General features: G+C 40.0%; 53 protein-coding genes, 1 tRNA gene and 3 pseudogenes (1 of these 57 running past the window's edge). 48 read left to right on the top strand and 9 right to left on the bottom strand.

Annotation, left to right across the window (positions count from 1 at the left end):
• From LACDD01_RS06700 to LACDD01_RS06640, 13 genes and pseudogenes are all read left to right on the top strand, one after another.
• Positions 1-61: the 3' portion of a Na/Pi cotransporter family protein gene (locus tag LACDD01_RS06700; protein ID WP_061413883.1), read on the top strand. It extends 1,541 nt beyond the left edge of the window; 61 of the gene's 1,602 nt are visible here — the last part of the coding sequence; the start codon falls outside the window, past its left edge; it ends in the stop codon at positions 59-61.
• A gap of 350 nt (positions 62-411) precedes the next feature.
• Complete coding sequence (locus LACDD01_RS06695) at positions 412-813, top strand: ArsC/Spx/MgsR family protein (RefSeq protein WP_061413881.1); 402 nt, start codon at positions 412-414, stop codon at positions 811-813.
• Between the two features lie 100 nt (positions 814-913).
• Positions 914-1,867: an L-lactate dehydrogenase gene (locus LACDD01_RS06690; protein WP_061413879.1), complete on the top strand. Its 954-nt coding sequence runs from the start codon at positions 914-916 to the stop codon at positions 1,865-1,867.
• The gene (rfbD, locus tag LACDD01_RS06685) at positions 1,864-2,730 is read left to right on the top strand and encodes a dTDP-4-dehydrorhamnose reductase (RefSeq protein ID WP_061413877.1); all 867 of its coding nucleotides are present in this window, start codon (positions 1,864-1,866) and stop codon (positions 2,728-2,730) included. Before LACDD01_RS06690 ends, rfbD begins: the two co-directional genes overlap by 4 nt.
• Before the next feature lie 332 nt (positions 2,731-3,062).
• Positions 3,063-3,461 carry a 30S ribosomal protein S8 gene (rpsH, locus tag LACDD01_RS06680; protein WP_003133755.1) on the top strand — a complete coding sequence of 133 codons (399 nt, stop codon included), beginning with the start codon at positions 3,063-3,065 and terminating at the stop codon, positions 3,459-3,461.
• A gap of 87 nt (positions 3,462-3,548) precedes the next feature.
• Complete coding sequence (rplF, locus tag LACDD01_RS06675; RefSeq protein ID WP_061413875.1) at positions 3,549-4,085, top strand: 50S ribosomal protein L6; 537 nt, start codon at positions 3,549-3,551, stop codon at positions 4,083-4,085.
• Positions 4,086-4,227: 142 nt separating this feature from the next.
• Positions 4,228-4,575 (top strand): 50S ribosomal protein L18, encoded by a 348-nt coding sequence (rplR, locus tag LACDD01_RS06670; RefSeq protein ID WP_003133759.1) that lies wholly within the window; start codon positions 4,228-4,230, stop codon positions 4,573-4,575.
• 20 nt (positions 4,576-4,595) lie between these two features.
• Positions 4,596-5,090, top strand: a complete 495-nt coding sequence (gene rpsE / locus LACDD01_RS06665) for a 30S ribosomal protein S5 (protein WP_003133760.1) — start codon at positions 4,596-4,598, stop codon at positions 5,088-5,090.
• Between the two features lie 10 nt (positions 5,091-5,100).
• Entirely contained in the window at positions 5,101-5,283 is a 183-nt protein-coding gene (gene rpmD, locus LACDD01_RS06660) for a 50S ribosomal protein L30 (protein WP_003134512.1), read from the top strand.
• A gap of 137 nt (positions 5,284-5,420) precedes the next feature.
• Positions 5,421-6,471: pseudogene (locus LACDD01_RS06655) on the top strand (BMP family protein).
• A gap of 201 nt (positions 6,472-6,672) precedes the next feature.
• Entirely contained in the window at positions 6,673-7,125 is a 453-nt protein-coding gene (gene rplO / locus LACDD01_RS06650) for a 50S ribosomal protein L15 (RefSeq protein WP_003133763.1), read from the top strand.
• A 70-nt stretch (positions 7,126-7,195) separates the two neighbouring features.
• Positions 7,196-8,512, top strand: a complete 1,317-nt coding sequence (secY, locus tag LACDD01_RS06645; protein ID WP_019291430.1) for a preprotein translocase subunit SecY — start codon at positions 7,196-7,198, stop codon at positions 8,510-8,512.
• A gap of 151 nt (positions 8,513-8,663) precedes the next feature.
• Positions 8,664-9,311: an adenylate kinase gene (locus tag LACDD01_RS06640; RefSeq protein WP_003133767.1), complete on the top strand. Its 648-nt coding sequence runs from the start codon at positions 8,664-8,666 to the stop codon at positions 9,309-9,311.
• A gap of 47 nt (positions 9,312-9,358) precedes the next feature.
• Here the strand turns inward: LACDD01_RS06640 and LACDD01_RS06635 are convergent, their stop codons facing one another.
• The 3 genes from LACDD01_RS06635 to LACDD01_RS06625 are packed head-to-tail and all read right to left on the bottom strand — an operon-like array spanning position 9,359 to position 11,348.
• Complete coding sequence (locus LACDD01_RS06635; protein ID WP_019291429.1) at positions 9,359-10,168, bottom strand: metal ABC transporter permease; 810 nt, start codon at positions 10,166-10,168, stop codon at positions 9,359-9,361.
• A complete protein-coding gene (locus tag LACDD01_RS06630) occupies positions 10,161-10,883 on the bottom strand; it encodes a metal ABC transporter ATP-binding protein (protein WP_061413873.1) in 723 nt (240 codons plus the stop codon). Before LACDD01_RS06630 ends, LACDD01_RS06635 begins: the two co-directional genes overlap by 8 nt.
• A 21-nt stretch (positions 10,884-10,904) precedes the next feature.
• On the bottom strand, positions 10,905-11,348 hold the full coding sequence (locus tag LACDD01_RS06625; protein ID WP_019291427.1) for a zinc-dependent MarR family transcriptional regulator: 444 nt from the start codon (positions 11,346-11,348) through the stop codon (positions 10,905-10,907).
• A gap of 200 nt (positions 11,349-11,548) precedes the next feature.
• On the opposite strand from LACDD01_RS06625, the gene infA reads away from it, so the two are divergent.
• From infA to LACDD01_RS06590, 8 genes are all read left to right on the top strand, one after another.
• Positions 11,549-11,767, top strand: coding sequence for a translation initiation factor IF-1 (infA, locus tag LACDD01_RS06620; RefSeq protein ID WP_003133772.1), 219 nt, complete (start codon positions 11,549-11,551; stop codon positions 11,765-11,767).
• 52 nt (positions 11,768-11,819) lie between these two features.
• Positions 11,820-11,936 carry a 50S ribosomal protein L36 gene (rpmJ, locus tag LACDD01_RS11560; protein ID WP_014024193.1) on the top strand — a complete coding sequence of 39 codons (117 nt, stop codon included), beginning with the start codon at positions 11,820-11,822 and terminating at the stop codon, positions 11,934-11,936.
• A 17-nt stretch (positions 11,937-11,953) separates the two neighbouring features.
• Positions 11,954-12,319, top strand: coding sequence for a 30S ribosomal protein S13 (gene rpsM / locus LACDD01_RS06615; RefSeq protein WP_003133773.1), 366 nt, complete (start codon positions 11,954-11,956; stop codon positions 12,317-12,319).
• A gap of 17 nt (positions 12,320-12,336) precedes the next feature.
• Positions 12,337-12,720: a 30S ribosomal protein S11 gene (rpsK, locus tag LACDD01_RS06610; protein WP_003133774.1), complete on the top strand. Its 384-nt coding sequence runs from the start codon at positions 12,337-12,339 to the stop codon at positions 12,718-12,720.
• A gap of 51 nt (positions 12,721-12,771) precedes the next feature.
• Entirely contained in the window at positions 12,772-13,710 is a 939-nt protein-coding gene (locus LACDD01_RS06605) for a DNA-directed RNA polymerase subunit alpha (protein WP_003133775.1), read from the top strand.
• 15 nt (positions 13,711-13,725) lie between these two features.
• Positions 13,726-14,106: a 50S ribosomal protein L17 gene (gene rplQ / locus LACDD01_RS06600; protein ID WP_003133776.1), complete on the top strand. Its 381-nt coding sequence runs from the start codon at positions 13,726-13,728 to the stop codon at positions 14,104-14,106.
• A gap of 387 nt (positions 14,107-14,493) precedes the next feature.
• On the top strand, positions 14,494-15,978 hold the full coding sequence (locus tag LACDD01_RS06595) for an S-layer homology domain-containing protein (RefSeq protein ID WP_061413871.1): 1,485 nt from the start codon (positions 14,494-14,496) through the stop codon (positions 15,976-15,978).
• Positions 15,979-15,987: 9 nt separating this feature from the next.
• Positions 15,988-16,440 carry a hypothetical protein gene (locus tag LACDD01_RS06590; RefSeq protein ID WP_019335985.1) on the top strand — a complete coding sequence of 151 codons (453 nt, stop codon included), beginning with the start codon at positions 15,988-15,990 and terminating at the stop codon, positions 16,438-16,440.
• Between the two features lie 246 nt (positions 16,441-16,686).
• Here LACDD01_RS06590 and LACDD01_RS06585 read toward each other — a convergent pair.
• A tRNA-Thr gene (locus LACDD01_RS06585) sits at positions 16,687-16,759 on the bottom strand.
• 195 nt (positions 16,760-16,954) lie between these two features.
• Between LACDD01_RS06585 and radA the strand changes: the two are divergent.
• The 4 genes and pseudogenes from radA to ald form a co-directional block, all read left to right on the top strand.
• Positions 16,955-18,307 (top strand): annotated as a pseudogene (gene radA / locus LACDD01_RS06580) (DNA repair protein RadA); the annotation flags it as partial.
• A 131-nt stretch (positions 18,308-18,438) separates the two neighbouring features.
• Positions 18,439-19,515, top strand: a complete 1,077-nt coding sequence (locus LACDD01_RS06575; RefSeq protein WP_019291422.1) for a PIN/TRAM domain-containing protein — start codon at positions 18,439-18,441, stop codon at positions 19,513-19,515.
• Positions 19,516-19,537: 22 nt separating this feature from the next.
• Complete coding sequence (locus LACDD01_RS06570) at positions 19,538-20,167, top strand: pyridoxamine 5'-phosphate oxidase family protein (RefSeq protein ID WP_019292996.1); 630 nt, start codon at positions 19,538-19,540, stop codon at positions 20,165-20,167.
• Between the two features lie 186 nt (positions 20,168-20,353).
• A complete protein-coding gene (gene ald, locus LACDD01_RS06565) occupies positions 20,354-21,475 on the top strand; it encodes an alanine dehydrogenase (protein WP_019291420.1) in 1,122 nt (373 codons plus the stop codon).
• A 30-nt stretch (positions 21,476-21,505) separates the two neighbouring features.
• Here ald and LACDD01_RS06560 read toward each other — a convergent pair whose 3' ends face one another.
• Complete coding sequence (locus LACDD01_RS06560; RefSeq protein ID WP_019291419.1) at positions 21,506-22,000, bottom strand: GNAT family N-acetyltransferase; 495 nt, start codon at positions 21,998-22,000, stop codon at positions 21,506-21,508.
• Positions 22,001-22,145: 145 nt separating this feature from the next.
• Between LACDD01_RS06560 and gltX the strand changes: the two genes are divergently transcribed.
• Positions 22,146-23,585, top strand: coding sequence for a glutamate--tRNA ligase (gltX, locus tag LACDD01_RS06555; RefSeq protein ID WP_019292995.1), 1,440 nt, complete (start codon positions 22,146-22,148; stop codon positions 23,583-23,585).
• Positions 23,586-23,611: 26 nt separating this feature from the next.
• Here the strand turns inward: gltX and LACDD01_RS06550 are convergent, their stop codons facing one another.
• Positions 23,612-24,565 (bottom strand): zinc-dependent alcohol dehydrogenase family protein, encoded by a 954-nt coding sequence (locus tag LACDD01_RS06550; protein ID WP_061413867.1) that lies wholly within the window; start codon positions 24,563-24,565, stop codon positions 23,612-23,614.
• Positions 24,566-24,813: 248 nt separating this feature from the next.
• Between LACDD01_RS06550 and LACDD01_RS12045 the strand changes: the two are divergent.
• Positions 24,814-30,887, top strand: a pseudogene (locus LACDD01_RS12045) (SpaA isopeptide-forming pilin-related protein).
• Positions 30,888-30,904: 17 nt separating this feature from the next.
• Here the strand turns inward: LACDD01_RS12045 and LACDD01_RS06535 are convergent.
• A complete protein-coding gene (locus tag LACDD01_RS06535) occupies positions 30,905-33,202 on the bottom strand; it encodes a Xaa-Pro dipeptidyl-peptidase (protein ID WP_061413862.1) in 2,298 nt (765 codons plus the stop codon).
• A 176-nt stretch (positions 33,203-33,378) separates the two neighbouring features.
• Between LACDD01_RS06535 and LACDD01_RS06530 the strand changes: the two genes are divergently transcribed.
• From LACDD01_RS06530 to LACDD01_RS06480, 11 genes are all read left to right on the top strand, one after another.
• Positions 33,379-33,585: a hypothetical protein gene (locus tag LACDD01_RS06530; protein WP_019335977.1), complete on the top strand. Its 207-nt coding sequence runs from the start codon at positions 33,379-33,381 to the stop codon at positions 33,583-33,585.
• Between the two features lie 343 nt (positions 33,586-33,928).
• Complete coding sequence (locus LACDD01_RS06525; protein WP_019335976.1) at positions 33,929-34,591, top strand: Crp/Fnr family transcriptional regulator; 663 nt, start codon at positions 33,929-33,931, stop codon at positions 34,589-34,591.
• Between the two features lie 248 nt (positions 34,592-34,839).
• Entirely contained in the window at positions 34,840-35,709 is an 870-nt protein-coding gene (gla, locus tag LACDD01_RS06520; protein WP_003133793.1) for an aquaglyceroporin Gla, read from the top strand.
• 542 nt (positions 35,710-36,251) lie between these two features.
• Positions 36,252-37,103, top strand: coding sequence for a MetQ/NlpA family ABC transporter substrate-binding protein (locus LACDD01_RS06515; protein ID WP_019291412.1), 852 nt, complete (start codon positions 36,252-36,254; stop codon positions 37,101-37,103).
• Between the two features lie 21 nt (positions 37,104-37,124).
• The gene (locus LACDD01_RS06510) at positions 37,125-38,201 is read left to right on the top strand and encodes a methionine ABC transporter ATP-binding protein (protein ID WP_061413860.1); all 1,077 of its coding nucleotides are present in this window, start codon (positions 37,125-37,127) and stop codon (positions 38,199-38,201) included.
• Complete coding sequence (locus LACDD01_RS06505) at positions 38,202-38,897, top strand: methionine ABC transporter permease (protein WP_061413858.1); 696 nt, start codon at positions 38,202-38,204, stop codon at positions 38,895-38,897.
• 20 nt (positions 38,898-38,917) lie between these two features.
• A complete protein-coding gene (pepV, locus tag LACDD01_RS06500) occupies positions 38,918-40,339 on the top strand; it encodes a dipeptidase PepV (protein ID WP_061413856.1) in 1,422 nt (473 codons plus the stop codon).
• 97 nt (positions 40,340-40,436) lie between these two features.
• A complete protein-coding gene (locus LACDD01_RS06495) occupies positions 40,437-40,724 on the top strand; it encodes a helix-turn-helix transcriptional regulator (RefSeq protein ID WP_003133798.1) in 288 nt (95 codons plus the stop codon).
• 171 nt (positions 40,725-40,895) lie between these two features.
• A complete protein-coding gene (locus LACDD01_RS06490) occupies positions 40,896-41,801 on the top strand; it encodes a LysR family transcriptional regulator (RefSeq protein ID WP_003133799.1) in 906 nt (301 codons plus the stop codon).
• Positions 41,802-41,898: 97 nt separating this feature from the next.
• Complete coding sequence (locus LACDD01_RS06485) at positions 41,899-42,600, top strand: phosphoglycerate mutase (protein ID WP_003133801.1); 702 nt, start codon at positions 41,899-41,901, stop codon at positions 42,598-42,600.
• 126 nt (positions 42,601-42,726) lie between these two features.
• The gene (locus LACDD01_RS06480) at positions 42,727-44,883 is read left to right on the top strand and encodes a penicillin-binding transpeptidase domain-containing protein (RefSeq protein WP_061413854.1); all 2,157 of its coding nucleotides are present in this window, start codon (positions 42,727-42,729) and stop codon (positions 44,881-44,883) included.
• Positions 44,884-44,919: 36 nt separating this feature from the next.
• Here LACDD01_RS06480 and LACDD01_RS06475 read toward each other — a convergent pair whose 3' ends face one another.
• On the bottom strand, positions 44,920-45,852 hold the full coding sequence (locus LACDD01_RS06475; RefSeq protein ID WP_040086789.1) for a TDT family transporter: 933 nt from the start codon (positions 45,850-45,852) through the stop codon (positions 44,920-44,922).
• Between the two features lie 158 nt (positions 45,853-46,010).
• Here LACDD01_RS06475 and LACDD01_RS06470 point away from each other — a divergent pair, with 158 nt between their 5' ends.
• Positions 46,011-46,853, top strand: coding sequence for a LysR family transcriptional regulator (locus LACDD01_RS06470; protein ID WP_061413852.1), 843 nt, complete (start codon positions 46,011-46,013; stop codon positions 46,851-46,853).
• On the opposite strand, the gene LACDD01_RS06465 is transcribed toward LACDD01_RS06470, so the two are convergent.
• Positions 46,816-47,733, bottom strand: a complete 918-nt coding sequence (locus tag LACDD01_RS06465; protein ID WP_061413850.1) for an alpha/beta fold hydrolase — start codon at positions 47,731-47,733, stop codon at positions 46,816-46,818. The two genes, LACDD01_RS06470 and LACDD01_RS06465, sit on opposite strands and share 38 nt — an antisense overlap.
• 267 nt (positions 47,734-48,000) lie before the next feature.
• Here LACDD01_RS06465 and recR point away from each other — a divergent pair, with 267 nt between their 5' ends.
• The 9 genes from recR to LACDD01_RS06420 all read left to right on the top strand — a co-directional run bounded on the left by recR (position 48,001) and on the right by LACDD01_RS06420 (position 57,650).
• Positions 48,001-48,603: a recombination mediator RecR gene (recR, locus tag LACDD01_RS06460; protein WP_017368792.1), complete on the top strand. Its 603-nt coding sequence runs from the start codon at positions 48,001-48,003 to the stop codon at positions 48,601-48,603.
• A 12-nt stretch (positions 48,604-48,615) separates the two neighbouring features.
• Positions 48,616-49,665, top strand: a complete 1,050-nt coding sequence (locus LACDD01_RS06455; RefSeq protein ID WP_061413848.1) for a D-alanine--D-alanine ligase — start codon at positions 48,616-48,618, stop codon at positions 49,663-49,665.
• A 227-nt stretch (positions 49,666-49,892) separates the two neighbouring features.
• Positions 49,893-50,159, top strand: a complete 267-nt coding sequence (locus LACDD01_RS06450) for a metal-sensitive transcriptional regulator (RefSeq protein ID WP_003133815.1) — start codon at positions 49,893-49,895, stop codon at positions 50,157-50,159.
• 104 nt (positions 50,160-50,263) lie between these two features.
• Entirely contained in the window at positions 50,264-51,595 is a 1,332-nt protein-coding gene (gene murF, locus LACDD01_RS06445) for a UDP-N-acetylmuramoyl-tripeptide--D-alanyl-D-alanine ligase (RefSeq protein WP_061413846.1), read from the top strand.
• A 327-nt stretch (positions 51,596-51,922) separates the two neighbouring features.
• Positions 51,923-53,596, top strand: a complete 1,674-nt coding sequence (locus tag LACDD01_RS06440; protein ID WP_061413844.1) for a peptide ABC transporter substrate-binding protein — start codon at positions 51,923-51,925, stop codon at positions 53,594-53,596.
• Positions 53,597-53,669: 73 nt separating this feature from the next.
• Positions 53,670-54,587, top strand: coding sequence for an ABC transporter permease (locus LACDD01_RS06435; protein WP_061413842.1), 918 nt, complete (start codon positions 53,670-53,672; stop codon positions 54,585-54,587).
• Between the two features lie 15 nt (positions 54,588-54,602).
• Positions 54,603-55,637 carry an ABC transporter permease gene (locus LACDD01_RS06430; RefSeq protein WP_003133820.1) on the top strand — a complete coding sequence of 345 codons (1,035 nt, stop codon included), beginning with the start codon at positions 54,603-54,605 and terminating at the stop codon, positions 55,635-55,637.
• Between the two features lie 16 nt (positions 55,638-55,653).
• On the top strand, positions 55,654-56,715 hold the full coding sequence (locus LACDD01_RS06425; protein ID WP_003133822.1) for an ABC transporter ATP-binding protein: 1,062 nt from the start codon (positions 55,654-55,656) through the stop codon (positions 56,713-56,715).
• Positions 56,715-57,650 carry an ABC transporter ATP-binding protein gene (locus LACDD01_RS06420; RefSeq protein ID WP_061413840.1) on the top strand — a complete coding sequence of 312 codons (936 nt, stop codon included), beginning with the start codon at positions 56,715-56,717 and terminating at the stop codon, positions 57,648-57,650. Before LACDD01_RS06425 ends, LACDD01_RS06420 begins: the two co-directional genes overlap by 1 nt.
• Positions 57,651-57,671 lie beyond the last annotated feature (21 nt).

Raw genomic sequence — 57,671 nt, 5'->3', positions numbered from 1 at the left:
TTTACGAAAAATAAGTACGGATATCCTTCATATCGCAGAAGTATTGAATTATAAAGTGTAAAAAAAGCAGTACGAAAAGTACTGCTTTAAAATCAAGTTTTTAACAGATTGAAAAGAGAATTGTAATTGTTTTTTGTCATAAATTTTTTGAGTAAAGGGCCGCTTGGGACCAAAGAACTTTTCAAGGTGTCTTCAACATGATTGAGTGATTAACTACGGTCTTAGTATACTATAAAGTTAAGGATAGGTAAAATGAATCTTTTTGATAGTTATAATTATATATATTAATTAATTATTTGAAGTTTTGATTATATTTAATAATTCTTTGTATTAAATAGATTTATTTTACAAATTAAAAAGAAAGCTCTACAATGTTTATAGAAAAAGCACAGATATTATAAAGGAGAAAAAATGATTACTATCTACTATCGCAACTCTTGTTTATCCAGTAGAAAGGCGATAAATTGGCTGAATGAACATCATATTCCTTATCGAAAATGTACGATAGATTGTGTGAGCTGTGAAGACTTGTCGTATATGCTTCGACTAACTGAAAATGGTATTGATGATATCGTGAAGTCGACGAAGCGTTGCACAGAGGATTTGCACCGAAAAATTCTTCAGCTCCAACAGATGCATTTTAATGAGGCAGTCGTTTATCTCAGCGAAAATTTTGAAGTGTTACAGACACCTTTGATTGTTGATCATAATAAATTTTTAGTGGGCTATCATTCCGAAAACATTCGGCAGTTTGCTCCACGCTATTATCGGATGAGCAGTATTTTTCTACATCAGTATAAACGCCAAATTTAATTAAATAAATTAATACCTATCATTAAATTAATTCATTTTACAAATGTCTAATTATGGCTTAATATAGAGATAGAGAAATAATACAGAAGGAAGTGTAAATATGCAAGTAACAAATAGAAAAGTAGTCGTTGTTGGAACAGGATTTGTCGGAACAAGCATTGCTTATTCGATGATTAATCAAGGAATTGTTAATGACCTTGTGCTGATTGATGTGAATCAGGAAAAAGCTGAGGGGGAAGCTTTGGATCTCCTTGACGGAATTGCTTGGGGTCAAGAAAATGTAAATGTCAAATCTGGCGGTTATGAAGAATGTAAAGATGCAAACGTAGTTGTCATTACAGCAGGGATTAATCAAAAACCAGGACAAACACGGTTAGAACTTGTAGATACAAATGCTAAAATAATGAAATCTATTGTGGATGAGGTAATGAAGTCTGGCTTTGATGGCGTCTTTGTTATTGCCTCTAACCCTGTAGATGTTCTGACTTACTGTGCTTGGAAAGCTTCAGGTCTACCAGCTTCTAGGGTTGTTGGAACAGGAACAACCTTAGATACGACACGTTTTCGTAAAGAACTCGCGACAAAACTTGAGATAGATCCTCGAAGTATCCACGGTTATATTATTGGTGAACATGGGGATTCAGAAGTTGCGGTATGGTCGCATACGACGGTTGGTGGTAAACCAATTCTTGAATTTATCGTGCAAAACAATCGCTTAGAAGTTGGCGATTTACAAACTTTATCAGACAAGGTGAAAAATGCCGCTTATGAAATTATTGACCGTAAAAAAGCGACTTATTATGGTATCGGAATGAGCACGGCTAGGATAGTAAAAGCCATTCTAAATAATGAACAAGCAGTTCTTCCTGTTTCATCATACCTAGAAGGTCAATATGGTGAAGAAGGTATCTTCACTGGTGTTCCATCCGTCGTAAACCAAACTGGCGTAAGAGAAATTATCGAATTAAATATTGATGCATATGAACGTAAAGCTTTTAAAAACTCCGTTAAACAGTTGCGTGAAGTGATTCAGTCACTAGAAAGTCAAGAATGAATCTGATTATAGGAAAAAATGGTTTGTTGGGACGGGAACTTTGCTTACGGTTTGATAGAGAAAAAATTCTTTATCTGGCTACGGGGTCACACGAGCTAGATATCACCGATAAAGTTGCAGTTGATGCGTATTTTTCTCATCATAAACCACAAATTATTTATCTTTGTGCAGGCTATACTGCAGTCGAAAAAGCAGAACAAGAAGAGCGACATTTAGCCGAGCAGGTCAATGCTGTCGGTACCGAAAATATTGCACAAGCAGCTGAGAATGTGGGAGCATTATTACTTTATGTCTCCACTGATTATGTCTTCAGCGGCAACTTAGAGCTTGGGAAAGAATGGGAAGTAGACGATGTTCCACACCCACAAACCCACTATGGTTATACAAAACTATTGGGTGAAAATGCTGTGCAGAAAAACACTACTAAACATTATATTATTCGTACAAGCTGGCTTTTTGGATGCTACGGTAATAATTTTGTCTCCACTATTAAAAATAAAGCCAAGAATAAAGATGATCAAGTAATTATGGTCGTCAATGATCAATTTGGTTGCCCAACTTGGACCAGAACATTAGCTGATTTTATGATTTACTTGGTACAGCATAAACCAAAATATGGTATTTATCATCTGTCCAACGCAAAAGTTGAAACCGAAAATATTTCTTGGTTTAAATTTGCAAAATATATTTTGCACCAAGAAGAAGTCAAGCTTTTACCCCTTGCTACAGTAGAGCTTGAATCAAATGTAAAACGCCCTTACAATTCCACATTGAGTATAAAGAAAACAGAAGCTATTGGTTTTTCAGTGCCAACCTGGCAAGAAGCTTTAAATACTATGCAGAGGTTAGAAAATGGAGAATAGATGATGGAAATTCTTATTATTTTGATCTTATTAAGTTTCCTTGCCTTTAAAATATTTTCTTTTTCCAAAACCTCGGTTCTTCAGGAAAAAACGGAAGAGAAAGAAGAATAACTCTTTAATCGAGATATCTTTATTAATGAGAAAACACAGCTATATTTTAGAAGCTGTGTTTTTTATCTTTCAAAAATTAAATGGAGGAAGAAACACCCGAGCCTATTGACACGAGAGAAATAATTTGATAAACTATATAAGTTCGGTCTTTTTAAAAAGACCTCATTAATTTGAAAGTGGGATTGAACAAACCCAAACTACAAATAAGGAGAAATTACATTATGGTAATGACAGACCCAATTGCAGACTTCCTCACACGTATCCGTAACGGAAACATGCGTCGTTTCGAAGTTGTTGAAGCACCTGCTTCAAAAATCAAACGTGAAATCGCAGAAATCCTCAAAGCTGAAGGTTATGTGAAAGACGTTGAGTACGTTGAAGATAACAAACAAGGTGTTATCCGTGTATTCTTGAAATACGGAAAAAACAACGAAAAAGTTATCACTAACTTGAAACGTATCTCTAAACCAGGTCTCCGTGTTTACGTTAAATCTGACGAAGTACCACGCGTACTTAACGGACTTGGTACAGCAATCATCTCAACTTCTGAAGGCGTTGTAACTGACAAAGCTGCACGTTCTAAGAACATCGGTGGTGAAGTTCTTGCTTACATCTGGTAATCCTTTACCCGTAAGCTGAAAGTATTATAATTGTGAAAACAGGTAGTAGAAATACTCTTGATAATTTAACAGAAAAGGTAAAAAAACATGTCACGTATTGGTAATAAAGTCGTTATTTTGCCAGCTGGTGTAACAGTTGAACAAAATGGCGCAACAGTAACAGTTAAAGGCCCTAAAGGCGAATTGACTCGTACATTTGCAGAAGCAATCACAATGGAAATCAATGGTTCTGAAGTAACATTCAAACGTCCAGATGATTCTAAAGAAATGAAAACTATCCACGGAACAACTCGTGCAAACTTCAACAACATGGTTGTTGGTGTTAGCGAAGGTTTCCGTAAAGAACTCGAAATGATCGGGGTTGGTTACCGTGCACAACTTCAAGGTTCAAAACTTGTATTGGCTGTTGGTAAATCTCACCCAGACGAAATCGAAGCTCCAGCAGGAATCACTTTCGAAGTTCCAGATGCTACACACATCAACGTTTCAGGTTCAGATAAAGAAGTTGTTGGTCAAACAGCTGCTTACATCCGTAGCCGTCGTTCACCAGAACCTTATAAAGGTAAAGGTATTCGTTACGTTGGCGAATTCGTACGTCGTAAAGAAGGTAAAACTGGTAAATAATCTCTTTGAGATTATGATCCGTCATTTGGTGAATGTAAGTTTGCCAAAATTCTGTACAGACAGAAACTTCCCGCTTGCATTTTTTGCAAGAAAATCGATGGCAGAAACTATCGAAATATAAAATATTTAAAGAGGTAGAATTGTGATTTCTAAACCAGATAAAAACAAACTCCGTCAAAAACGCCACATTCGCGTTCGCGGAAAAATCTCAGGTACTGCTGAGACTCCACGTTTGAACGTTTTCCGCTCAAACACAAACATCTATGCACAAGTTATTGATGACGAAGCAGCTGTAACACTTGCATCTGCATCATCACTCAAATTGACTGGTACTAAAACAGAACAAGCTGCTGAAGTTGGTAAACTTGTTGCTGAAGCTGCTAAAGCTAAAGGCATCGAAGCAGTTGTATTTGACCGCGGTGGTTATCTCTATCACGGACGTATCCAAGCACTTGCAGAAGCTGCACGTGAAGCTGGATTGAAATTCTAAGGAAAGGGGTAATCATTAAAATGGCTAGAAACGAAGAAGTTAAAGAATTCGAAGAACGCGTTGTTGGAATCAACCGCGTTACTAAAGTTGTTAAAGGTGGACGTCGTCTCCGCTTTGCTGCACTTGTTGTAGTTGGTGACCGTAACGGTCGCGTAGGTTTCGGTACTGGTAAAGCTCAAGAAGTTCCAGAAGCAATCCGTAAAGCTATCGAAGCAGCTAAGAAAAACATCGTGACAGTTCCTATGGTAGGAACTACTGTACCTCACGAAGTACTTGGTGTATTCGGCGGTGGTAAAATCCTTATCAAACCAGCTGTAGAAGGTTCTGGAGTTGCCGCAGGTGGTGCCGTTCGTGCCGTCCTCGAACTCGCAGGTGTTGCTGACGTAACATCTAAATCATTAGGTTCAAACACAGCAATCAACGTTGTTCGCGCAACAGTTGAAGGTTTGCAACAATTGAAACGCGCTGAAGAAGTTGCGGAACTCCGCGGCAAATCAGTAAGCGATTTGGCATAAGGAGGATATCATGGCTCAAATCAAAATTACATTGGTAAAATCACCAATCGGCCGTATCCCTGCACAACGTAAAACTGTTGTTGCACTTGGCCTTGGTAAACTTGGTTCATCAGTTGTGAAAGAAGACAATGCAGCACTTCGCGGCATGGCTAACTCAATTTCACACTTGGTAACAATTGAAGAAGTTAAATAATAATTAAAAAAGTTCAGATTATCTGGACTTTTTTTCTGAGGGAATTGTAAAAATTTTCAAGATGTCGAATTAAATAAGTAAAAATGTACATTAAATTTTAAGGTATAATTGTTTTTAAATGTGAAAGGAAGAGAAGAATGAACAAACGAATTTTTGCACTTGCGACAGTAGCACTTGCATCAGTAATTGTACTTGCAGGTTGCGGAGGACGCAATACAGAAAGATCGCAAGGAAAAACAGACCTTAATGCAGCCCTCGTCTTAGGTAATGACGGGGTTGATGATCGCTCATTTAACCAATCAGCTTGGGAAGGTCTTCAAGCTTGGGGTAAAGATAACGGGCTTTCAAAAGGAAAGGGAATTAACTACTTCCAATCTAACTCTCCAGCTGAATTCACTTCAAACTTTAATTCGGCCGTTTCAGGTGGTTATGATCTTGTGTTCAGCATTGGCTTTGTTTTGCACGAAGCAACTTCTCAAGCCGCACAAAACAATCCTGATACAAAATTTGCTGTTATCGATTCGGTCATCGAAGGTAAAGACAATGTGGTCTCTGCAACTTTTGCGGATCAACAGTCAGCTTACCTTGCAGGTGTCGCAGCAGCAAAAACAAGTAAAACAAATCATGTTGGTTTCATCGGTGGGATCAAGTCAGATGTTCTTGCCGCTTTTGAAACAGGCTTTACAGCGGGTGCCAAATCAGTATCACCAGATATCAAAGTTGATGTACAATATGCGCAGTCCTTCACAGATGCCGGCAAAGGTAAAACAATGGCTTCAGCAATGTACGCTAGTGGTGCAGATGTGATTTATCAAGCAGCAGGTAGTGTCGGAACAGGTTTGTTCACAGAAGCTAAGAATTTGAATGAAACAAGAAAAGAAGAAGATAAAGTATGGGTTGTTGGTGTTGACCAGGACCAAGAATATTTAGGTGGGTATACATCAAAAGATGGAAAAAAAATCAAACTTTGTCCTTGTTTCAACAGTTAAAGAAGTTGGAAACGCAGTTAAAGATATTGCCAATAGAACAGAAAAAGGGAAATTCCCTGGTGGTGAAAACCTCAAGTATGATCTTTCTAACGGCGGTGTAACACTTGCTCGAGATAATGCTTCAGATGAAGCTTGGAAAGCAGTTGAAGCAGCAAAAGCTGATATTGTTTCAGGAAAAATTGAAGTTCCAGCAAAATAAATTAAAAAAGGGTATGAAAGACATACTCTTTTTTCTGTTTTAAAAAAAGAAAAGACTATGGAATGATTTGCTTTTTCAGGGTAAATTTAGTAAAATGGAAAAGGTTTAAAAGCCAAAAATTAGAAAAGTACAGGCGAGTTGAACTCCATCCTTCCTTAGAGTGGAGCGAGGCGGCAGCATTGTACAAAATAAGGAGAAAACATGAAACTTCATGAAATGAAAGCTGCTGAAGGCAGCCGTAAAGTTCGCAACCGTGTAGGTCGTGGTACTTCATCTGGTAACGGTAAAACATCTGGTCGTGGACAAAAAGGTCAAAAATCACGTTCAGGTGGTGGCGTACGTCCTGGTTTTGAAGGTGGACAAACAGAATTGTTCCGTCGTCTTCCAAAACGCGGATTTACTAACGTAAACCGTAAAGAATACGCAATCGTAAACCTTGACACTTTGAACCGTCTTGGTGATGGTGCTGAAGTTACAGCTGAAACTCTTGTAGCTGCTAAAATCATCAAAGATGTTAAATCTGGTATCAAAGTTCTTGCTAACGGCGAATTGACAGTTAAAAACCTTAAGGTTAACGTTGCTAAAGCATCTTCTGCTGCGAAAGCTGCTATTGAAGCTGCTGGTGGTTCTGTAGAACTTCTTGAAGCAAAATAATTCAATTGGCGGTTGATTTTCAACCGCTTATTTTATAGGGTTAATATTTAAGAAAGTTTAGAGGGAAATTATGTTTTTCAAAACTCTAAAGGAAGCTTTCAAAATAAAAGATGTAAGAGCACGGATTATCTTCACCATCTTTATTCTGTTTGTCTTTCGATTAGGTGCGCATATCACAGTACCGGGGATCAATGTTGAAAACTTGAATGCCCTGAGTGATTTACCGTTCTTGAACATGATGAACTTGGTGTCTGGTAATGCCATGCAAAACTATTCACTGTTTGCTATGGGGGTATCACCTTATATCACAGCATCAATTATCGTTCAACTTTTACAAATGGATATTTTGCCGAAGTTTGTAGAGTGGTCAAAACAAGGGGAAATTGGACGTCGTAAGCTTAATCAAGCGACACGCTATATTACTTTAGTTTTGGCTATGGCTCAATCTATCGGTATCACTGCAGGTTTCCAAGCTATGAGCTCGGCAAATATCGTACAAAATCCTAACTGGCAAACTTACCTAATGATTGGTGTCATTTTGACAACAGGATCAATGGTTGTTACATGGATGGGTGAACAAATCAATGAAAAAGGGTTTGGTTCTGGTATTTCTGTTATTATCTTTGCGGGTATCGTTTCAGGTATTCCAAGCGCCATTCACGAAGTTTATACAGAGTGGTTTGTAAATGTTCGTCCGAGTCAAATTCCAATGTCGTGGGTAATGGTCGCTATTCTGGTTGTTGCTTCAGCATTGATTATTTACTTCACAACATTTGTACAACAAGCAGAACGTAAAGTTCCGATTCAATACACTAAGTTGACACAAGGGGCGCCTACAAGTTCATACTTGCCACTTCGTGTTAACCCAGCAGGCGTTATTCCAGTAATCTTTGCAGGTTCTATCACAACTGCTCCAGCAACGATTTTACAGTTCTTACAACGCGCTCAAGGTAACAATGTTGGCTGGCTGAATAGCTTACAATCAGCCCTTTCTTATAATACATGGACTGGGATGTTACTTTATGGCTTATTGATTGTTCTCTTTACCTTCTTCTACTCATTTGTACAAGTTAATCCAGAAAAGATGGCAGAAAATCTGCAAAAACAAGGTTCATATATCCCATCTGTTCGTCCAGGTAAAGGGACTGAAAAATATGTTTCAGGCTTACTTATGCGTCTGGCAACAGTCGGGGCACTTTTCCTTGGCTTTATTTCGATTCTTCCAATCGTTGCCCAAAATATTTGGGGATTGCCAAAAATCGTTGCCTTGGGAGGAACATCGCTCTTGATCTTGATTCAGGTTGCTATTCAAGCTGTTAAACAACTTGAAGGTTATCTCTACAAGAAAAACTACAAAGGATTTATGGATAATCCAATTGAAAGCTAAAAAAATCTTGCTTCGGCAAGGTTTTTCTTTATTTATCGTAAGAAATGCGGTAAAATATTAAGGTATAATTTATATTATGTTGTCTGTAAACTCATAAGCAAGAGTTGCAGCATCTATAGTAAAACTTGTAAGAAGAAAACGGGAGAAAAGAATGAACTTGTTAATCATGGGCTTGCCAGGCGCAGGTAAAGGTACACAGGCAGAATTTATCGTTAAAAATTACGGTGTGAATCACATCTCTACAGGAGATATGTTCCGTGCAGCGATGAAAAATGAAACTGAGATGGGCAAACTTGCTAAATCTTATATCGACAAAGGAGCATTGGTTCCAGATGAAGTAACAAACGGTATCGTCAAAGAACGTTTGGCACAAGATGACATCAAAGCTTCAGGATTCTTGCTTGATGGTTATCCACGTACATTTGACCAAGCAGAAGCTTTGGACAAAATGTTGGTAGAACTTGGCATTAAACTTGATGCAGTCATCAACATCGAAGTAAACCCAGATATCTTGGTCGAACGCTTAAGTGGACGTTATATCTGCCGTACATGTGGCGCAACATATCACAAACTATTCAAACCTACAAAAGTTGAAGGCACATGTGATGTATGTGGAGGACATGACCTTTATCAACGTGCCGATGATGTTCCAGAAACAGTTAAAAATCGCCTAGAAGTAAACATCAAGGAATCAGCACCAATCTTGAAACACTATACAGAACTTGGTTTAGTTAAATCAATCGATGGCGGACAAGCTATGGAGAAAGTAACCGAAGATATTCAAGCTGTTCTTGGCTAAAATAGAACAAAAAAACACTGAACATTATTTCAGTGTTTTTTGTTTGTCTATCTTCGGAAAAGACGTTTTAATAAAGAAACAATTAAGAAAAGTGCAACGAAGATTAAGGTAATTGCAGAACTTGCAGGCGCATTGAAGTAATAGGAGATGATCAATCCACTGTTCATACCAATAAAACCAATGATAACTGACCAGATTAGTACGGTCTTGAAGGATTTTCCAATAAGCATAGATACACTAGCGGGTAAAACCATGATTGCAGAAACCAGTAGGGCGCCACAGGCAGGAATCATCAAAGCAATCGCCAAACCAGTTACAATATTAAAAATCATTGACATAGCACGGACGGGAAGACCATCTACTAAAGCTGTATCTTCATCAAAAGTCATCACATAAAGTGGACGGAGAAAGAATATAAAGCCAGCCAGAACAATCAGAGCGATGATGTAAAGCATCACGACTTGCGGAGTAGCGATAGTTACAATTGAACCAAACAGATATTGGTCAATGCTGATGCTGGTTTTACTCCCTGCCACATTAATAATAAACATGGCTAAAGCAAGTCCAGCGGACATTAAAATCGCAGTTGCGAGCTCAAGATAATTTTTATAGACGGTACGGAGAAATTCCATAAAGATAGCGGCAATAATAACGACAATTAAAGTTGTCCATGTCGGATTTAAACTAAAGAGGACTCCGAAAGCAACGCCTGCTAGAGAAACATGGGAGAGGGTGTCAGAGAGTAGAGACTGACGACGCAGAACAAGGAAAACCCCAAGAAGTGGTGCAAAAAGTGAAATGGCAGTTGTCGCTAGTAAAGCGTTGCGCATAAAGTCATAAGAGAGGATTTCAAACATTAGCTTTTACCTCCTGTTTCATTTTTGCATTAGGGTCGCCATGGACTTCAAAGCATTCAAATTTTCCGTTTTTGTCTCGGGCAAGGTGGATGTTTCGGTCCATATATTTTTTAACAGAGTCAGGATCGTGTGTAACCATGAGAACACTTTTACCATGCTCATGTGCAGCATGGGCCATGAGCTCATAAAAGGCTTCTGTGGTTACATCGTCCATCCCGACAGTTGGTTCATCCAGAACAAAGACATCAGGGTCAGAAGCAAATGTACGAGCAATGATGATACGTTGCTTTTGTCCACCGGAAAGCTCTCCAATTTTTTTATGACGAAAGTCCCACATGCCTACAGCATTAAGCGCAGCTTCTACGTGTTCTTCGTCATGTGCATTAAGCTTGCGGAACCAACCTTTACGGGGGTAACGTCCAGAACGAACAAATTCATGAACAGTTGAGGGGAAACCCGCATTGAAACTGGAAATTTGTTGCGGGACGTAGGCGATACGTAAACGGCGATTTTGTGTGTCATGGCGTGCAATGATAACTTTACCAGACTTAGGTTTCAAAATACCGAGCGTTATTTTGATTAGCGTTGACTTTGCTGCACCGTTTTCTCCAGTCAATGTTACAAATTCCCCTGGGTTAACCGAGTAACTCACCTCTTCTAAAACAGGATTATTGTCATAATAAAAGCTTACATTTTGAACATCAATATAAGGCATAATTTTTATTTACTTTCTAAACTACTTAAATTTTTCAGCGAGTTGATGAAGAAAGTCTTGGATTACTTTTTGTTCATCTTCTGTATATTTCTGTGTAAGTTGCTGATAACTGTCTAGCGTTGCCTCATGATGTGCAGCGTGTTCACGTGCAATGGGCAATGCTTTTTCTGTTAGATTCCATAAAACAACACGTTCATCGGTCTTACTTTTCGTGGGCGATATAAGTTCTAAATCTTGTAACTTTTTTAAAGCTTTAGTGATGGCAGCCGGAGAGACCGAAAGGGTTTCTGCCATCCGAGCATTGGTTGTTGGTTCTCCATTCAGGAGCATCAGGAGATGTTCTTGAGTAGAAGTTAATTTGATATCACTTTGACACTTTCCAAGAAGAATTTCGTGCTTGTTTTCAGCAAATTGCATGACTTGAGATAAGAATTGATCAATTTGTTTTTCTAAATTTGTATGCATGATTCCTCTCCTTTCATTTACTGGTTAATAATAACATGGCTCTCAATAAATGTCAACCGGTTAATATTAAAGCAGAAGGAAAAATAAAGGAAAAAATAAATAGGGGGCTTGTCATTTGTCAGCCAGTGTGCTATAATATATCAGTCCGACTTTTTAGATACACTTGTATCTTTCGGGGATTTTTAAGGAGGTACTTTTGCTTGGCAAAAGATGATGTTATCGAAATTGAAGGTAAAGTAGTAGATACTATGCCGAATGCGATGTTCACTGTTGAACTTGAAAATGGTCACAAAGTTTTGGCGACGATTTCTGGAAAAATTCGTAAGAATTATATCCGTATCCTGCCTGGCGACCGCGTGCAAGTGGAAATGTCACCATATGATTTGACACGTGGACGCATTACCTACCGTTTTAAATAACCTGGACATTCATTGAGTGCGAAAGCACAGTAACCATAGAAAGGAAGACACAATGAAAGTAAGACCATCAGTTAAACCAATCTGCGAATACTGTAAAGTAATTCGTCGTAACGGTCGTGTTATGGTAATTTGCCCTGTAAATCCAAAACATAAACAACGTCAGGGATAGAAAGGAACTATTAAATTATGGCTCGTTTTGCTGGAGTTGATATTCCAAACGAAAAACGTATCGTTATTTCATTGACATACGTTTACGGTGTTGGACTTCAAACTGCTAAAAAAGTGCTTGCTGCTGCAGGTGTTTCAGAAGATGTACGTACTAAAGATCTTACATCTGATCAAGAAGACGCAATTCGTCGTGAACTTGACGGCTTGAAACTCGAAGGAGATCTTCGTCGTGAAGTAAACCTCAACATCAAACGCTTAATGGAAATTGGTAGCTACCGTGGTATGCGTCACCGTCGTGGACTTCCTACACGTGGACAAAACACAAAAAACAACGCACGTACTCGTAAGGGTCCTGCTAAAGCTATCGCTGGTAAGAAAAAATAATCTAGAAAGGAGTTAAAATGGCAAAAATTACTCGTAAACGTCGTGTGAAAAAGAATATTGAAACTGGTATCGCCCACATTCAATCAACTTTTAACAACACTATCATTATGATTACTGACGTTCATGGTAACGCTCTTGCTTGGTCATCTGCAGGTTCACTTGGTTTCAAAGGTTCTAAAAAATCTACACCATTCGCTGCACAAATGGCATCTGAAGCTGCTGCTAAAGCTGCTCAAGAACAAGGGTTGAAAACAGTATCTGTTACAGTTAAAGGTCCTGGTTCAGGTCGTGAATCTGCAATCCGTGCACTCGCGGCTGCTGGTCTTAACGTAACTTCTATTAGTGATGTGACTCCTGTACCTCACAATGGTGCACGTCCTCCAAAACGTCGTCGTGTATAATCGTTAGTGAGTTGCAAAATCACTTTACTTTTCTTTTAGAGGAGACTATACATGATTGAGTTTGAAAAACCAAAAATTATTAAATTTGACGAAACAGAATTTTACGGTAAGTTTGTAGTAGAACCACTTGAACGTGGTTACGGTACAACTTTGGGTAATTCTTTACGTCGCGTTCTCTTGTCTTCATTGCCTGGGTCTGCTGTTACTTCAATCCAAATTGAAGGTGTTCAACACGAATTCGCAACAATCCCTGGTGTACGTGAAGATGTGGTCCAAATCATCCTTGCTATTAAAGGACTTGCGATCAAATCTTACGTTGAAAATGAAAAACAAATTGAGCTTGACGTTACTGGACCTATGACAGTAACTGCAGGTGACATTTTGACAGATAGTGATATCGAAATTGTCAATAAAGACCATTATCTTTTCTCTATCGCAGAAGGTCATTCTATGCGTGCTGTGATGACAGTAAACAAAGGTTACGGATACGTTCCTGCTGACGAAAACAAAGTCGAAGGCGCACCTATCGGTACAATTGCTGTGGACTCAATTTACACACCAGTTAGCAAAGTTAACTATCAAGTAGAACCAGCTCGTGTAGGTGGTGATGCATCTTACGATAAGTTGACTTTGGAAATCACTACAAACGGCACAATCGTTGCTGATGATGCTTTGTCTCTCTCTGCGAAGATTTTGACAGATCACTTGAACTTGTTTGTTGACTTGTCAGAAACAGCTTCAGAATCTGAAACTCTCGTGGCTAAAGAAGAAGTTAAAACAGAACGTGTCCTCGATAAAATTATCGAAGAAATGGACTTCTCAGTTCGTGCTTACAATGGTTTGAAACGCGCTGGAATCAATACCGTAGCTGATATTGTGGAAATGAGTGAAGCTGACATGATTAAAGTCAAAAACCTCGGTCACAAATCAGTAGAAGAAGTCAAGGTTAAATTGACTGACTTGGGCTTGGAGCTCAAAAAACGAAAATAATACAGGAGGAAAAAAATGGGTTACCGTAAACTTGGACGCACATCTTCACAACGTAAAGCTATGCTTCGTGATTTGACAACTGATCTTATCATCAACGAAACTATCGTTACAACTGAAGCTCGTGCTAAAGAAATCCGTAAAACAGTTGAAAAGATGATCACTCTTGGTAAACGTGGTGACTTGCACGCTCGTCGTCAAGCAGCAGCTTACGTTCGTAACGAAATCGCTATTAAAGATTTCAACGAAGAAACTGAAACTTTCCCAACTGCACTTCAAAAATTGTTCGACGATATTGCTAAACGCTACGAAGGCCGTAACGGTGGTTACACTCGTATCTTGAAAGTTGAACCACGTCGTGGTGATGCTGCCCCTATGGCAATCATCGAGCTTGTTTAAGAGAGTTCGGATTTAAATATTATATAAGATTACTTATTGAGTGTTATGATGATGGCGCTGTGTTTGAGTTGACGTAAAAACGTCGAGTAGCACTGCTTAGTCTAGCTCTGTCTACCGAGATATTTATTTCGGTAGTTCACTCAATATGTTTTTTTTTTGCTTTTTTATAAAAATATAGGTCTCTTTTCAATAAAGAGGCTTTTTTAAGTGTGGGGATTAAAAGAATATAAAATTCTTTCCTTTGATATGATATAATCAAATCAAGGACTACGAACTTGGGAGAGGATATAGTGTCTGTTGTAGTGTGGAATAATTTTAAAAATAACGAAGACACTTTTTTGTTAAGGACGTATGAATAGGAATTTATGAGAAAAAGGAATAACATTTGTGGAAAAATATAAAAAATTACTCACGCTTAGCGCTCTCGTTTTATCGTCCACACAAGGAATATTGGTAAGTGCCAGTGAGCTTACAGTGACAAATGTGGACAGCAGTGTCTCAATAACGAGCAACGTGCAAGAAGAGGTCGAAGCTTCTAGTAGTTCAGAAGGAAGTTCTGAAAATAGTTCTACTGCTGATAGCTCTCTGGAAGATAGTATTTCTGAAAGTGACCATCAAAGTAATCCCCCTTCAGATAAGGAGACTGAAGAAACCGGGACAGCTCCAGGAAGCACAACTGAAAAACCAGAGAAAAATAACAGTGAGAAGGAAGTGGCCAAGGAGTCGGTTGCCCAAGAGTATTTTTCACGCAAAAATCTCCCCAGAGTTGGTGTTAGTCTTAAACAATTACCCGTAAAAAATTCAGGATCTCCTTTTAGAGATATCTCACAGTCAATGTTCAAAAATAACATCAACTGGATTTATGGTCGTGGTATTACTACAGGTTATACGCCAAGCACCTATAACCCTAATGCAAAAGTAACACGCGGAGAGATGGCTGTTTTTCTACACCGCTTAGCAGGAGCACCAGCATATAAAGCGCCTTTCAATGTTTATACAGACGTTAGTCAGTACAAAAACCAAATCCTTTGGTTGACAGCGACCACAGTATCTAATGGTACAGCCCCTCACTATAATCCTAATGGTAAGGTAACTCGTGGACAAATGGCGGCCTTTCTGCACAGGATGGCAAAAGCATCAGGAAAAGCTCCTGCTTCTGCAAAATATAATCCAAAGTTTTGGGATGTCCAAAATCATATGTTTAAAAATGATATAGGATGGCTAAGTTCAAAAGGGATAACGACAGGATATACAGCGACATCTTTTAAACCAGATGCGGATATCACACGTGGAGAGATGGCCGCATTTCTCTATCGCTTCTATAGTGTTGTAGTAAATAATCAGAAACTTCCGGCAGCACCACAACCTCATGCTAATCAACCAATATATTATTCTCAGCTGGATGCAAGATGGAAGAATAACAGATTGAATGGCTCCAATGTAGGAGTTTCAGGGTGTGTACCTACAAGCTTGGCTATGATTCTACGGGGAAGCTATGGACAAAATGTTGACCCAGGAATTGTTGCTAAAAAAGCGGATACGATTAGTCACGAGAGCTTTGGACTCTCAGGGAAGGATTTGATCAATACTGCTAAAGCTTATGGACGTAGTGTAGAAGTTGTCAGTAATATCAACCGAGCAGAAACTTTGCTCAGAGCAGGCTATCCTCTCATATTTTATATTAATGTGGGTATTGGCCATGCCGTTGTTGTTTCCGACTATGACAACACTAATGGTCGAGTAAATATTAACGATCCTTATGGAAAATTATTCTATCCTTCAGGAAAAACAACTTTACGTGAACTATGGGGACGTCCTAGTCAAGATGCTATGGATTGGAATGCAGGTCGTCCTGTATTTGCGATTAAGTAGGAGGAAACCATGAAAAAAATATCAGTAATAGCTCTACTCCTTGTCAGCTTGCTTGGTTTATCTGGATGTGGAAATCAGCAAACCAATAAACAACCGCAAAAGGATTCCAGTACAGTGGCAGGTAAAAGCAAAGAAAGTACAGTAAAATCCGATACAGCAACATCAAAAAGTGATGCAAGTGTAGAGCAGTCTAAGTCAGAAAAAAACCAAGAATCAACAAGTAAGGATAATACCAGCACAGAGGCTTCTAAAGTGTCTCCAGATCCCCAAGCTCCAGAAGCAGACCATACGGTAAGAACTGAATCAGGCAGCACCACGGACTTAGGTCAAGCACGTATTGCACTTTATGAAGCAGGTATTGATTCCCATAGTATGACGGATGATGACATTTTAACTGTCTGGGAACGTTCAAAAGACAAGGAAGAATTTGTAAAAAATGTAAAAGAATATCTCGGACAATAATGTTGTTCAGAGCTAAAAATAGGCTTTATAGAGCGTTTTAAGAAGTACTTTACAGTAAATACAATAAAAATGTAGTGCTATTATAACTACCATTTTTATTGTATTGAATTATCATAAGGAAGAGGATTTGAGAGCTTGAAGAACTCTTTGAGGAGAAAAGAAAACAGTCAGTGAAGTCTGTCTTTTGATATGTTATAATCAAATAATGGGTAAAATAAAAAGCCTTAAGAGGCTAAAATTTATTCATGCCACTGAATGGAATCGAACCATCGACCTCCACCTTACCATGGTGTTGCTCTACCGACTGAGCTACAGCGGCTATATTATGCTTTCGCCCAGTCAGAGAGCAACAGATGAGGATTTGCTCTGCAAACCCTTATCCACCGATTGGAAGCAGTGCTTCCAACTCTACCGACTGAGCTACAGTGGCTTATAGTTAAACCATAATTATTTTAACAAAAATACGAATAAAAGTCTATAAGAATAATAGAAATGAGGACTTCAAAATAGCTAAAAAAAATCAACCTTTCTTTGTCAAGAATGTGGCTATAAATCAGTAAAAAAACTCGGACGTTGTCCCAATTGTGGCGCTTGGGGCTCCTTTGTAGAAGAAGTAGAAGTCCAAGAGGTAAAAAATCAGAGAGTAAGTTTGACAGGTGAGCACTCTAAACCCATGAAGTTAGATCAGGTTGAACTTTTTGAAACACCGCGCGTGGAAACCGACCTAGATGAGTTTAACCGAGTCCTTGGGGGCGGTGTCGTTCCAGGAAGTCTTGTCCTTATTGGGGGCGATCCAGGGATTGGTAAATCAACTCTACTGCTTCAAGTATCTACACAACTTGCTTCAAGAGGACGTGTCCTTTATGTGAGTGGGGAGGAATCAGCTCAACAAATTAAGCTGCGTGCTGAGCGTTTGGGCGACATTGATACAGATTTTTATCTGTATGCCGAAACCAATATGCAAAGTATCCGAAATGAAGTGGAACGTCTACAGCCAGATTTTCTTATTGTAGATTCGATTCAAACTATCATGACGCCTGAAATTCAGAGTACCCAGGGTTCAGTTAGTCAAGTGCGCGAGGTGACAGGAGAATTAATGCAGTTGGCCAAAACCAACGATATTGCGACTTTTATTGTCGGACATGTCACCAAGGAAGGGCAACTTGCAGGCCCACGTATGTTGGAACATATGGTTGATACCGTCTTGTATTTTGAGGGAGAACGCCAAAATACATTCCGAATTTTACGCGCGGTCAAAAACCGTTTTGGTTCAACAAATGAAATTGGAATTTTCGAGATGCAAGGCAGTGGTTTAGTGGAAGTAACCAACCCGAGTGAAGTCTTTCTGGAAGAACGTCTAGAGGGTTCTACCGGATCTGCTATCGTCTGTGCGTTAGAAGGTACTCGTCCGATATTGGTTGAAATTCAAGCTTTGACAACACCAACCATGTTTGGGAATGCCAAACGTACAACCTCCGGTTTAGACTTTAACCGTGTGAGTTTAATCATGGCAGTACTTGAAAAGCGTGCCGGTTTTCTTTTACAACAGCAAGATGCTTACTTGAAATCTGCAGGTGGGGTCAAGTTGGATGAACCAGCCATCGACTTGGCAGTCGCTGTGGCAATTGCTTCCAGCTATAAGGAAGAGCCAACAGATGCACGTGAATGCTTTATTGGCGAAATTGGCCTAACTGGAGAAATCCGACGTGTCACACGTATGGAGCAACGTCTCAATGAAGCAAGTAAATTAGGTTTCCAAAAAGTATATGCGCCTAAGAATAGCTTAGCAGGTGTAGATATTCCAGAAAATTTGCAAGTGATCGGCGTGACGACTTTATCTGAATGTTTGAAAAAAGTGTTTGGCTAAGAAAAAGCTTTGTGAGTCAAGATGTCATAATCGTAATGGGACAAACAAGTATCTTGTTATGATGTGTGATATAATTGACACAGAGCTTTTTAGTTATAAAAAATTGAGGCTATGTACAGAAAGGAAGTCTTATGCGTCGTTGGATAATTCATGTTCTCATGGGTATTGTGGGTGCTTCTTTAGGCATCACTACTCTCCCTTGGGTTTGGCACCTCTTTAGACAAGAGGGAAATGCTTTTAATCAGGAAATTGTAAATGGGTTAATTGGAGCAATTATTTTTGTTATTTTATCATTCTTTATGTCCAATTTGCTGATGCGAGCATTGAAAAAACTAGATCAAAAAATCACGAGAGTCAATCTTTCAAAAATGGTATTTAATTTTATTGGTGCTATTTTAGGTCTGACCGTAGGTGTGCTTTTAACGATTCCTCTCTCTTTACTTGGGGTACCAGTATTAAGCAACATCATTTCCTTTGTGCTGATTATTGGTCTGCTTTATCTTGGCTATACGGTCTTTGATAAGCGAGGAGATGAAATCTTTAAAATCGTTTTTCGTAAACGTAAAGAAGTCGCTGCAGTGGATAAGCCCGTGGTCAAAGAAGTCGTTACAGCTCAACATGCTATGATTTTGGATACAAGTTCGGTTATTGACGGACGTATTTTGGATGTATTAAAAACAGGTTTTATCAGTGATAAAGTAATTGTACCTAATTTTGTATTACTAGAGCTCCAGCTCATTTCAGATAGTGCTGATCCCTTGAAACGTGCCAAGGGTCGCCGTGGTTTGGATCTCGTAAATTCCTTAAAAGAATTTGACAATGTTGAAATTTCTAATAAAGACTATAAGGACATACGCGAGGTTGACACTAAACTGCTTCGCTATGCTAGCGAAATCGGTGCGAAGTTAGTCACAAACGATTTTAATCTCAACAAAGTAGCGGAGATCCAAGGCGTAATCGTCCTAAACATTAATGATCTTGCAAACGCCGTTAAGACACAACTGGTGGTTGGGGAGCAGATTGAAGTAACAATCATTCGTGAAGGTTCTGAACGTCAGCAAGGTGTAGCCTATCTACCAGATGGTACAATGATTGTCATTGAAGATACGGCCAAAATGATTGATAAAAAAGTGTTGGTTGAGGTTGCAAAAGTTCTGCAAACAAGTGCAGGACGTATGATTTTTGCTGAGCTTGTTCATCCAAAATAGTTAAACAAAAATAAGGAGAAACATGTACTTTAAGCGTTTTTTACAACTTTTTCTTATCTATGTACTAGCAGCACTTGTCCTTGTTGGTATTATTTCAACAAATTTTTTGCAAAATAAAAATCTGACTTTTATCCTAGCTTTACTTATCTCCTATGCAGTACTAACCTTGCCCTTGGTTCTTTTGACCGTGTTGAAAACCAATAAAAAAGCAACGAGTGTTGGTGCTCAAGGTCAAGGAGGTGAAGTACGACGTATATTGGGACTTCTTCCGGGTTACCTTGCTTTGAGTTGTTTAACAAAAGATGGGGGATCAGCAACGACGATTATGAGTTTTATCCAATCAGTCCATGAAGAAAATATATTTTACATGGTAGCTGATAAGCATGCCCGTAAAGTACAAAGCATTAAGGAAAATCCTGAGGTCTCTTTCACTACATGGTTTGATAGTTTAGAGAAGGGGGAGCGGTTATCCTCAAATAACGTGTATGCCGAAGTCTTAGAAGAAGCGGCAGCAAAAGAATGTGTTAAACAGGAACCTAATCTACTGAAGGTGCATGAAAATGCGGCAAATATGGCCATTATCAAACTTACGGTTAAATCATTGGTTCATGAAAACTTTAAAGAAGGTAGCCACATAATAGAATTTAATTGAAGTCTTTTTAGACTTCTTTTTTGTTACACAGATACAAAAAATACGTATAAGTTCCTAGTTGCAATAAAACTTTAGAAATGTTATTCTAATTATGAAGTCGGTTACATTTTCGCTTTTGTCGTATTATGGTTTCAAACAAAAAAGGGGAAAAGCCCCGAAGCATATATCTATATGGAGGATAATTTGATGAAAATAGGTGTTCCAACAGAGATCAAAAAACACGAATATCGTGTAGGACTTGCACCAGAATTTGCTGCAGCTTATGTTGCCGCTGGACATGATGTCTATATTCAAAAAGGGGCAGGTGAAGGCTCATCATATTCCGATGAACTTTACACAGCAGTTGGCTGTAATATCTTACCAACTGCCGAGGATATTTATGAAACAGCGGATATGATTATAAAGGTCAAAGAACCGCTTGAGCCAGAATATTCATTGATGCGTGAGGGACAAATATTTTATACCTATTTCCATTTAGCAGCAGATAAAGCATTGACAGAAGCTGTTTTAGATAAGAAAATTGTCGCGATTGCCTATGAAACCATCCGCGACCGTAACGGTGCACTGCCAGCGCTTAAACCCATGTCTGAAATTGCAGGGCGTTTATCAGTCCAAGAAGGTGCGAAATACTTGGAACGTCCTTTTGGGGGACGTGGTGTTCTTCTTGGAGGAGTGACTGGCGTTCTTCCAGCAAATGTTTTGGTACTTGGTGGTGCAGGAGTTGTTGGTCGTAATGCTGTCGCTATGGCTGTTGGGCTTCATGCTAATGTTACTGCAGTCGATGTGAATTTAGATGCCTTAACTGAGCTTGATAAGCTCTATCAAGGGCGTGTAAACACGGTTTACAGCACTGATCATACGGTAAAAGATCTGATTTCTAAAGCAGACTTAGTGATTGGAGCTGCGCTTATCCCTGGTGCAGCTACACCACAGCTTATTCGCCGTGAACATTTACCATTGATGAAAAAAGGTGCAGTTATTGTCGATGTGGCAATTGATCAAGGAGGAACTTGTGAAAGTTCTCATGTGACTTATCATGACAACCCTGTTTTTGAAGAAGAAGGTGTTATCCACTATTGTGTTGGTAATATGCCTGGTGCTGTTCCTGTAACTTCGACAGCAGCTTTAAATAATGCCACTCTCGCAAATGGTTTAGCTATAGCAAACAAAGGTTATAAAGAAGCCTTGAGAGCTAACTCAGGTCTGAAAGAGGGACTAAATGCAGACCATGGTAAGTTGACATGTAAACCTGTTGCTGATTTCTATAACATGGTTTACACAGACATTGATGAAGTTATAAGTAATTAAATAAAAAAGCGCTGCCTGAGCAGCGTTTTTTTATAGAGGAAGAACCATGTTGTACCATGTTTCTCCTGCAAGTTGTGAGTCAGAAATTCCTTTTGAAACGAATCCATAACGTTCGTAGTAAGGAATAAGGCTTTCTACACAAGTCAAGCTGATGCCTTGACGGCTTTCCTCAGCTGCAGCTTCTTTCATCAAATCCAGTAATGAAGTAGCAATACCAAGTCCTTGGTATTCACTATCTACAGCGAGGCTAACGATAATTTGAAAGCGGTCAGTCGGAAGACTTGCTTCTGTTTTTTCAAACATATCGTCTGTCAGATAACATTTATCAGAAGTTGGGCCCACAAGAATGCCGACCACTTTACCTTCTTCATTTCGAGCGACGAAAAAGCGCTCAGGAATGACTTGGATACGTTCTAACATTGAAGCGCGTGAGAGTACCTCATCCGCTGGGAAAGAAGTCTCTTCAATGTGCATCACATCATCAATGTCTGTGATTTTTGCTTTGTCATATGTAATTTTAGTCATATCTCTATTCTAACATGGTCCTCCTTGTCGAGTCAATGAAGCTTATGTTTCTTTAATTACAGTATGATTTTATAATGACTCACTGTTAGAAACATTGCTCATAATATGATAAAATAAAAAGGATCGAAACTAACAGGAGAAAATTATGTCTAATAACATTCGTGTGCGCTATGCGCCATCACCAACTGGGCTTTTACATATCGGTAATGCCCGTACTGCACTTTTTAACTATCTTTTTGCGCGTCATTATGATGGAGATTTCATCATTCGTATCGAAGATACAGACCGCGAACGTCATGTGGAAGATGGGGAACGTTCTCAACTTGAAAACTTACGTTGGTTGGGGATTGACTGGGATGAAAGTCCTGAAACACATGAAAACTATCGCCAATCTGAACGGTTGGAACTTTACCAAAAATATATTAATCAACTTTTGAGTGAAGGAAAGGCTTATTACTCTTACAAAACGCCAGAAGAGCTTGAAGCTGATCATGAAGCACAAGAAGCAGCAGGTGTTGCACCTCATTATGTCAATGAATATGCTGGGATGTCAGAGGCTGAGAAAGAAGCTTACATCGCTGAACGCAAAGCTGCAGGAATTACACCGGTTGTTCGTATTTCTGTAAATGAAACAGCCATTTATAAATGGACAGATATGGTTAAAGGCGATATCGAATTTGAAGGTGGGAACATCGGCGGTGATTGGGTTATTCAAAAGCGCGACGGTTACCCAACTTACAACTTTGCTGTAGTAGTGGACGACCATGACATGCAAATTTCACACGTTATTCGTGGAGATGACCACATTGCGAATACACCAAAACAGTTAATGGTTTATGAAGCTTTGGGCTGGGAAGCTCCTGTCTTTGGGCACATGACTTTAATTATTAACTCTGAAACAGGGAAAAAGTTGTCTAAACGTGATACCAATACGCTTCAATTTATCGAAGATTACCGTAAAAAAGGTTTCATGGCTGATGCTATTTTCAACTTTATCGCACTCTTAGGTTGGAACCCAGGCGGGGAACAAGAAAAATTCAGCCCGGAAGAACTTGTGAAACTTTTTGATGAAAAACGTTTGAGTAAATCTCCGGCAGCCTTTGACCAAAAGAAATTGGAATGGATGGACAACGAGTACATCAAGCATGCAGAGTTTGAGCCTGTCTTTGAATTGACAAAACCTTTCCTTGAAGAAGCTGGACGCTTTGATGAGCGTGCTGAAGAACTGGTTAAGCTCTACAAACCACAAATGAAATATGCTGAAGAAATTCTGGAGTTAACAGACCTCTTCTTTGGTGAATTCCCAGAACTCACAGACGAAGCCCGTCAAATGATGGAATTGGAAACTTCACCAGTTGCGGTAGGCGCTTTCCGCGCGAAACTTGAAAACTTAGAAGATTTTACTGCTGAAAACATCTTCCCGCTTTTCAAAGAAACGCAAAAAGAAACAGGAGTTAAAGGAAAAAATCTTTGGATGCCAATCCGTATAGCTGCTTCTGGTAGCATGCACGGTCCAGAATTACCTGAAACAATCGCTCTTTTAGGCAAAGAAAAAGTCCTTGAACATATGGCACAGTTTTTATAAAAAGCCACAAATAATAAACGCACGAGTTATAGCTCGTGCGTTTTTTGTATGAATGAAATTAACCGTTTGTTTTTTTGCGGATATTTTAAAGACGAGATGAGCTGGTCATAAGGGATGATTTCCACGGCTTGGTTGAGGAGTAAACGTCTATCAGCAACCAAGTTAGCCAGAGTCTGCATGATTTTTTGCCACTCTTCGGGACTGAGTTTAGCATTCCAATGCCGCAGATGAAAGATACCGATGTCAATAGGTAGTTCGGCTATTTTCCCCCAGTTGACCTGTTCGCCCGAAAGGAGCCCAAGAGCTTGAAACTTTCCACCCGATCGGACACAAGCAGCTAAATCTGTCCCATCCTGTCCACCGACACAATCAATGGCAGCATCTACTTCGAGATCAACCAAGTCTGTACGTAATTCCTGAGCACCGCGCTCCTTTAGGAGGTGGTGCTTTTTACTGTCGCGTGTAATAGCGATAAAGTCAAATCCCAGTATCTGTGAAAGCTGGGCAAATATTTGACCAATAGTAGAACCAGCAGCATTTACAGCAAGTTTTTGACCAGGTTTTAATGCAAGAACTTCTGTACATAGAAGCCAAGCTGTCAAAGGGTTGATGTAAAGCTGACTAGCGGAAATCAAATCAAGAGTATCAGGAACAAAAAATGCATGAGATATAGGGCATTTGACAAAAGTTTGCCAAGTCCCTTCCCCTTCCAAGGGTAAAACACGTTGACCGATAAGTTTGCGCGAAAGTGCGCAGCCAACATCTGCGACAAGACCAACCCCTTCATAGCCTGCAGTAGCAGGAAGGCTTATCCTGTGCGCATATGCACCGGTCATTGGGATTAAATCTGAAGGATTGACCGGAGCATAAAGCATTTTTACAAGAAGTTCTTGGGGCTGTAAACTTGGTTGACACTTTTCTTTAAGCCTTAAGACTTGATGAGGCAATCCATAGCTCTCGTAACTGAATGATGAGTACATGGCTTTATTATAGCAAACTTATAAATTCTAAGACACGGCTATCATTTTCCTTCAAAAATTGACCTCAGCGTAAAATTGCAGAAAGATTACAATAAAGTTTATTCGCTTCTTTTTAGTAATCAAAGAAAAAACTTTGACAAAAAGTAAACTTATGTTAAACTTAATGTGTATAATGTGTCTTTTAGGTTAAAAATGTGTAAAAATTATCCTATAGGCGTTGAGAAAATATTAAGAAGGAGTAAAGTTGGATGAAGAGTAAAAGACTCTACAAAGTCGTACGCTTACTTATGATCGTCTCTCTTGTGGTTCAAGCCTTGCTACCAGCATTAGCTATCGCAGAAACCATAGACAAGGAAGAAAAAAACGGTCGCACGACTTTGAACAAGGCGCAGTGGGAAGATGAAAAGGATCTTCAAACTGTTATTGTAGAAGGAAAGGTTGAAAAGGGTACTGCGGAAGATAATCAACCTGAAACCATCGTTTTGAAAGGCGCAGACTTTGAGAACGTCACAACAGAAGAAAAAATCTCCGGCCTCACAGACGGTAGCTATAAGTTGGAAGACAATAAAGTGCTTTTAAACTTAACGGAGCAGAGCGAGGGAAATTTCGCTTTGAAACTTCACGTTGTGAAAGATTCTTTAGTCAATGGCAAAGAGATTGAAGTCACTCTAGGGGATCAAGTGCTCACTCTTCCGATTAAGATTGAAGAAACAGATAAAGAAAAACCAACAGATGATGAGAAAACATCTGATAAGGAAGCCGAAACCAAACCTGAAAAGGAAACAAAGCCTGAACAAGAAAGCTCAACTTCTAAGAAGCAAGTTGGCAATATCGCAGATAAAGATCGCGGTTTACCCTTTGGGACAACACAAACTTTGGCTAATGGTGTTCCTTGGAACTTCGTAAAAGACAGTAAAGTGTCAGATCCTGACACAGATGCAGACATGGGCTTCTCTGATGTTCCTGGAAATCATGATGGACGTATCTGGACAGACAAAACAGTCCGTCATGATTTAGGAAGTTTGGAAGATGACCAGTTTGAGGTGACACTTTCAGCCTTGGCACAAAGTGCACCGAGACGTACCGGTTATCAAATCCCTGCGGATACGGTCTTTACTATTGACGTTTCGGGAAGTATGACTAGGGTTGATTCAGGTGAGCAACGTTCACGTATCGCCTTGCTCATCGATGCGCTTAATGAAGCCATCAGTATCCTACAAGAAGCTAATCCCCTCAACCGTGTCGCTGTTGTGGCTTACGGTGGTCGTGCAGGTGGTCATGCCCGTGTTCAAGATGTGTTGACACTGGGACGTTACAAGACAAATAACAACGGTGTCTTCTTCACTATGTCGAGCAGCACCCAAGTCAGTACTGTAGCAACTCCTGTAGAAGGTTCAGGGGTAGAAGCATCAACCCCTGCAGTTAAAGCAACAACCTTTGCCGTAAATGGTTCAACACCGACACAATGGGGAATTCTTCGCTCTAGTCAAATTCTGGAAAGTGTAGTAGACCAACAAGTTGCCGTTCCAGAAACAAATGAAGAGGGCAATGTAGAACGGGCCGTCCAGACTTCGCCGTTGACGAGCTAACGCCAGTTGAGCTTGGCCCAAATGGTAGCCTTCTCGGAGAACCTGGTGAATTTTAAGGAAATGGAAGCAACGGAGAGCAAGGTCTAGCTGTAATGACCGCCTTGACTGCCGCCTATCGTGGCAAAACAGTCCTTAATCACTACTTCCCAAATGGAAATGTTGCAGGTACTCCAGATGTAGACCAGCCTGCTGCTGATGTCGGTTTCTTTAGTATCTCCCTAGGGAAACAAACAGAGGCTGCTCAAAACTTGATCAGCGCAACTTTGAATCCTATCCCAGAGAACACAGAAAAGGTTGCTCCTAATATCTGGCAGGCCACAGGCATGGACTCGTATCCAGGAGCTCCAACCGCAGCGACTCCGACTATGAAAGACCTCTTTAATAACTTTGTTAATAATGGCTCAACTGGTAATTTCTCTGCACTATTTAGACGTTCTTGGAACAATTACCAATGGAGCAATACGGTTAACATCAGAAGTAGCGAGACTGCAGCACTGACATCAGAAGAAATCGCCTATGCGGATGAGTTTTTCAAGGCGGATGACTTACAAACCTTGCGCGAGGCTTTTCTCTCGATTACCAACAGCATTCAAGAAACAGGGAACGAATCAATCTTTGATGGAAATGGTGACGGATCAGACTTAGGTTCTGGCATGCTTGACTTCTCTGATGTCTTAGGCAAATACATGACCTTTGACGGATTGACCAGCATTGAGTTCCCTGCACCAGATGGTGGAACATTTACCTATGACATTGCAAATGTTGACGCACACAAAGCTGACTTTGTTAAAACATTGACAGCTCAAATCCGTCAAGTTGATGGTGTTACCCCTATTGATGCTACAACAGCAGAAGCTATACTGGCTAACCGCCCTGACGGTGTCATTACTTACTACTCAGATGATCATGGCCGCTTTGTCGGTCTTACTGATCCAGGGGATGCAGCGACAAAAGTACAACTTTACCCTGTCTGGGGAGGCATCCAAAACCAAGTTGACCCAGCAGCAAACAATGTCAGCGGACTCCTCTTTAGCGTACATACGGCGCTCAGAGATATTACTTTCACCTCAGACTATGGTTCAATCGAGCATGTGTCAGGTTACAGAAAACTCGAGGCCAAGGATCAGTTTGTGCATTGGAGCATTCCTGCCAATCTTATCCCTGAACGTACCGTTCAGCAAACAGAAGATGGCACGCTCAGCATCACCGGGAATACTTCGCCTATCCGTGCAAGATTCAATGTCGGTTTAGATGAACCCAGATTAGAAGAAGACTTCAGAGCAGGCGTAAATGTGCCAACAAACTTCTTCTCCAACTACTGGGATAACGAGGCGAACAGCTCTTTTGCAACATTTGAGCCAGCCAATGAAAATCCTTTCTATCATCTTGACGGTGCAAGAATTGTGCCGAAAGCACAAAACCCTACAGGCACAAAACCTTATGTCAGCAAACAAATCGTAGAAGCTGACCAAACAGGAGATGCAGATGAACGTATCGTGACCAATCTCTTGGGGAATAACGGTACATTTGCCCTCGAATATTATGGACAAATTCGACTGGAAAAAGAATTCATCTTTCTTGATGAAAACGGCAACCGCGTGAATACTGCTGGTGAAATACCTGATAGCGTTACACTCCAACCGCTGACCTTTACCATCACAGGTCCAAGAGATTTCAAGCAGACGGTTACTTTTGCCCCAGATAAGTTTGAGTTGGTAAATGGCAAATGGCAATTTGACTTGCCAGCAGATCTTCCAGCAGGAGTTTACACGGTAAAAGAAGCAGGTGGAGATGTTGAAGCGAGCGTTCCAGGCTATACACATATGCCGGGAGAGTTTGACCAAACTGTTACAGTAACACCGGGTGGTACAGGCACAGCCAGCTTTGTCAATGTTTACGTGTCACCTGCCCTGGGTTCACCATCTTTACGTATCATGAAATTCTTCCATGGATTGCCAGAGGGAGTTTATCCGGAAGACTTTGAAATTCTTATCCAAGGACCGCATGCGGTTGAGGGAGTTCCAGTAAACCCACAACCAGAGCTTTCTGATGTATGGACACTTAATCCAGACACTAACCGTTATGAAGCACGTGTGAGTTTAGAAGAAGCTATTGCCGGAACATCCTTCATCGGTGTAGCCAAAGGGACTTATACAATCACAGAGAACAATGCGGATGCTATGCAAAACACAGGCTATATCCTCTCCAACAGCGCTTGGGCTTATCGCCAACTTGGTGAAGGAAATCCAGATAACTTTGGTAGCGGACAAGGATTAGAACCTGTAGATGTGACGATTGGAGAGATAGATGATGTGAGCTTTAGGTTTGATAATATCTATCAAAAGTTGGGCTCATTGGATTTGACAAAAAACTTTGAAAATATCCCGCTTGATCGTATTCCGGAGAACTTCGAAATTGTTGTGACTAACGACGATACTGGTGACGAAGTAGGAAAACTAACTAAAACAGATATTCTTAGTGGCCAAAAGACAATTCATGCAGATGAGCTACCACCAGGTTCTTACACTATCACAGAAGCTAACTTCAAGATTGACGGTTGGGACCATATAGGTACAGCCAATATTGATGGGGCAATGCAACTTGGTACGGGTGATCCCATCAAGTATCATTTCGATATTCCCGGACTCATAGGTAATAGTGATGTTGTGGTGAATATGTATAACATTTACTCGACAACGGCTATAACGCCACCGATTCCTCCCGTTTATCCGCTCCAAATGACCAAGGTGGACCAGTACGACAACCATGTCGCTGGTGCAGAGTTTGATCTGGAAGTCTTCGATACCTCATTAAATGGAGGTGCAGGTGATTGGAGAATCCTTGTCAAAGGTCTTCAGTCAAATAGTGATGGTTTAGTATGTTATGAGGTCACTGAACCAGGACGCTATCGTTTCCATGAAACGCAAGCTCCTGGAGGTTACCAACTCCCAGAGAATCCTTATAGCGAGGAGCGAGAAGTGGTTGATGGGAACACAGAAACTCTTTACTTTGATGATATGGTCAACATACTTACTGCCCGTATCCAACTACACAAGACAGATGTAGAGGGAGAAGGCTTAGCCGGTGCCGTTTTCAAGGTCGAATATAGAGCAACCGAGACTGATAACTGGTCACTTTACATGGACAATATGACAACTGGGGCCGGTGGCTATCTTGGTATTAATGTTGTAAACGACGGTTACTATCGTTTCATCGAAACGCAAGCACCAGATGGTTTTGTCTTAGATAATACACCACGTGAAGTTCATGTTAATGCAGGAGATACAGGAGATACCATCTTTAATGTTGATGGTGTGGTTAACCGACCATACGCAAGCATTCAACTGCGTAAGACAGATATGGAAGGTCAAAACCTCGCAGGTGCGGTCTTCAAGGTTGAATTCAGTGAAAACGAAAATGGACCTTGGGAAACTGTTGCAGAAAACTTAACTTCTGGTGATGATGGTCTTGTCAAGCTTGAAGATATCGAAAAAGACGGTTTCTACCGCTTTATTGAAACAGAAGCACCAGACGGCTTTGTCTTAGACAGCGAACCACGTCAAGTCCATGTAACCGCAGGTGTAGGCGGACAAGTCCTCTTCTCTGCTGGCGATATGGCAAACCGACCAATCGCAAGTATTCAACTGCGTAAGACCGATGCAGAGGGTCAAAACCTCGCAGGCGCCGTCTTCAAGGTTGAGTTCAGTACAGACGGCAATGAACCTTGGGAAACTGTTGCGGAAGACTTAACTTCTGGCGATGACGGTCTTGTCAAACTTGATGTTGAAAAAGACGGCTACTATCGTTTTGTTGAAACGCAAGCGCCATCCGGCTTTGTCACCGATGGTAGCCCACGCCAAGTTTATGTTAATGTTGGCGAGACAGGGGAAACAAGCTTTGATGCTGGAACGATGATTAACCATGAGAAAGAAGCACCTATTTCACGTATCCAACTGCGTAAGACAGATGAAGCCGGTCAAAATCTAGCAGGTGCCGTCTTCAAGGTTGAATACAGTGAAAACGTGGATGGTCCATGGGAAACTTACAGAGAAGATTTAGAATCTAAAGCAGATGGTCTTGTGAGTACTGATGTAGACAAAGCAGGTTTCTACCGCTTTATCGAAACAGAAGCACCAGACGGCTTTATCTTAGATAGTGAGCCACGTCAAGTGCCACAAGAGGTAACAATGGGAGGCGAAGAACAAGGCTTCTTCAATGCTGGAACGATGGAAAATAAACCAGTCGATCCAGAAACTCCAATGCCCCCAACACCGCCAACTCGACACTATGCTATCCAACTTCTGAAAGTTAATGAACAAGATAATCCACTCCAAGGTGCTGTCTTTAAGGTAGAAACCGAAGATGGAGAAATTGTAGCACAAAATGTGAAGTCAAACGCAGACGGATTGGTAACAGTTACTGTACCTGGTCCAGGTAAATACCGCTTTGTCGAAATCCAAGCGCCATCCGGCTACAAGCTAGATAAGACACCGCAATATGTCACTATTGCAGAAGAAGATAGCTCAGGTGTCTTTGCTGCCGGTAAGTTGGTTAATAAACCAAAACCACGTCTTCCGATTGTCGGAGATAACTTAAGGCTATGGCTCTTGACTTCTGGTCTAATCTTCCTTCTTGGTGCAGGTTTTGTATTATACAAGAAGAAAAAAGTAAAATTTAAGAAAGTCTTTGAAGCAAGGGATTTCCTAAAACAAAAAAATACTCAAGTTATTTAAACTTGAGTATTTTTCTTTTATTTGTTGCTTACAGGAAGAATAATCTTAGACGAACCAAGGTCTACTTCATAAGTCATCTCACGATTATCTCGCACGGTATGTTCGAAGTCTGTACTGTAAAGCAAGAGACGGAGCTTGTCACCTTTTTCCAGCTGATGAATCGTCGGCTGGAGTTTAAGATTTACGGCCAGCCACTCGTTTTCCTCGACAGGACTGATTGTAAGCAAATCCTCACGGTTTTGCAGATTGAGGAAGCCTTTAGTCATAAGTTGATAAGGACTCTCCACCAGAGGGATTTCCATCAGATTTTCCAGCATAAAATTACGGCCACGGTCCAGAGTTTTCAAGTCCAGAAGTTGTGCGTTTTCTGAGAGACGTTTCTTGTTACCAAAGTCAAGAAGTTGCGCAGAGAGAAGGGCTTTACTGTCATTGACTTTGATTTTGAGGCTCAGCTCGACTTGACCGTTCACCATCATGTTTTCTGCTACTTCTAAGTCAACCACAGCTGCTTGAGCTTTGCCTTCATACAAATCTTTTTTGAAAGTATGGAAATCTTTGCTGTAAGCCTTAAAAATCTCTTCATCGTAATGATTGTCAAATTTTAGGATAGAAGCTGCTATTTTGGCAAGTGGCAATTTAACCGTTTCTGCACTGCCCCAATCGGCTACCCCTGTCCAACTTTGGGCTTTGCCATTTTCTTGTAAAACAAGAGGAGGTAAGTTCAAAGTCAATTTGCGATCTAAGAGCTTAGCGGTGAAATAACTGTTGATGGTTTCGCTAAAGTCGATGGATTGCCAATTGTTCATATAAATATGGGCGCCGCGGTGTAAGAAGGCGTGTTTAACCGTTTCTTTTGGCAGAGCTTGCCAAAAATGGTAGGCTTGATCTGGTGTAACATTCCAGTCTTGTAAACCATGCACAATCAAAACATCTGCCTTAGTATTTTTTGCCTGTGGCAAATAGTTTCTATCGTGCCAATATTGGTTATAATCGCCGGTGGAGCGCTCAAGAGACTCAAGCATTTGAGAAAGGTGAGCTTCATATTGCGTATTATGCGCAAGGAAGTCAGCACCTTGAAGATTACGCGAATAAGTCAATGCTGCTAAAACATCTAAATCTTCACCGGGATAGCCGCCTGGTGAGCGGACCAAGCCATTTTCACGGTAATAAGAGTACCAAGAGGTAATACCGGCTTCAGCTAAAATCACTTCTAGACCATCAATGCCGGTAGTTGCTGCACCATAAGCCATTGTACCCAAGTAGGATTTACCAGTCATCGCGACTTTGCCGTTGGCCCAATCTGCAGTCACTTCTTGTGTTTTCTTGCGGGAAGTGAAAGCACGCGCTCGACCATTGAGCCAGTCAATTGCAGCAGTCATACTATAAATTTGTTGGTAATCACCTGAAGTTTGGAAACCATCTGAATCTAAAGTTCCGACACCGGCAACATAGAGTGAGGCAAAACCACGCGCTAAGAAATAATCGTTCAGTGAATAAGTCCAACCGTGCGTGAACTTTTGAGTGGCTGTTTCAGGAGTAGCTTCTAGAGCAGGTTCTTTTTCGTAGTCTGGAAGAGTAGGAAGTTGTGTTGTAACCTTGATTTTTCCAGGCGCTTTTTCTTCTAAAGATACATTCATGTCGTGCAATTGTTTGTCATTGGCGATTTCATTTATCCCCAGATGGTAAGGACTTGCGGTCATGACTGCTGGCAATTGCCCCTCGAATACGGGACGAATAATCTGTACTTTAATCAAATCATTTTTTCCAGTACGATAAGTATCGACTTTAGATTCGACCCAGACTGTTTCCCGTATCAGATTTGCAGTATCAAAAGTAGCGAGCGATTTGTCATTGAAAAAATGGTAGGTATTGCTTAAAGGAAGCAAACCTTCAGATACCCAATGTTCAACCAATGTCATCCCGTTTTTGCGACGACTACAAAGAAGGAGGTAAAGCGCGCTGATGAGGTTTTCACTGTGGAGTGCTTCCTCATCGATCATCGGTAGATTTACAGATTTTGCAAAAGCTTCTGCTTGGTCCACTTGAAACTCAAAATTAGGTACAAATCCCAACAATTGCAAACTCACCGTCCAAAAGATATTCCATGTGAGTGCTTCATCTGAAGTTAGGAATTCTTGGAAAGAGGCTGTCGGTGTCGCTTGAATGCTTTCACTGTCGACAGGTGCAACCATTAAAAAGTTTTTAAGGATTTTCTTTTCTTCCCAAAAAACAGACCAAGTAAAGCCGAGATGATCCAGCTCAATAAGCTGTTCATCAAAGGTTTTTTCAACGATGGAAAAGTGATTAAATTTCATGCAATATCTTCCTTTCGATACACTATTATAGCCATTATATCAGAAAAGAGCCTTTGCTGCTTTGGCACATATCTTACGTGAAGAAGCAAAAAAGAAAAAGGCTTTACTTGAGCAGTAGATAAAAAGAGTGCTATAATGAAGGAGTAAAGAAGAACAAAACAGAGAGGAGAATAATTATGAAATTCAAATTCAGTGGGATTTCTTCATATGAGGAAAAAGCAACACCAAACTTTATGGGGGAAGCAAATTCACACAGTATTATAAAAGAGTTCGACAGCATGGATCAAGCCATTCAGCATGTTGTGGATAATAATGGTTTTATGGTGACAGACAATGGCAAATTTGCCTTCCATGTCCGTACAATTACACAAGTGGACGAATAAAATGTTAAAGGCATGCCAGAGTGCATGTTTTTTATTATCATTCTTTTTGCTTTAGCAAATTAGAATGATAATACGCAGGGAGCGAAGCGAGTTGTGAACAACCTTAAATTCTTTTTGCTTTAGCAAATTAGAATGATAATACGCAGGGAGCGAAGGAGCTAGAAAAATTCTGCCTCAGACAAAGAGTAACAAATGTTAGCGACAAAGTATGTACATTTTTTTAAAATAAGTAAGGAGAGTAGAAAAACTTTAATATAAAATTGAAGCCATTATTTTAATAAACAAGTTTAAATGGTGGTATAATAACTGTTGTATTAAAGGAGTAGATGAATAAAAAAGGAAGATGACAAAAGAATTTATAGAATATTTACTGCGATTACTGGAAGAAAAAGAAGTAAATGTTGTGACTCAAAGACGGCATAGCTACGTGATGTATCAGGGAATTGAGTCAGATTATGTGTATATACTTAAAGAAGGTGTAGCTAAAATCAGCAATATTATGAGGGATGGACGTGAGTTTAATATTGCTTATGTAACAGAACCGGATTTTGTTTCCTTGCTCGAAGAAAAGCAAGAAAATGGTATCTCAGCTCTTTTCAATGTACGGGTCGAATCAGAAGAAGCAAGTTTTTATCGCGTGCAACGTCAAGAATTTTGGAAATGGGTAATGAGTGATCTGACCTTGTTCCGCATCGTTGATGATTTTTATCAAAGAAGATTAGCCATGAACTTAGAACTCTTGCAAAAGATGACAATCAATGGGAAAAAAGGTGCAGTTTGCGCCTGTATCAATAGCTTAATCAACGAATTTGGGATAAAGAAAAGAAACGGTATTCTGATTGATTTTCCAGTAACAAATGAAGACATTGCCGGTTTTTGTGGCATATCAACACGCAATAGCGTAAATCGTATCATCCGAGATCTTAAAACGGAAGAAATTATTGATATTATTGATAACAGGATTATGGTTTACAACTCAGAATATTTTGAGGATTATATCAGCTAAAAAGACTGGATTCAGTCTTTTTTTCTTTATAAAATATTGTTATTTTTAATTTCAAATACAAGAGCAATCGCTTACATGAAGCCGTTTCTCCCCTTTTCACTCGTCAAACAAATTTTCTGTTCAAGAATTCACATCTTTTTAGCCAAAATAAAAAAAACGTGCTATAATGTCTATGTATAACAAAAGAGTTTAACATTAGTTAATCTCGTTTTTATTTTGTCATTAATTTTTATTACTTGGAGGAATTCATGGACTATTCATGGACAGTGAAATATCTCACTGAATTTATTGGTACTGCCCTTTTGCTTATCTTGGGTAATGGTGCCGTAGCGAACGTTGAACTTAAAGGTACAAAAGCCTTTGGTCAATCTTGGTTGATTATCGCTTGGGGTTACGGACTTGGTGTAATGTTACCAGCCGTAGCTTTAGGTAATGTCACAGCTCAAATCAACCCAGCCTTTACACTTGGACTTGCAGCATCAGGATTTTTCCCTTGGGCACAAGTGCCATTCTATATTCTTGCTCAACTTCTTGGAGCGATGTTTGGTCAGTTGATCGTCGTAATGGTTTATCGCCCTTACTATCTCAAAACAGAAAATCCAAATGCTATTTTAGGAACTTTCTCAACAATCGATAACGTTGATGATGGCACAATCACTACACATACAGGTGCCTTGGTTAATGGTTTCTTGAACGAGTTTGTTGGATCATTCGTCCTCTTCTTTGGAGCGATGGGCTTGACAAAACTTTATCGTGGTGTTGAATCAATCAACTGGATGACAAACTACGCATCGCAACAAGGTGCAGATGTAACAAGTGCTGATGTTACTGGACAAATCGCAGCATCAGTATCAGGTGCAGCTTCATCAGCAGCAATCAGCCACGTTGTCCTTGGTTTCCTCGTGCTCGTATTGGTTGCTTCACTTGGAGGACCTACAGGTCCTGGTTTGAACCCAGCACGTGACCTTGGTCCACGTATCTTGCACTCACTTTTACCAAAATCAATTTTAGGTGAAAACAAAGGGGACAGTAAATGGTGGTATTCATGGGTACCTGTTACAGCACCTATCCTTGCAGCACTTGCCGCTGTCGCTTTGTTCAAAATCATGTATCTATAATCTTAATACGCCTAGGAAAGTTCCAACAGGACTTTCCGTCAAACAGTTAGGGCTTTAGCCACAAATGTTAATAGCGGATTATGACCGATTAACCCTCATCTTTGGATGAGGGTTTTATTATTTTAAAAGTGGACATTAAAAATTTGTAAAGCTAACCGAAAATAAATTTGATAGAATAAATTCATAGTCAAAAAGCAAAGAAAGCGACTAGGAGAGTAAAAGCGAAAGTTAGCACAGGGAGCTTGCAGCTAGTGAGAGCAAGACTAACGGAAGCTTTGAAAATGGCCTAGAAATCGCGTAACAGTGAGTTTACTTTCTAAATAAACTGTTAACGGAGTGGTTCTCGTTATTGAACACATTATTTTTGGGGCAGTCTTGCTTGTCACCAAAGATAATTAGCAAGACGTAAGACATCCTTTTTTGGTATTTTACGTGAAATTAGAATGGTACCACGATAATTCGTTTCTATTTATAGAGGCGGATTATTTTTTTTGTTTTTGACTATACTGTTATTATTATTGTTAATAAAGGGGAGACTTATTATGAAAAAGAAAACAAGAAACAAAATTATTGCTGTTGTAGCGCTCGTCGTTGTCGTACTTATCGGCTACTTCTCATTCTTCAAGAAGGATGTTGCTGAGGATAAAACCGTTAAGGTCGGTATTATGTCAGGTTCAAAGGAGAGTACGGAGATTTGGGATTCGGTAGCGAAGACGGCAAAAGATGAATACGGTATTAATCTCAAATTTGTCCGCTTCACGGACTATAACCAACCCAATACAGCCTTGGTAAACGGTGATGTGGACATTAATGCATTCCAACATTATGCTTTCCTTAAAGAATGGAATGATGCCAATAATGCTGATTTACAACCCATTGGCGATATCTTAGTTTCACCAATTCGTCTTTACTCGAAGAAACATACAGATGTGAAGGAGATTCCTAATAAAGGAACAATTGCGGTACCTAATGATACCTCTAACGAAAGTCGTGCCCTTTACGTTTTAGAAAGTGCTGGCTTGATTAAGTTAGATACAAAGGCTGGAGCTTTAGCCACAGTTAAAGATATTACTGAAAATCCAAAAGATTTGACGATCAAAGAATTGGACGGGTCGCAAACAGCTTCAGCCCTGTCTTCAGTTGATGCAGCAGTTGTAAATAATGACTTTTCAGTTCCTGCAGGTTTGACAAACAAGGAAGTTATTGCAACAGAACCTTTAAATGAAAATTCAAAACAATGGATTAACATTATTGTGGCACGAAAAGACGATAAAGACAATCAACTTTACAAAGATGTCGTTAAAGCCTATCAAACCAAAGAAACAGAAGAATTATTTGCAAAATTGTACCCTGAAAAAGGAACAATTCCTGCTTGGAATTTGAAATTGAAATAATCATAAATAGTGGAGAAGAAGATGGCAATTATTGAACTAAATAATATCAGAGTTTCCTATGAGACCAAGAAAAGTAAGGTGGATGCAGTCAAAGATACAACAATCCATATCGAAAAAGGCGATATTTTTGGAATTATCGGCTACTCAGGTGCTGGCAAGTCAACGATTGTCCGTACGATTAATCTTCTGCAAAAACCAAGTGCTGGTGAGGTGAAATTCAATGGCAAGGTTCTTTTTAAAGCGGGAGCTGATGGTAAGGATCAAGCTAAAATTAAGACGGCAGAGCTCCGTAAAGAACGTCAAAAAATCGGAATGATTTTCCAACATTTCAACCTCCTTAATGAAAAAACGGTTTTTGAAAATATCGAATTTGCGCTTTTACATAGCCCTTTATCTGATAAACAGAAGGAAGAAAAAATTCGTGAATTGCTTAATCTTGTCAGTTTGTCAGAGTTTGAAGAAAAGTACCCAGCCCAATTATCAGGTGGACAAAAGCAACGTGTAGCTATTGCGCGTGCCTTGGCGAATGATCCCGAAATTTTGATTTCTGATGAAGGAACATCTGCTTTGGACCCAAAAACAACTAATCAAATTTTGGACTTGTTGAAGGATCTCCAAAAACGTTTGGGTCTCACTATCGTTTTAATTACTCATGAAATGCATGTCGTGAAAGAAATCGCCAATAAAGTTGCAGTTATGCAGAATGGTGAAGTGATTGAGCAAAATAATCTTTTAGAAATCTTTGCCCATCCTCAAGAGCAACTGACACAACAATTCATCGATACCACATCGAATGTCTCTCGTTTTATTCATTCATTGACTGAAAATGATACATTCAGTGATCTGGCAGACGATGAAGAACTGATCTATTTGTCTTATTATGGCAATCAATCAGGAGAACCAGCTATGTCGGAAATTACCCGCAAATTTGATGTTTCAACGAATATCTTCTATGGGAATGTTGAGGTTCTACAAAATACACGTTTTGGTTCTTTAGTCGTGTCTCTAAAAGGAACAGAAGAAAATCGTTTGGCTGCTAAAGAATATTTGGCAGGCCAAAATATTGAGTTTACAGTATTGAAAGCGCAGGTGAAATAGATGACAGCATGGTTTACAGAACATTTTCCAAATGTTGTAGCCTTAGGTTTACACGGAGATACAGGTTGGGTGACTTCAATCATAGAAACACTCTTTATGGTTTTTTGGTCAGGGCTTTTTGGTGGGCTTCTTGGACTGGTATTTGGTGTCGTTCTTGTTGTGACTAACGAAGGAGGGATTACGCCTCATCGTGCACTTTACTCTTTTTTGGATAAGTTTACATCAATTTTCCGTGCGGTACCCTTTATCGTTTTACTTGCTATTATTGCTCCTGTCACTCAAAAAATTGTGGGTACACAGATTGGAACAACAGCAGCTTTGGTCCCTTTGACACTTGGTGTCTTTCCTTTTTATGCACGTCAAGTTCAAGTTGCTTTAGAAAGTGTAAATAAAGGGACGGTCGAAGCAGCACAGACTGTAGGCGCTAATTTCTGGGATATCGTCTTTACAGTTTATCTTCGTGAAGAACTTGGTAGTTTGATTCGGGTATCTACCGTTACGATTATTTCCTTGATTGGTTTAACAGCTATGGCGGGTGCGATTGGAGCAGGAGGATTAGGAAACACAGCCATCGCATATGGCTACAATCGCTTTTCTAATGATGTGACCTTCTTGGCAACCTTACTTATCCTGATTTTGGTTCTTTTGGTTCAGGTTATTGGCGATACATGGGCAAAGAGCGTGACCCATAAATGATGTAAACTGGGGGACAGTGCATGACGATTGATTTTAAAAGTGAAGTAGAAAAACGTAAAGAGGTCTTTTTGCAAGACTTAATTGCGTTACTAAAAATAAACTCTGAGCGGAATGATGAAGAGGCTAACGGAGAATTTCCTTTTGGTCCAGGACCGAGTCTTGCTATGCTGGAGTTTCTAAAGATTGCCCACAAAGATGGTTTCAAAACAGCAAATTTTGAGAATTATGTTGGAGAAGTACATTATGGTCAAGGAGAAGAAACATTGGGGATTTTTGTTCATGCTGATGTTGTTCCAGCAGGTCAAGGCTGGACAAATCCTCCTTACGAACCAACACTTAGAGAAGGACGATTGTATGCTCGTGGTGTTCTAGATAATAAAGGACCTGCACTGGCCACCTATTATGCTTTGAAAATTTTGAAAGAGGCTGGTGTACCTTTCTATAAAAAAGTAAACTTTATTATTGGAACTGATGAAGAGAGTGGATGGAAGGATATGGCTTATTACCTTCCCAAAGTACAATTGCCAGATTTTGGCTTCTCACCAGATGCACGCTTTCCGGTAGTTAATGGTGAAAAAAGTAATCTTACCGAGTATCTGCACTTTGGACATAAAAATGACGGTGACTTTATTCTCCATGATTTTAGGAGTGGCATACAAGAAAATTGTGTGCCAGAAGAGGCTAAGACTTTGATTACGAGTCCTCTCGACTTGAAAGTCGATTTTGAAAAATACCTGCAGAAGAACAGGCTGGAAGGAAGATTTGCGAAAACAGGAGCAAAAACTTCCTTACAAATTAAAGGGAAATCAGCACACAGTTCCACACCAGAAATTGGAGAAAATGCTGCAACATATTTAGCCAAGTTCCTTGCTGCATATGATTTTGGAGCAGATGCACAAAAGTTTCTAGAAGTGGCTGGTCAGAAGCTTCACCAAGATTTTGAAGGAAAGAATATTGGAATTGCTTATGAAGATGAGGACATGGGTAAACTGTCGGTCAATCCTTCTGTCTTTCACTTTGCAGAGGATGGACAGGAAAATAAGATTGCACTCAATATCCGTCACCCGAAAGGTTTGACAGAGCAAGATATCCAAGAACGACTTAGTAAGCATTTGACTGCTTTTATCCAGAAAGTAAGCATTAGTGCGCTTATTAACTACCAACCGCACTATCTTTCACCAGAAGATCCGTTAGTGCAAGTGCTTTTGAGTACTTATCGCGAACACACGGGTGATGACAGTCCACCACAAACAGTAGGTGGTGGAACATATGGGCGATTAATGAAACGCGGTGTAGCTTATGGGGCTCTTTTCCCTGATTCTGCATTTACTATGCACCAAACAGATGAGCATATAAAGCTTGAAGAACTTTATAAAGCTATTGAAATCTACACAGATGCCATTTATCGTTTGGTTTGTGTAAAAGACGAGAAAAACGCTTAGGAATCAGTGACTTTTGGGAAAAAATATTGCAAAAAGCCTCAAAAGATGATTAAATAGTAAAAGTAACACAGATTTAACAAAATCATCAGGAGGAAGCATGGAAAACAGAATTCGTGAATTTAGACAAGCTCAAAAACTTTCTCAGGAAGATTTGGCGCGCATCGCTCACGTGAGTCGACAAACCGTCAATGCTATCGAAAATGATAAATACGATCCCGAACTTCTGCTAGCTTTTAAATTAGCAGAGATTCTGGGAACTAAAGTCGACGACCTCTTTACTTTTCAGCTTAGTCATGTGAAGAAAAAAGAAGAAGATGTCTTCTGGTGTGAAAAATATCAATGTGTCCTTTGGAAACGTGCAGATGTCGAAAAAAGAGCAAACTAAGTTATAAAATAAAATAAAAAGCCTAGTCAATAGTGTATAATTGAACTATAGGCTTTTTTTAATGTTGCGGCGGGTTTCACCCTTAGTGCGAAACCAAAAAGGGAGAGTGAAAAGAGTTCCCGGGAATAGTATTTATTAATTAATGCTAAAGAAATATCAAGGAGTGCAAAAATGAACATCAAACAGCTTCGTTATGTTGTGGCTATCGCTAACAGTGGAACCTTTCGTGAGGCGAGTGAGCAGCTCTTTGTGAGTCAGCCATCTATGTCAATTGCGGTTAAGGATTTGGAGCAAGAGCTTAATTTCCAAATTTTTGAACGGACAAACACGGGAGCCAGCTTGACGATTGAAGGTGAACGTTTCTATGAGCAAGCGCAAGCGATTTTACGAGACTTTGAAGCTTTTGAGTCGAAATATGCAAAGCCGAAAGAAGCCGAACGACATTTTTCAGTTGCAAGCCAGCACTATGATTTTCTTGCTCCTGTAGGTGTTGAATTTTCAAAGAAAAATCCTGAAATCAAGAATTTTCGTGTCTTTGAATCAACGACTTATAATATTTTACAAGAAGTGGCTCAAGGGCATAGCGAGCTTGGTGTTGTGTACTTGAATAAGCATAATCGTTCTGGTATTCTCCGTATGCTGGATAAGCTGGAGCTAGATTATGAAGAGCTTTTTATTTCACAAACACATATTTATTTACGTAAAAATCATCCTTTGACACGTAAGAAAAGCATCAAAACAAGTGATTTGAAAGCTTTAGACCGTGTTCGCTTCACTCAAGAAAATGAACAATTTCTTTACTACTCGGAAGACCTTGTGGAAACTTTTGAAAATACTTTTATTTATAATGTGACCGACCGTGCAACCTTAAATGGTATCTTGGAGCGTACAGATGCCTATGCGACAGGTTTAGGATTTATTGATAAGGAAAGTGTACACAATGTCACGGTTATTCCAATGGATGGAGATAATGTAAACAGCTTGATTTTGGTTAAACAAAAAGGTCAACTTTTAACAGATGCAGCCAAGTCTTACAAGCGCAGTTTAGAAGTTTATTTTGAAAATTATAAGTTTTAGCCAGCCTAGAGTCTAGGCTAGAAAAAATATGAAAATTAGTGTAAAATAGAGCAGTATACAAATTTTGTAAAACATTTAACATAGGAGAACTCACATAATGGTAAAATTAGTTTTTGCACGTCACGGTGAATCAGAATGGAACTTGGCTAACCTTTTCACAGGTTGGGCTGACGTGGACCTTTCAGAAAACGGAACACAACAAGCAATTGATGCAGGTAAACTCATCAAAGCTGCAGGTATCGAATTTGATATCGCGTACACTTCTGTATTGAAACGTGCGATCAAAACTACAAACTATGCACTTGAATACTCTGACCAACTTTGGGTACCAGTTGTAAAAACTTGGCGCTTGAACGAACGTCACTACGGTGGCTTGACTGGCTTGAACAAAGCTGACGCTGCTGCAAAACACGGTGATGAGCAAGTTCACATCTGGCGTCGTTCATATGATGTATTGCCACCAGCAATGCCACGTGATGATGAGTACTCAGCACATGCTGACCGTCGTTATGCTAACCTTGAAGATAGCCTTATCCCTGATGCTGAAAACCTCAAAGTTACACTTGAACGTTCATTGCCATTCTGGGAAGATCAAATCGCTCCGGCATTGAAAGATGGTAAAAACGTATTCGTTGGTGCGCACGGTAACTCAATCCGCGCATTGGTAAAACATATCAAACAGCTTTCAGATGATGAAATCATGGATGTTGAAATCCCTAACTTCCCACCACTCGTGTTCGAATTTGATGATAATTTGAACCTTGTTAAGGAATACTACCTTGCACCAAAACAAGCATAAATAATACGATAAGACCTGCATCAAGCAGGTTTTTTCTTTTCTTTAAAAAATGTAAGGTAAAATACAGCTTATTGTGGTAAAATGTTTAGGTATAAATATGACGAGTTAAAATTAGGATAGGGTTCCATGTCTGAGAAAAGAAAAACACGAAACGAATTAAACGGAAAAAAAGATAAAACACGTAAGTTATTAAAAAACCCAACCATGTTGGCATCTGGGCGCGTTAAGCTTCTCTTTTTTGTCATCACGGTTCTCTTTTTAGTTTTGATTGGTAAGCTGTACCACATGCAAATCATGAATCAGAGCTTTTATGAAAGTAAACAAGCAGGTGGCGCAGGCTCGCTACAAATCGTTCAAGGCGCACCTCGTGGGAATATTTATGACGCGAAAGGTGTTCCTTTAGCGACAACAGAACCTGTTGAAGCGATCGAGTACACGCGCGGGCAAAATACGACAGCAGATGATATGCGTAAAATTGCGGACCGTCTTGCTGGCATCTTAACTTTAGACAATGATTTTAAACAAATTACCGAGCGAGATAAAAAGGATTATTTTTTGGCTGATGCCAACAACTTGGAGAAAATTGCTAAAAGTCTGACTAAGGACGAAAAAACAGATGAGAAGGGGAATTCGCTTTCAGGTTCTGAAATTTATAATGTCCAACTCAGTAAGGTAACCGAGGCGGATATTAACTTTAATGAGCAGCAAATGTTTGCAGTCAAGCTCTTTAAAGAAATGAATTCAACAACAATCTTTAATACAACGATTATTACTACAAGTAACCTTACGGCAGAACAGCAAGCTTATATTGGAGAACATGAGGGCGAACTGCAGGGGATTTCTGTAGGAACTAGCTGGAACCGCAAATATGCGGATACAGCGCTTAAGCCTATATTAGGTACGGTAACGACTCAGAAACAAGGGGTTCCAGAAGAATTGCTGGATGAGTATCTTAAAGAAGGTTTCCAACGCAATGACCGTGTCGGGACTGCCTTTTTAGAAAAGGGCTATGAAAAGTACTTGCAAGGGACACATACGATTAGTAACGTATTGACCGATAAGCAAGGCAATGTCACTGGAACGGAAGTGAAACAAAAAGGGAGCAAGGGAGATAATCTCAAACTTACGATCGATTTGAAATTCCAAGATGCTGTTGATAAGATTTTGGAAACCGAAATGAACAATATGATCGCGGATGGTTTTGGGACTTATTCGCAGGGCGCATATGCTGTTGTGTTGGACTCTAAGACGGGCGCGGTTTTAGCCTTGTCGGGACTTAAACGCGACGAAACAACAGGGGCAATGCAAAGTAACACTAACGGCACCTTCCAAGATGCTTTTGTTCCTGGTTCGGTAGTTAAGCCAGCAACGCTGACAGCTGGCTGGAATGCCAATGTTATTGCCGGTAATCAAATTCTCAATGATATGCCTATCCAGATAGCAGGGTCAAGTTTGATCGAATCATGGTTTACCAATGGCATCCTTCCCATTAATGCTGTCCAAGCCCTAGAATATTCTTCTAATACATATATGGTTCAAATAGCACTCAAGTTGCTAGGTCAACCTTACGTTCCTAACATGGCTGTTGATGGTACAGACCGTGTAGCTGCCTTCAAAAAGCTACGTGAAGCCTTTGCTTCCTATGGAATGGGAACCTCAACAGGCTTTGACATTCCTGGAGAAACACAAGGCTACATCAAAGATGCAAATAACATAACAGTTTCTGACTTGCTCATGGAATCTTTCGGTCAGTTTGATACCTATACACCACTTCAACTTGCAACATACGGTATGACCTTGGCAAATAATGGTGAGCGTTTAGCACCGCATATTGTGGATGGTATCTATGAAACCAACTCTGAAGGAGGCATGGGTAAACTCGTTAAAAATATCACGCCGAAAATCATGGACAAAGTAAATATCACTCCAGAAAACATGGATGTCCTACATAATGGTATGTATCAAGTCGTTCACGGGAATGACTTTGTAAATGGGCAAATCGGTGCTACAGGTTACTACATGCGCCCTTCACAAGGTGCTGAAGTTTCTATTTCTGCTAAAACAGGTACTGCCGAAGTAACATATGTGGCCCCAGATGGCACAAGTGTACCCGTAACAGTAAACAATGTTGTCGCTTATGCACCAACCGAAAACCCACAAATTTCTATCGGTGTTATGGTTCCGCAAACTACAGTTAAAGAAGGTGGTGTGACCTCGAAGATTGGTCAAAATATCACACGTGAGATTACTAACCTCTATAACTCTATGTATCATTTTAAATAAAATAAAAAAACCAGCTCAATGAGAGTTGGTTTTAATTTAAGCTTTTTTGACTAAAAAGTAGCTATAACGAATCAAAACGTAAGTAACTGCGAAGAAGGCAATTACAAGTTCTATCACGGAGAGAGGAGTAAGTAAGGCTGTGAAGGCCGGATAACTTTGAGCCATAAGATGAACCGCAGTAGCAGAAATAACCAAAGGGAAGGTAAAGGCAGCGTAGCTTGGGTAAAAAGGTAGACGGAGCAAAGGAATAACGAGGACCACAGTTGCAAGATAAATCAACTGTGAAAGCAGGAATAAACAGAAAACAAAAAGATTTGACTTGCTTTCTGTCACAGTGAGGTAGGCTGCTAAACAGAGAGAACCTGGAGCTGTAAGGATGGTGATGAGTGGAAGCGTCGACTCATGCATTTTTTTGAAAATAAAGATACGATGTGTAATAATCGGGAGCAATATAAAGTAGAAGAGGAGCGCAGGCCAAAGTACGATACGGCCGATTTCTAGATTAAATACTGTTGCTGTATTGGGGATAACACCTAAGCCTACAAAGGTAATAAACCAGCTCGGATAGACATGGACCATTCCGACTTTTTGCGGCAAGATGTGAAGAGCAACAAAATAAGCCATCAAGAGAAAATGTAGGAAGATAGCAAGCAGCCAAATGAAGTAAACCAGACTTGAGTGGGGGAAAATCCTATTGAGAAAGACACAAATGACCATCCAAGCCATAGTGAAAGTTGGGGAAACTGAGCCAACGATAGGATCCTTAAGAGCTTCCAGCAGATGGCGCATCGTAAAAATAAGTTTCAACATGATCAGAAACATAAAAAAGAGACCAACAAGGTCAAAAGTATTTCCTAGAAAGGTGAATCCTTTGGAATAAAGTAGATTTCCCAAGGAGACCATACCTAAAATTAGACCGCAAATAGGGATAGGGATTTTTTTCAAAAAATTTAAAAACATTTGTTTCATCGAGAACTCCTAGTATTTACATGATTATTGAGTATGAACTTTAGTGAAACTAACAGTTCAAGCACTGCTTTAAGTATAAAACACTTGATTTAATTTGTAAAATGAATTATTGTAATTATAGTAATAGAAAAAAGTAATAAAAAAATAAAGGAGATATAATGTTTTCACTGTTTGAAACCTTCATCGCCATATATGAAACGCGGAGTTTTACCAAAGCAGGGCAGTACTTGTTTATTTCCCAACCCACAGTGACGGTCAGGATAAAGAAATTAGAAGAAGAAGTGGGCAATTCGCTTTTCATTCGCGGAAAGAACCGCGAAGTCATTCCTACAGAAGCAGCAAAATTGCTGTATAAGAAAGCAGTCCAGTATGTTCAAGACTGGGAAAACTTACAATCTGAACTCAATCAGACGACACTTGCCAAGAAACCTTTTAAAATTGGGATATCACAGAGTGCAGCCATCGGAATTATGCCTTTGCTATACCCTAAACTTGTTCCTTACTTGGATCAGATTGATTTAAAAATATCTATGTATGATTCAGAAAAAGTTTTTAATAAGGTTGAAAATCATGATTTGCATTTTGGCATTATCGAAAAACCTTTGGCAAGTGAGCAGGTAGAAGCCTTTCCACTGTTTAAAGATGAATTAGTTCTTGCAGGTAACTTAGAGAGCGAAACTTTTTTTACAAGAGAAATTGGTTCAGGTGTAGGGCATTACATCAAGAAATATCTCCAAGAAGAAAGCTTTAAACCACGTTACTTGGTAAGAATGAACAATAATGACATGATTATTGCCCATATTCAAGCTGGCTTAGGTGTGTCTTTAATTTCAAAACGCTTTATTTCAGAAGGAATGCCTTATCAAAGTTTAGGCAACAAATATCAGCGGAGCTTTACCAGTATTACTTATGCAGAAGAAAAAGACCCTCTTATGCTAGAAATTGTGCAGCATATCAGAGAATCTATTGTGGGAGATGTCGCATTAACCAATCGCCAATAGTGTGGTAGACCTCTTCATATTCTGTCTCAAAGAGAATCTCATGACGTAATTCAGGAAAAAGCTGGAGTTTGAGGTGTTTAAAACCTGCTTTTTGGAGTTTCTGATAAACTTTTTGCGGTCCTTTGCCCCAGTCGCCGACTGGATCAGCAGCACCGCTGATAATTAGAATTGGCAAGTCCGCGGGCATATTATACATCCAGTTTTTTTGGTTGGCTCTATGGACTAGTGAGAAAAGTGTCGCAAAACCATTACGTGTAAACGTAAAGCCAAGTAGAGGATCATTTTCATAGGAAGAGACATTACTTTGATTTTTCGAAAGCCAGTTAAAATTCCCTTTTTCAGGGAATTTTTTGCTATAGCTACCAAAAGCAAGCTTATCTATCAAAGGAGCGACAACTTTTGGTTTTTTTTGACTTATTTTCTTAATGAAGGGCAGGAAGAAATTCAAATGGAGAGGACTTGTCCCCGTTCCCATAAATATCACCCCCTGAATATCAACAGGATAATCTTGCAGAACGTTACGCAAAGCAAAAGAACCCATACTGTGTCCCATCATGAAATAAGGCAGTGTGGGGAGCTTTTTCTTTGCCCAAGTTTTGACTTTATAAATATCAGAGATGATATTCTGGGGACCAGCGGTACCAAAGTAACCGTAAAGGGGCTCTTTCTGCTGTACAGAATGCCCATGTCCTAAGTGGTCATGACCGACCACTGCGAACCCCAAACTATTGAGGTAGAGGGCAAAAGCATGGTAGCGTTCAATGTTTTCTGCCATGCCATGAATGAGTTGGATTACCGCCTTTGGATGTTCCAGCGGCCAGTAAAGCAGATGTAGCTCAGTTTGCTCATCGCTAGATTGTAGGGTGTATTGTTCAACCATATCGGAAAGTCCTCTTTCAGTAAATCATTATCAGGTTGAAATTTATTATAACAAAAAAAAGGACAAGCTGCTGCTGCCTTGAGAGTCATCGTTGCTCTTTGAAAGCACATTAGGCTTAAATGTACAGAAATTTAAGTTATGGTATAATACACAATATCTCACATTCGCAGAGTAGAATAGTTCCACAGAATATGAGGGATAATTCTCTGAGCGAAAGGTGTGGTATAATAGTTATGACTTTATCACACAGAAAGAAGAAAGGAACACATGGTCTATTATCCTGAACCAATCGCTAAACTTATAGAAAGCTTTAGCAAACTGCCCGGTATCGGGCAAAAAACAGCAACACGTCTCGCCTTTCACACGATTGGTATGGATGATCAAGATGTTAATGAATTTGCCCGAAACCTTATTTCGGCAAAACGTGATTTACGTTTTTGCTCGGTTTGCGGTAATCTGACAGAGAGTGATCCCTGTGCTATCTGTGAAGACCCTCTGCGTGATCGCACAACCATATTGGTTGTAGAGGAAAGTAAAGATGTCTTAGCAATGGAGAAAATCCGCGAATACAGAGGGCTGTATCATGTTTTGCACGGAACGATTAGTCCAATGAATGGTATCGGACCGGACGAAATTAACGTGAAAAGTCTCTTAACTCGTCTCATGGGAGACAGCGAAGTAGAAGAAGTTATTCTCGCGACAAATGCAACATCTGATGGTGAAGCAACGGCGATGTATCTTTCACGGATGATTAAACCCGCTGGAATCAAAGTGACCCGCTTAGCGCGTGGCCTTGCAGTTGGCTCAGATATTGAGTATGCGGATGAAGTTACCCTATCCAAAGCAGTTGAAAATCGTATGGAAATTTAAGTGGAGAAAATTATGTCAAAAGAAACATTGATTTTATTATATGGTGGTCGAAGTGCAGAACGAGAAGTTTCCGTTCTTTCAGCTGAAAGCGTAATGCGTGCAGTAAACTATGACAAGTTTAGAGTGAAGACTTACTTTATCAGTCAAGCTGGTGATTTTATCAAAACACAAGAATTCACTGAAACACCCGCAGAAAATGAAAAATTAATGACCAATGAGACGGTCAAGCCAGAACAAAAAGTTGCACCATCGGATATTTATGAAAAAGATGCAGTGGTTTTCCCTGTTTTACATGGGCCAATGGGCGAAGATGGCTCAATTCAAGGCTTCTTAGAAATTATGCGTCTAGCTTATGTTGGTCCCAATATTTTATCGGCCAGCAGTACAATGGATAAACTTTTAGCTAAGCATGTATTTAGTGCTGTAGGTGTACCGCAAGTTCCTTATGTTGCGGCATATGCTGATGAAAATCAAGAAAAAATTCATGCAGAAGTTCAAGAGAAATTGACTTTCCCTGTTTTTGTCAAACCGGCCAATATGGGTTCAAGCGTTGGCATTTCTAAAGTCAGCAGCTTGGAAGAGCTAGAAGCAGGTCTTGCAGAAGCTTATAAATATGATAATCGTGTGGTGATTGAACAAGGGGTTAATGCACGAGAAATCGAATGTGCTGTTTTAGGAAATGGGGGCAAAGTGCGTTCAACACTGCCTGGCGAAGTCGTTAAAGACGTTGATTTTTATGACTACCGTTCAAAATACATCGATAATAAAATCGAAATGGCAATTCCAGCAGATATTCCAGCAGAAGTCGCACAGAAAATGCGTAACTATGCAGAGAAAGCTTATCAAGCAATGAATGGTGCGGGACTCTCACGTTGTGACTTTTTCTATGATGAACAAGGAGATAGCTATCTCAATGAAATTAATGCCATTCCAGGATTCACACAATGGTCAATGTACCCATTGCTCTGGGAAAATATGGGACTTTCATACAGTGAGTTGATTGAAGAACTTGTTTCTCTGGCTCAAGAAGCCTTCGAAATTCGTGAAAGTCATCTCTTATAAAAATAGAACAACTTCAGGCCACGAACCTGAAGTTTTTATTATCATTCTTTCTGCTTTAGCAGAATAGAATGATAATACGCAAGGAGCGAAGCGAGTGGTGAACCCTTAGCTATTCTTTCTGCTTTAGCAGAATAGAATGATAATACGCAAGAAGTGTATGGGCTGAGCACACTCTTTTTGACAAATTATGAGGCGCCCTATATAATGAGAGGAAAGAGGAGATACACATGGGAACAATTTACGACAGCAAGACCAAAAATAGATTGAAAAGAGCTGATGGTCAACTGCAAGGCGTGTTGCGCATGCTAGAAGAAGAAAAAGATTGTGATGCTGTAGTGACACAACTTAAAGCAGTACGTTCAAGTTTAGACAGTTTGATCGGTCTGATTGTAGCTGAAAATTTACAAAACTGCCTTCTACTATTAGAAGGTGACGATGAAAAAGAACGTGAGAAGAAAATAAGTCAAGCCATAAAAATGATTATTAAAAAGTAATTGTTTTTGAACAGAAGGTTATAGGCTACCGTTGACAACCGTACGCTGTATCTTTAGGGCGAATCGGTGCGTTATGAAAGGACTTTTGATATAATAAACTCATCATGAAACTAACACTACACGAAATAGCCCGCATTGTCGGTGCAACAAATAATTGGTCAGAACTGGCAGATACAGAAATTCATAATATTGAGTTTGACAGCCGCAAAATCCAAGAAGGTGATCTTTTCTTGCCACTTAAAGGTGCAAGAGATGGTCACGCATTTATTGAGACAGCCTTTGCACAAGGTGCTCTTGCGACATTCGCTGAACAAGAAGTAGCCCAGCCCCATTTACGTGTTGAGGATTGTCTAGAGGCTTTCCAAAAATTAGCCCAGTATTATCTAGAAAAAACAGCAGTAGAAGTTATCGCTGTGACGGGATCAAACGGGAAAACCACAACCAAAGATATGATTCAGGCTGTACTTTCGGAAAAATATAAGACCTATAAGACACAAGGCAATTATAATAACGAAATTGGAATGCCTTATACCGTTCTTCATATGCCTGATGACACTGAAAAAATCGTGTTGGAGATGGGCATGGATCGTCTGGGGGATATTGACCTTCTATCTAAAATAGCCAAGCCTAAAATTGCTCTTGTTACGCTTATTGGTGAATCACATTTGGAATTTTTCGGTACACGCGATAAAATTGCTGAAGGAAAGCTTGGAATTAAAGCGGGCTTGCGCCCAGATGGTGAACTTATTGTGCCTGCAGATAAGATTATTAATAAGTATTTACCAGCAGACACAAAAATTACCCGTTTTGGACCAGATGAGGATATTTTTGTCACACAGCTTATCGAACACAAGGATCAACTCAGTTTCACAACAAACTTCTTAGACGAAGAAATTACAATTCCAGTGCCGGGTAAATTTAATGCAACTAACGCAATGCTTGCGGCTTATGTGGGTAAGTTGCTTGACATTGATGAGGCCAAAATCAAGCACGCTCTGTCTCATGTTGCCTTGACACGTAACCGTACAGAGTGGAAGAAGGCAAGTAATGGCGCAGATATTCTTAGTGATGTTTACAATGCTAACCCAACGGCTATGAAACTTATTTTGGAAACCTTCCAAGCCATACCTAAAAATGAAAGTGGACGGAAACTCACTGTTCTTGCTGATATGCTCGAACTAGGTGATCAAGCTCCAGAACTTCACGCAGGAATTGCCGCAGCAATTGATTTCTCGAAAATAGATCACGTTTATCTCTATGGTGACTTGATGAAATATTTGCAAGCAGAATTACCAGAAGATAAAGTATCGTACTTTACCGACCTTAACCAATTGACGGAGACACTCCAAAACACGCTTCAACCTCAAGATCAACTTTTACTCAAAGGATCTAACAGCATGAAATTAGGAACAATCGTTGAAGAGTTACAAAACTAAGCACGCAAGGAGCGGAGCGAGTGGTGAATCATTAGCCATTCTTTCCGCTTTAGCAGAATAGAATGATAATACGCGAGGAGAATTAGCCTCGCTTTTTTTCTTTTTCAAAAGAAGTATTGTGCTAAGAGCAAAATTATATTGTGAAAATGTCAGATAATGTTCGGAAATGACGTATAAAAAAATTAAATGGCAAAAATTTAGAAAAAATATGTAGAAAAGTCTTTACAATTCAGATTGAATTAAGTATAATAGAGAACATAATAAATTTTCAGACAATAATAAACAAATGCAAATTGTCGGATAAGTCAAACAGAAAGAGGATGTTACATGGATAATTGGAAAAAAGTATCATTAGGAACACTTGCCCTGGCTTCGGTCGGGCTCTTGGCAGCATGTGGAAATGGCGGAGGTGGCTCTAAGACAGCTAACCCACAACTTTCCGTTCCGACAAATATTGCTACATTGGATTCGGGCTTGGCTACAGACACTTACTCAAACCTCTTCATCGGGAATACCCAAGAAGGATTGACACGTGTAGATGATAAGGGTGTGGCGCAAAACGCGATGGCATCAGATATTAAAGTCTCTGATGATGGCTTAACATATACCATCACTTTGCGTGATGACTTGAAATGGTCAAACGGCGATGAATTGACAGCAAAAGACTTCCTTTATTCATGGCAACGTGCTGTAAACCCTGCAACAGGTTCACAGTACGCTTACTTGCTTGGTAACATCAAGAATGCCAATGAAATTAACACAGGTAAGATTAAAGACCTCAATCAGTTGGGTGTAAAAGCTAATGGCGACCATGAGTTGGTGATTACTTTGACACAACCAACACCATACTTTAAATTCCTCTTGGCAAACAGCGTTTACTACCCTGTAAACAAATCAGCTGTTGAAGAATTTGGTAAACAATATGGAACTTCATCTGATAAAGTCGTTTACTCTGGACCATTCATCTTCAAAAAAGATGCTGGTTGGACAGGGACAAACAACAGTTATTCTCTTGTGAAAAACCCAGATTACTATGACAAAGACAATGTAAAATCAGACGAAATTGATTACACTGTTCAATCTAACCCGAATACAGCGGTTCAACTCTTCAAACAAGGAAAATTGGACCAAGCCAGCTTAGGTACGATGGACTTATACAACGCCAATAAAGGTTACAATGATGGTAAAGATCTTGTTGTCTTGAAAGAAGCAACTACAGCTTACCTTCAATATAACCAATCAGGTGGTGGTACAACAAGCCCAGAAGTTGCTAAAGCATTGCAAAATAAAAATATCCGTGATGCTTTGAATCTTGCGACTGACCGTAAGAGTATCGTTGATCAATTCATTCCAGCGGGTACAGTAGCACAAACATTCACACCAGCAGGTATGTCTGTCACAGCAGATGGTAAAGACTTTGCTGAATTTGCAAAACAAGATTACAACTTCAATGCTGCAAAAGCTAAAGAACTTTGGGAAAAAGGTCTGAAAGAAATTGGTGTTACATCACTGAACATTCAGTACACAACCGATGCTGATGCACCTGTATCAAAATCAGTCGCTGACTTCTTGCAAGCTTCACTTTCTAAAACATTGCCAGGCTTGACACTTACTCAAAAAATCGTACCTTTCCAACAACGTTTGAAAGATTCACAAAACCAAAACTTTGATATCGTTCTTTCACTCTGGGGTGGTGACTACGCTGAACCATCAACATTCTTACAACTCTTTGCAGATGGCTCAGGTTATAACGATGGTAAATTTGTAAATCCTGCATATCAAGCAGCTTGGACAAAAGCATCAACATTGCCAGTAGTCTTGGATGACAAAGCACGTGATGCAGCATATAAAGATGCTGAAGCAGCACTCTTTAATGAATCAAGCATCAACCCATTGTATTACCGTGCAACACCAGCGCTCCGTAACCAACACCTTAAAGGTTTGCAATTCAACTCAACAGGTTTGTCTTACGATCTCAAAGGTGTTTACATCGAAAAATAGTAGGCACTAACATCAAACGAATAAGTAGGGCTTATGAGGCCTACTTTTCGTGTTTTTATTAAGGAATTTTTATATGTTAGCTAAATATCTTGTAAAACGTATCTTATTGATGCTCTTAACATTATTTGTAGTTATTACAGCGACTTTCTTCCTGATGCAGGTAATGCCAGGAACACCCTTTAATAACCCCAAATTAACCCCAGAGCAAATTCAACAATTAAATGTGGCATATGGTTTAGATAAACCTCTTATTGTGCAGTACTTCATTTATCTCCAAAATGCTTTCACGGGTAACTTCGGTACATCATTTACCTTTGCCAACCAACCTGTAAGCACAATGATCGCACAACGTCTTCCGGTTTCAGCACAACTTGGTTTCCAAGCCTTGATTATCGGTGTCGTTGTCGGAACATTCTTTGGTGTTGTTGCTGCCCGCTTTAAAAATACATGGGTCGATGGACTTTTGAGTGTCATTTCTACAGTCTTCTTCTCAGTACCTTCCTTCATTGTAGGTACTTTACTCCTCCTTTACTTTGGTTACACTTGGGAACTTCTTCCAGTATCAGGCTGGGGAACGTTTGCGCAGACTATCTTACCGTCGCTTGCGCTCTCCTTTGCTCCAATGTCACAGGTCATGAGTTTTGTCCGTGCACAGATGATTGAGTCGCTTTCATCAGACTATATCCTCTTGGCACGTGCCAAAGGTTTATCTGATCGTGAAGTCTTATGGAAACATGCGATCCGTAACTCATTGATTCCAATGCTGACACTTATTGGCCCAATGAGTGCCGGGCTCTTGACAGGTTCTGTCCTTATCGAGTCAATTTTCTCGATTCCTGGGATCGGTCAACAGTTTGTACAGTCGATTCCTTCAAAGGACTTCCCTGTCATCATGGGTACTACAGTTGTCTATGCTGTAATGTTGATGGCGATGATTTTGATCACCGATATTATTACAGCGTTTGTTGATCCACGTGTACGTTTGGACTAGAAAGGAGGGGAGAAAATGGAAAATATTAACAGCAAATTTAAACTTGTAACAAACCGTGATTTTGAAGCGAGTGAAATGATCGCAAAACCTGCCCTCACTTTTTGGCAAGATGCATGGCGACGTTTTAAGAAAAATAAAGTAGCAATGGTAGCGATGGTTGTCGTTATCTTCACCCTGTTGTTCTCTGTGGTTTCAACATTTTTTGTCCCACAATCAGCAGCCAATAACTTTGATCCGAATGCGGTTCAAACCTATAAAAACTTACCTCCTAAGCTAGGAAATGTAAATATTCCTGGTTGGAACGGTAATTTTGCAGCACCAGGAAGCACAATCGCAGAAGACCTGTACCAAGTACAAAATGTACCAGAAGGTGAATCTTTTATCTTTGGTACAGACTCTTTAGGACGTTCGATTGCTAAACGTACAATCGTTGGTTTGCGTATTTCCTTGATTATCGCTTTTGCCTCTATCGTCTTTGACGTACTGATCGGGATTACCTATGGTTTAATCTCCGGTTGGATTGGCGGAAAAGTGGACACGGTCATGCAACGTATCATTGAGATCATCAGCTCTATTCCAAGTTTGGTTATTGTAACCATGTTCGGTCTCCTACTTGGGCAAGGTATTGTTTCAATCGTCCTTGCTATTGGTCTCTTTATCTGGACAGGTATCGCCCGACAGGTAAGGAATATGACCCTGTCTCTTAAGGAACGTGAGTTTGTTCTTGCTGCGAAGACCTTAGGGGCCAGCCCGTTCAAAATCATGGTTAAACACCTTATTCCAAACATGTTAGGTGTTATTATCGTACAAATTATGTTTGATATTCCATCGGTAATTTTCTTTGAAGCGGTTCTTTCGGCGATTAACTTGGGGGTTAAACCACCAACAGCATCGCTAGGTTCATTGATTTCAGATGGTATTCAAAGCTTGCAATTCTATCCATTCCAAGTTGCAGTACCTGCAGTAGTCTTGTCTCTCCTGTCACTCGCCTTCTTCCTCTTTGGTTACGGCTTACGTGACGCTTTCGATCCAAAATCAGGCCAAGACTAAGAAATGAGGAAGTAAAATGACTGAAAAAGAAGAAAAAGTACTTGAAGTAAAAAATCTGCATGTTCATTTCAAAACATATGCTGGGAAGGTCAAAGCCATCCGTGATGTTTCGTTTGATTTGAAAAAAGGGGAAACCTTAGCTATCGTTGGTGAATCAGGTTCTGGTAAATCTGTCACTACGAAAACGCTTATGGGCCTCAATGCAGCAAATGCCGAAATCCCTCAAGGAGAGATTCTCTTTAAAGGGCGTAATCTCTTAGACATCAAAGAAGAAGATTGGCAAAAGATTCGCGGCAATGAAATCTCGATGATTTTCCAAGATCCGATGACTTCGCTTGATCCAACCATGCGTATTGGTAACCAAATTGCTGAGCCGTTGATCAAGCACAGAGGAATGAAGAAGAAAGAAGCTTTAGTGAAAGCTTTGGAATTGATGAAGGCTGTAGGGATTCCCCAAAGTGAGCAGCACATTAATGACTATCCACACCAATGGTCGGGTGGGATGCGTCAACGTGCAGTTATTGCCATCGCGCTTGCAGCTGATCCAGAAATTCTTATCGCAGATGAACCAACGACAGCTTTGGACGTTACTATTCAAGCGCAAATCATGCAAATGATGTCAGAGCTTCAACAGCGTATCGAATCATCAATTATCTTTATCACCCATGATTTGGGTGTAGTGGCTGGTTTTGCTGATCGTGTGGCCGTGATGTATGCAGGCGAGATTGTGGAGTATGGAACAGTAGAAGAAATCTTCTATAACCCACAACATCCTTATACATGGGGACTTCTCGATTCTATGCCAACGGTGGATACTGATGTTGAACGTTTGGTTTCCATTCCAGGGACACCTCCAGACTTGCTCAATCCCCCTAAAGGCGATGCTTTTGCCTTGCGTAACCAACACGCTCTCGAAATCGACTTTGAAGAAGAACCACCTTATTTTGAAGTGTCACCAACACATCAAGTAAAATCATGGCTCTTAGATGAACGCTCACCAAAAGTTCTGCCATCTGAAAATATCCAACAACGCTGGACCCGTTGGGAAAAAATGAAAATGAAGGGAAATGCTGAATAATGACTGAAGAAAGAAAAAAACTTGTCGAATTCAAAGGTGTTGACCTGGTTTTCAACAAAGGAAAAAAGAATGTTAATAAAGCCATTAATGACGTTTCCTTTCATATCTATGAGGGAGAAACCTTTGGCCTTGTAGGTGAATCTGGTTCAGGTAAAACAACAATCGGCCGTGCTATCATGAAGCTTTACGACATCAATAAAGGAGAAATCCACTTTAACGGTAATGATGTCAGCAAGATTAAAGGTGCTGAGCTGAAAAAATTCCGTGAAAAAGTACAAATGATTTTCCAAGATCCACAAGCCTCACTGAATGGCAGAATGCGGGTCAAAGACATCATCGCTGAAGGTATTGATGTAAACGGGTTGGCTAAGAATAACGAAGACCGTACAGAAAAGGTCAAAGAACTTCTTAAACTCGTTGGTCTTAACCAAGACCACATGACACGTTATCCTCATGAATTCTCAGGAGGACAACGTCAACGTATCGGTATCGCCCGTGCCTTGGCGGTAAACCCTAAATTCATCGTGGCTGATGAGCCAATCTCAGCTTTGGATGTCTCTATTCAGGCACAGGTTGTTAATTTGATGCGTGATATTCAGGAAAAAGAAGGCTTGACTTATCTGTTCATCGCCCATGATTTATCTATGGTAAAATACATCTCTGACCGAATCGGAGTGATGCACTGGGGTAAAATTCTGGAAATCGGAACATCTGATCAGGTTTACAATGATGCATTACACCCTTATACGCAATCTTTGTTGAGTGCCATTCCTGCGCCGGATCCTATCTCAGAGCGTAGCCGTGTCCCACAAGCTTATGATCCAACAACAGAGTTGGATGGTCAGCCACGTGAATTGCGTGAGATTACGCCAGGACACTTTGTTCTTTCGACAGAAGAAGAAGCCGAAGAATACAGAAAAATTGCAATGGTATAAAAATAACTGCACCTTGAAAGG

Origin of the sequence: Lactococcus sp. DD01 (assembly GCF_001578715.1) — a bacterium.
GTDB classification, from domain to species: Bacteria; Bacillota; Bacilli; order Lactobacillales; family Streptococcaceae; genus Lactococcus; species Lactococcus petauri.
The sequence above is the reverse complement of the archived record's forward strand: the minus strand, read 5'-3'. Positions and strand labels throughout refer to the sequence as shown.

Excerpts from the sequence above, each read along its gene's own strand:
- LACDD01_RS06695 (WP_061413881.1), top strand. The coding sequence starts at position 412 with ATGATTACTATCTACTATCGCAACTCTTGTTTATCCAGTAGAAAGGCG.
- LACDD01_RS06690 (WP_061413879.1), top strand. The coding sequence starts at position 914 with ATGCAAGTAACAAATAGAAAAGTAGTCGTTGTTGGAACAGGATTTGTC.
- rfbD (WP_061413877.1), top strand. The coding sequence starts at position 1,864 with ATGAATCTGATTATAGGAAAAAATGGTTTGTTGGGACGGGAACTTTGC.
- rpsH (WP_003133755.1), top strand. The coding sequence starts at position 3,063 with ATGGTAATGACAGACCCAATTGCAGACTTCCTCACACGTATCCGTAAC.
- rplF (WP_061413875.1), top strand. The coding sequence starts at position 3,549 with ATGTCACGTATTGGTAATAAAGTCGTTATTTTGCCAGCTGGTGTAACA.
- rpsE (WP_003133760.1), top strand. The coding sequence starts at position 4,596 with ATGGCTAGAAACGAAGAAGTTAAAGAATTCGAAGAACGCGTTGTTGGA.
- rpmD (WP_003134512.1), top strand. The coding sequence starts at position 5,101 with ATGGCTCAAATCAAAATTACATTGGTAAAATCACCAATCGGCCGTATC.
- rplO (WP_003133763.1), top strand. The coding sequence starts at position 6,673 with ATGAAACTTCATGAAATGAAAGCTGCTGAAGGCAGCCGTAAAGTTCGC.
- secY (WP_019291430.1), top strand. The coding sequence starts at position 7,196 with ATGTTTTTCAAAACTCTAAAGGAAGCTTTCAAAATAAAAGATGTAAGA.
- LACDD01_RS06640 (WP_003133767.1), top strand. The coding sequence starts at position 8,664 with ATGAACTTGTTAATCATGGGCTTGCCAGGCGCAGGTAAAGGTACACAG.
- LACDD01_RS06635 (WP_019291429.1), bottom strand. The coding sequence starts at position 10,168 with ATGTTTGAAATCCTCTCTTATGACTTTATGCGCAACGCTTTACTAGCG.
- LACDD01_RS06630 (WP_061413873.1), bottom strand. The coding sequence starts at position 10,883 with ATGCCTTATATTGATGTTCAAAATGTAAGCTTTTATTATGACAATAAT.
- LACDD01_RS06625 (WP_019291427.1), bottom strand. The coding sequence starts at position 11,348 with ATGCATACAAATTTAGAAAAACAAATTGATCAATTCTTATCTCAAGTC.
- rpmJ (WP_014024193.1), top strand. The coding sequence starts at position 11,820 with ATGAAAGTAAGACCATCAGTTAAACCAATCTGCGAATACTGTAAAGTA.
- rpsM (WP_003133773.1), top strand. The coding sequence starts at position 11,954 with ATGGCTCGTTTTGCTGGAGTTGATATTCCAAACGAAAAACGTATCGTT.
- rpsK (WP_003133774.1), top strand. The coding sequence starts at position 12,337 with ATGGCAAAAATTACTCGTAAACGTCGTGTGAAAAAGAATATTGAAACT.
- LACDD01_RS06605 (WP_003133775.1), top strand. The coding sequence starts at position 12,772 with ATGATTGAGTTTGAAAAACCAAAAATTATTAAATTTGACGAAACAGAA.
- rplQ (WP_003133776.1), top strand. The coding sequence starts at position 13,726 with ATGGGTTACCGTAAACTTGGACGCACATCTTCACAACGTAAAGCTATG.
- LACDD01_RS06590 (WP_019335985.1), top strand. The coding sequence starts at position 15,988 with ATGAAAAAAATATCAGTAATAGCTCTACTCCTTGTCAGCTTGCTTGGT.
- LACDD01_RS06575 (WP_019291422.1), top strand. The coding sequence starts at position 18,439 with ATGCGTCGTTGGATAATTCATGTTCTCATGGGTATTGTGGGTGCTTCT.
- LACDD01_RS06570 (WP_019292996.1), top strand. The coding sequence starts at position 19,538 with ATGTACTTTAAGCGTTTTTTACAACTTTTTCTTATCTATGTACTAGCA.
- ald (WP_019291420.1), top strand. The coding sequence starts at position 20,354 with ATGAAAATAGGTGTTCCAACAGAGATCAAAAAACACGAATATCGTGTA.
- LACDD01_RS06560 (WP_019291419.1), bottom strand. The coding sequence starts at position 22,000 with ATGACTAAAATTACATATGACAAAGCAAAAATCACAGACATTGATGAT.
- gltX (WP_019292995.1), top strand. The coding sequence starts at position 22,146 with ATGTCTAATAACATTCGTGTGCGCTATGCGCCATCACCAACTGGGCTT.
- LACDD01_RS06550 (WP_061413867.1), bottom strand. The coding sequence starts at position 24,565 with ATGTACTCATCATTCAGTTACGAGAGCTATGGATTGCCTCATCAAGTC.
- LACDD01_RS06535 (WP_061413862.1), bottom strand. The coding sequence starts at position 33,202 with ATGAAATTTAATCACTTTTCCATCGTTGAAAAAACCTTTGATGAACAG.
- LACDD01_RS06530 (WP_019335977.1), top strand. The coding sequence starts at position 33,379 with ATGAAATTCAAATTCAGTGGGATTTCTTCATATGAGGAAAAAGCAACA.
- LACDD01_RS06525 (WP_019335976.1), top strand. The coding sequence starts at position 33,929 with ATGACAAAAGAATTTATAGAATATTTACTGCGATTACTGGAAGAAAAA.
- gla (WP_003133793.1), top strand. The coding sequence starts at position 34,840 with ATGGACTATTCATGGACAGTGAAATATCTCACTGAATTTATTGGTACT.
- LACDD01_RS06515 (WP_019291412.1), top strand. The coding sequence starts at position 36,252 with ATGAAAAAGAAAACAAGAAACAAAATTATTGCTGTTGTAGCGCTCGTC.
- LACDD01_RS06510 (WP_061413860.1), top strand. The coding sequence starts at position 37,125 with ATGGCAATTATTGAACTAAATAATATCAGAGTTTCCTATGAGACCAAG.
- LACDD01_RS06505 (WP_061413858.1), top strand. The coding sequence starts at position 38,202 with ATGACAGCATGGTTTACAGAACATTTTCCAAATGTTGTAGCCTTAGGT.
- pepV (WP_061413856.1), top strand. The coding sequence starts at position 38,918 with ATGACGATTGATTTTAAAAGTGAAGTAGAAAAACGTAAAGAGGTCTTT.
- LACDD01_RS06495 (WP_003133798.1), top strand. The coding sequence starts at position 40,437 with ATGGAAAACAGAATTCGTGAATTTAGACAAGCTCAAAAACTTTCTCAG.
- LACDD01_RS06490 (WP_003133799.1), top strand. The coding sequence starts at position 40,896 with ATGAACATCAAACAGCTTCGTTATGTTGTGGCTATCGCTAACAGTGGA.
- LACDD01_RS06485 (WP_003133801.1), top strand. The coding sequence starts at position 41,899 with ATGGTAAAATTAGTTTTTGCACGTCACGGTGAATCAGAATGGAACTTG.
- LACDD01_RS06480 (WP_061413854.1), top strand. The coding sequence starts at position 42,727 with ATGTCTGAGAAAAGAAAAACACGAAACGAATTAAACGGAAAAAAAGAT.
- LACDD01_RS06475 (WP_040086789.1), bottom strand. The coding sequence starts at position 45,852 with ATGAAACAAATGTTTTTAAATTTTTTGAAAAAAATCCCTATCCCTATT.
- LACDD01_RS06470 (WP_061413852.1), top strand. The coding sequence starts at position 46,011 with ATGTTTTCACTGTTTGAAACCTTCATCGCCATATATGAAACGCGGAGT.
- LACDD01_RS06465 (WP_061413850.1), bottom strand. The coding sequence starts at position 47,733 with ATGGTTGAACAATACACCCTACAATCTAGCGATGAGCAAACTGAGCTA.
- recR (WP_017368792.1), top strand. The coding sequence starts at position 48,001 with ATGGTCTATTATCCTGAACCAATCGCTAAACTTATAGAAAGCTTTAGC.
- LACDD01_RS06455 (WP_061413848.1), top strand. The coding sequence starts at position 48,616 with ATGTCAAAAGAAACATTGATTTTATTATATGGTGGTCGAAGTGCAGAA.
- LACDD01_RS06450 (WP_003133815.1), top strand. The coding sequence starts at position 49,893 with ATGGGAACAATTTACGACAGCAAGACCAAAAATAGATTGAAAAGAGCT.
- murF (WP_061413846.1), top strand. The coding sequence starts at position 50,264 with ATGAAACTAACACTACACGAAATAGCCCGCATTGTCGGTGCAACAAAT.
- LACDD01_RS06440 (WP_061413844.1), top strand. The coding sequence starts at position 51,923 with ATGGATAATTGGAAAAAAGTATCATTAGGAACACTTGCCCTGGCTTCG.
- LACDD01_RS06435 (WP_061413842.1), top strand. The coding sequence starts at position 53,670 with ATGTTAGCTAAATATCTTGTAAAACGTATCTTATTGATGCTCTTAACA.
- LACDD01_RS06430 (WP_003133820.1), top strand. The coding sequence starts at position 54,603 with ATGGAAAATATTAACAGCAAATTTAAACTTGTAACAAACCGTGATTTT.
- LACDD01_RS06425 (WP_003133822.1), top strand. The coding sequence starts at position 55,654 with ATGACTGAAAAAGAAGAAAAAGTACTTGAAGTAAAAAATCTGCATGTT.
- LACDD01_RS06420 (WP_061413840.1), top strand. The coding sequence starts at position 56,715 with ATGACTGAAGAAAGAAAAAAACTTGTCGAATTCAAAGGTGTTGACCTG.